This window comes from Actinokineospora sp. UTMC 2448 (genome assembly GCF_024760565.1).
GTDB lineage: Bacteria > Actinomycetota > Actinomycetes > Mycobacteriales > Pseudonocardiaceae > Actinokineospora > Actinokineospora fastidiosa.
Genome location: NZ_CP031087.1, coordinates 1,133,243 through 1,188,668 on the forward strand (window position 1 = coordinate 1,133,243; position 55,426 = coordinate 1,188,668).

Annotated in this window: 57 protein-coding genes (2 of these 57 cut by a window edge); 30 read left to right on the plus strand and 27 right to left on the minus strand. The window is 73.6% G+C overall.

The genetic code is table 11. The features are described 5' to 3' along the window. Positions 1-771 carry the 5' portion of a LysR family transcriptional regulator gene (locus tag Actkin_RS05325; RefSeq protein WP_258906187.1) on the minus strand. The gene continues 93 nt to the left of window position 1, outside the view, so 771 of the gene's 864 nt are visible here — the first part of the coding sequence; the start codon lies at positions 769-771; its stop codon lies beyond the left edge, outside the window. Between the two features lie 100 nt (positions 772-871). Here Actkin_RS05325 and bla point away from each other — a divergent pair, with 100 nt between their 5' ends. Beyond that, positions 872-1,774, plus strand: coding sequence for a class A beta-lactamase (gene bla, locus Actkin_RS05330; RefSeq protein ID WP_258906188.1), 903 nt, complete (start codon positions 872-874; stop codon positions 1,772-1,774). 6 nt (positions 1,775-1,780) lie between these two features. Here bla and Actkin_RS05335 read toward each other — a convergent pair whose 3' ends face one another. Together Actkin_RS05335 and Actkin_RS05340 are read right to left on the minus strand one after the other, a co-directional pair. Next, the gene (locus Actkin_RS05335) at positions 1,781-2,443 is read right to left on the minus strand and encodes a dienelactone hydrolase family protein (protein WP_258906189.1); all 663 of its coding nucleotides are present in this window, start codon (positions 2,441-2,443) and stop codon (positions 1,781-1,783) included. Next, positions 2,440-3,366: a sigma-70 family RNA polymerase sigma factor gene (locus tag Actkin_RS05340; protein ID WP_258906190.1), complete on the minus strand. Its 927-nt coding sequence runs from the start codon at positions 3,364-3,366 to the stop codon at positions 2,440-2,442. Before Actkin_RS05340 ends, Actkin_RS05335 begins: the two co-directional genes overlap by 4 nt. Positions 3,367-3,444: 78 nt before the next feature. Between Actkin_RS05340 and Actkin_RS05345 the strand changes: the two genes are divergently transcribed. Next, positions 3,445-5,409 (plus strand): erythromycin esterase family protein, encoded by a 1,965-nt coding sequence (locus Actkin_RS05345; RefSeq protein ID WP_258906191.1) that lies wholly within the window; start codon positions 3,445-3,447, stop codon positions 5,407-5,409. A 1-nt stretch (position 5,410) separates the two neighbouring features. Here Actkin_RS05345 and Actkin_RS05350 read toward each other — a convergent pair whose 3' ends face one another. The 6 genes from Actkin_RS05350 to Actkin_RS05375 form a co-directional block, all read right to left on the minus strand. Then, positions 5,411-6,160 carry an alpha/beta hydrolase gene (locus Actkin_RS05350; protein ID WP_396122940.1) on the minus strand — a complete coding sequence of 250 codons (750 nt, stop codon included), beginning with the start codon at positions 6,158-6,160 and terminating at the stop codon, positions 5,411-5,413. 827 nt (positions 6,161-6,987) lie between these two features. Then, entirely contained in the window at positions 6,988-7,380 is a 393-nt protein-coding gene (locus Actkin_RS05355; RefSeq protein WP_258906192.1) for an SgcJ/EcaC family oxidoreductase, read from the minus strand. A gap of 4 nt (positions 7,381-7,384) precedes the next feature. Beyond that, complete coding sequence (locus Actkin_RS05360) at positions 7,385-7,642, minus strand: helix-turn-helix transcriptional regulator (RefSeq protein ID WP_189212380.1); 258 nt, start codon at positions 7,640-7,642, stop codon at positions 7,385-7,387. A 22-nt stretch (positions 7,643-7,664) separates the two neighbouring features. Beyond that, on the minus strand, positions 7,665-8,507 hold the full coding sequence (locus tag Actkin_RS05365; RefSeq protein WP_258906194.1) for an ABC transporter permease: 843 nt from the start codon (positions 8,505-8,507) through the stop codon (positions 7,665-7,667). After that, positions 8,504-9,325 (minus strand): ABC transporter ATP-binding protein, encoded by an 822-nt coding sequence (locus Actkin_RS05370; protein ID WP_189212513.1) that lies wholly within the window; start codon positions 9,323-9,325, stop codon positions 8,504-8,506. Before Actkin_RS05370 ends, Actkin_RS05365 begins: the two co-directional genes overlap by 4 nt. 135 nt (positions 9,326-9,460) lie before the next feature. Further along, positions 9,461-10,585, minus strand: a complete 1,125-nt coding sequence (locus Actkin_RS05375; protein WP_258906196.1) for a glycoside hydrolase family 6 protein — start codon at positions 10,583-10,585, stop codon at positions 9,461-9,463. A 119-nt stretch (positions 10,586-10,704) separates the two neighbouring features. On the opposite strand from Actkin_RS05375, the gene Actkin_RS05380 reads away from it, so the two are divergent. After that, the gene (locus Actkin_RS05380; RefSeq protein ID WP_189212377.1) at positions 10,705-10,968 is read left to right on the plus strand and encodes a DUF4235 domain-containing protein; all 264 of its coding nucleotides are present in this window, start codon (positions 10,705-10,707) and stop codon (positions 10,966-10,968) included. Positions 10,969-11,037: 69 nt separating this feature from the next. Here Actkin_RS05380 and Actkin_RS05385 read toward each other — a convergent pair whose 3' ends face one another. Further along, on the minus strand, positions 11,038-11,298 hold the full coding sequence (locus tag Actkin_RS05385) for a hypothetical protein (protein WP_189212376.1): 261 nt from the start codon (positions 11,296-11,298) through the stop codon (positions 11,038-11,040). A 107-nt stretch (positions 11,299-11,405) separates the two neighbouring features. Between Actkin_RS05385 and Actkin_RS05390 the strand changes: the two genes are divergently transcribed. Then, positions 11,406-12,590 (plus strand): zinc-dependent alcohol dehydrogenase, encoded by a 1,185-nt coding sequence (locus Actkin_RS05390; protein WP_189212375.1) that lies wholly within the window; start codon positions 11,406-11,408, stop codon positions 12,588-12,590. Beyond that, a complete protein-coding gene (locus tag Actkin_RS05395; protein WP_189212374.1) occupies positions 12,587-13,078 on the plus strand; it encodes an SPW repeat domain-containing protein in 492 nt (163 codons plus the stop codon). The genes Actkin_RS05390 and Actkin_RS05395 overlap by 4 nt, the downstream gene beginning before the upstream one ends. Here the strand turns inward: Actkin_RS05395 and Actkin_RS05400 are convergent, their stop codons facing one another. Then, positions 13,079-13,426 (minus strand): hypothetical protein, encoded by a 348-nt coding sequence (locus Actkin_RS05400; RefSeq protein ID WP_258906197.1) that lies wholly within the window; start codon positions 13,424-13,426, stop codon positions 13,079-13,081. Between the two features lie 70 nt (positions 13,427-13,496). Beyond that, the gene (locus tag Actkin_RS05405) at positions 13,497-15,101 is read right to left on the minus strand and encodes a peptide chain release factor 3 (RefSeq protein WP_258906198.1); all 1,605 of its coding nucleotides are present in this window, start codon (positions 15,099-15,101) and stop codon (positions 13,497-13,499) included. A gap of 120 nt (positions 15,102-15,221) precedes the next feature. On the opposite strand from Actkin_RS05405, the gene Actkin_RS05410 reads away from it, so the two are divergent. Next, positions 15,222-16,166 carry a helix-turn-helix transcriptional regulator gene (locus Actkin_RS05410; RefSeq protein WP_258906199.1) on the plus strand — a complete coding sequence of 315 codons (945 nt, stop codon included), beginning with the start codon at positions 15,222-15,224 and terminating at the stop codon, positions 16,164-16,166. A 60-nt stretch (positions 16,167-16,226) separates the two neighbouring features. Here the strand turns inward: Actkin_RS05410 and Actkin_RS05415 are convergent, their stop codons facing one another. Continuing rightward, positions 16,227-18,209: a S8 family serine peptidase gene (locus Actkin_RS05415; protein ID WP_258906200.1), complete on the minus strand. Its 1,983-nt coding sequence runs from the start codon at positions 18,207-18,209 to the stop codon at positions 16,227-16,229. A 197-nt stretch (positions 18,210-18,406) separates the two neighbouring features. Between Actkin_RS05415 and murJ the strand changes: the two genes are divergently transcribed. Together murJ and Actkin_RS05425 are read left to right on the plus strand one after the other, a co-directional pair. Beyond that, positions 18,407-19,924 carry a murein biosynthesis integral membrane protein MurJ gene (murJ, locus tag Actkin_RS05420; protein WP_258906201.1) on the plus strand — a complete coding sequence of 506 codons (1,518 nt, stop codon included), beginning with the start codon at positions 18,407-18,409 and terminating at the stop codon, positions 19,922-19,924. A 57-nt stretch (positions 19,925-19,981) separates the two neighbouring features. Next, positions 19,982-20,410 (plus strand): uL11 family ribosomal protein, encoded by a 429-nt coding sequence (locus Actkin_RS05425; protein ID WP_189212368.1) that lies wholly within the window; start codon positions 19,982-19,984, stop codon positions 20,408-20,410. 52 nt (positions 20,411-20,462) lie between these two features. Here the strand turns inward: Actkin_RS05425 and Actkin_RS05430 are convergent, their stop codons facing one another. After that, positions 20,463-21,260 (minus strand): MOSC domain-containing protein, encoded by a 798-nt coding sequence (locus Actkin_RS05430; RefSeq protein WP_258906202.1) that lies wholly within the window; start codon positions 21,258-21,260, stop codon positions 20,463-20,465. Positions 21,261-21,283: 23 nt separating this feature from the next. On the opposite strand from Actkin_RS05430, the gene Actkin_RS05435 reads away from it, so the two are divergent. Next, positions 21,284-22,126: a class I SAM-dependent methyltransferase gene (locus Actkin_RS05435; protein ID WP_258906204.1), complete on the plus strand. Its 843-nt coding sequence runs from the start codon at positions 21,284-21,286 to the stop codon at positions 22,124-22,126. On the opposite strand, the gene Actkin_RS05440 is transcribed toward Actkin_RS05435, so the two are convergent. Further along, on the minus strand, positions 22,077-22,502 hold the full coding sequence (locus tag Actkin_RS05440; protein WP_189212366.1) for a MarR family winged helix-turn-helix transcriptional regulator: 426 nt from the start codon (positions 22,500-22,502) through the stop codon (positions 22,077-22,079). The two genes, Actkin_RS05435 and Actkin_RS05440, sit on opposite strands and share 50 nt — an antisense overlap. Positions 22,503-22,568: 66 nt before the next feature. Here Actkin_RS05440 and Actkin_RS05445 point away from each other — a divergent pair, with 66 nt between their 5' ends. Beyond that, the gene (locus Actkin_RS05445) at positions 22,569-22,979 is read left to right on the plus strand and encodes a PaaI family thioesterase (protein ID WP_258906205.1); all 411 of its coding nucleotides are present in this window, start codon (positions 22,569-22,571) and stop codon (positions 22,977-22,979) included. Here the strand turns inward: Actkin_RS05445 and Actkin_RS32560 are convergent. The 6 genes from Actkin_RS32560 to Actkin_RS05475 all read right to left on the minus strand — a co-directional run bounded on the left by Actkin_RS32560 (position 22,941) and on the right by Actkin_RS05475 (position 29,058). Continuing rightward, positions 22,941-24,431, minus strand: a complete 1,491-nt coding sequence (locus Actkin_RS32560) for a flavin-containing monooxygenase (protein WP_309569111.1) — start codon at positions 24,429-24,431, stop codon at positions 22,941-22,943. The genes Actkin_RS05445 and Actkin_RS32560 overlap by 39 nt on opposite strands. Next, complete coding sequence (locus tag Actkin_RS05455) at positions 24,428-25,315, minus strand: patatin-like phospholipase family protein (protein ID WP_258906207.1); 888 nt, start codon at positions 25,313-25,315, stop codon at positions 24,428-24,430. The genes Actkin_RS32560 and Actkin_RS05455 overlap by 4 nt, the downstream gene beginning before the upstream one ends. Positions 25,316-25,377: 62 nt before the next feature. Further along, entirely contained in the window at positions 25,378-26,514 is a 1,137-nt protein-coding gene (locus Actkin_RS05460) for a glycosyltransferase (protein ID WP_258906208.1), read from the minus strand. Positions 26,515-26,555: 41 nt separating this feature from the next. Beyond that, on the minus strand, positions 26,556-26,990 hold the full coding sequence (locus Actkin_RS05465; protein WP_258906209.1) for a YiiD C-terminal domain-containing protein: 435 nt from the start codon (positions 26,988-26,990) through the stop codon (positions 26,556-26,558). Beyond that, positions 26,987-27,607: an isopentenyl-diphosphate Delta-isomerase gene (gene idi / locus Actkin_RS05470; protein WP_189212511.1), complete on the minus strand. Its 621-nt coding sequence runs from the start codon at positions 27,605-27,607 to the stop codon at positions 26,987-26,989. Before idi ends, Actkin_RS05465 begins: the two co-directional genes overlap by 4 nt. 56 nt (positions 27,608-27,663) lie before the next feature. Continuing rightward, entirely contained in the window at positions 27,664-29,058 is a 1,395-nt protein-coding gene (locus tag Actkin_RS05475) for an aminotransferase-like domain-containing protein (RefSeq protein ID WP_258906210.1), read from the minus strand. Positions 29,059-29,140: 82 nt separating this feature from the next. On the opposite strand from Actkin_RS05475, the gene Actkin_RS05480 reads away from it, so the two are divergent. The 10 genes from Actkin_RS05480 (at position 29,141) to Actkin_RS05525 (ending at position 40,018) form a co-directional block, all read left to right on the plus strand. Continuing rightward, positions 29,141-30,280: an aminotransferase class V-fold PLP-dependent enzyme gene (locus Actkin_RS05480; protein WP_258906211.1), complete on the plus strand. Its 1,140-nt coding sequence runs from the start codon at positions 29,141-29,143 to the stop codon at positions 30,278-30,280. Between the two features lie 330 nt (positions 30,281-30,610). Then, positions 30,611-31,936 carry a glutamine synthetase family protein gene (locus Actkin_RS05485; protein ID WP_258906212.1) on the plus strand — a complete coding sequence of 442 codons (1,326 nt, stop codon included), beginning with the start codon at positions 30,611-30,613 and terminating at the stop codon, positions 31,934-31,936. After that, positions 31,917-32,645 carry a gamma-glutamyl-gamma-aminobutyrate hydrolase family protein gene (locus Actkin_RS05490; protein WP_258906213.1) on the plus strand — a complete coding sequence of 243 codons (729 nt, stop codon included), beginning with the start codon at positions 31,917-31,919 and terminating at the stop codon, positions 32,643-32,645. The genes Actkin_RS05485 and Actkin_RS05490 overlap by 20 nt, the downstream gene beginning before the upstream one ends. Next, positions 32,642-34,003: an aldehyde dehydrogenase family protein gene (locus tag Actkin_RS05495; RefSeq protein ID WP_258907856.1), complete on the plus strand. Its 1,362-nt coding sequence runs from the start codon at positions 32,642-32,644 to the stop codon at positions 34,001-34,003. Before Actkin_RS05490 ends, Actkin_RS05495 begins: the two co-directional genes overlap by 4 nt. Continuing rightward, the gene (locus tag Actkin_RS05500) at positions 34,004-34,768 is read left to right on the plus strand and encodes a 3-oxoacyl-ACP reductase (RefSeq protein WP_258906214.1); all 765 of its coding nucleotides are present in this window, start codon (positions 34,004-34,006) and stop codon (positions 34,766-34,768) included. Then, positions 34,752-35,474: a FadR/GntR family transcriptional regulator gene (locus Actkin_RS05505; protein ID WP_258906215.1), complete on the plus strand. Its 723-nt coding sequence runs from the start codon at positions 34,752-34,754 to the stop codon at positions 35,472-35,474. The genes Actkin_RS05500 and Actkin_RS05505 overlap by 17 nt, the downstream gene beginning before the upstream one ends. 1,237 nt (positions 35,475-36,711) lie before the next feature. Next, on the plus strand, positions 36,712-37,716 hold the full coding sequence (locus tag Actkin_RS05510; protein ID WP_258906216.1) for a class E sortase: 1,005 nt from the start codon (positions 36,712-36,714) through the stop codon (positions 37,714-37,716). Then, positions 37,713-38,399 carry an SDR family NAD(P)-dependent oxidoreductase gene (locus tag Actkin_RS05515; RefSeq protein WP_189212353.1) on the plus strand — a complete coding sequence of 229 codons (687 nt, stop codon included), beginning with the start codon at positions 37,713-37,715 and terminating at the stop codon, positions 38,397-38,399. Before Actkin_RS05510 ends, Actkin_RS05515 begins: the two co-directional genes overlap by 4 nt. Positions 38,400-38,554: 155 nt before the next feature. After that, the gene (locus Actkin_RS05520) at positions 38,555-39,271 is read left to right on the plus strand and encodes a class I SAM-dependent methyltransferase (RefSeq protein WP_258906217.1); all 717 of its coding nucleotides are present in this window, start codon (positions 38,555-38,557) and stop codon (positions 39,269-39,271) included. Between the two features lie 93 nt (positions 39,272-39,364). After that, entirely contained in the window at positions 39,365-40,018 is a 654-nt protein-coding gene (locus tag Actkin_RS05525) for a 4'-phosphopantetheinyl transferase family protein (RefSeq protein WP_258906218.1), read from the plus strand. Here the strand turns inward: Actkin_RS05525 and Actkin_RS05530 are convergent. From Actkin_RS05530 to Actkin_RS05550, 5 genes are all read right to left on the minus strand, one after another. After that, complete coding sequence (locus Actkin_RS05530; RefSeq protein ID WP_258906219.1) at positions 40,015-40,518, minus strand: methylated-DNA--[protein]-cysteine S-methyltransferase; 504 nt, start codon at positions 40,516-40,518, stop codon at positions 40,015-40,017. The two genes, Actkin_RS05525 and Actkin_RS05530, sit on opposite strands and share 4 nt — an antisense overlap. Positions 40,519-40,548: 30 nt before the next feature. Beyond that, on the minus strand, positions 40,549-41,133 hold the full coding sequence (gene eda, locus Actkin_RS05535) for a bifunctional 4-hydroxy-2-oxoglutarate aldolase/2-dehydro-3-deoxy-phosphogluconate aldolase (protein WP_258906220.1): 585 nt from the start codon (positions 41,131-41,133) through the stop codon (positions 40,549-40,551). Then, positions 41,130-42,998 (minus strand): phosphogluconate dehydratase, encoded by a 1,869-nt coding sequence (edd, locus tag Actkin_RS05540; protein WP_396122941.1) that lies wholly within the window; start codon positions 42,996-42,998, stop codon positions 41,130-41,132. The genes eda and edd overlap by 4 nt, the downstream gene beginning before the upstream one ends. 203 nt (positions 42,999-43,201) lie before the next feature. Then, positions 43,202-44,449, minus strand: coding sequence for a DUF6923 family protein (locus tag Actkin_RS05545; RefSeq protein WP_258906222.1), 1,248 nt, complete (start codon positions 44,447-44,449; stop codon positions 43,202-43,204). After that, a complete protein-coding gene (locus Actkin_RS05550) occupies positions 44,446-45,210 on the minus strand; it encodes a bestrophin-like domain (protein WP_258906223.1) in 765 nt (254 codons plus the stop codon). Before Actkin_RS05550 ends, Actkin_RS05545 begins: the two co-directional genes overlap by 4 nt. Before the next feature lie 184 nt (positions 45,211-45,394). On the opposite strand from Actkin_RS05550, the gene Actkin_RS05555 reads away from it, so the two are divergent. The 10 genes from Actkin_RS05555 to Actkin_RS05600 all read left to right on the plus strand — a co-directional run bounded on the left by Actkin_RS05555 (position 45,395) and on the right by Actkin_RS05600 (position 52,318). After that, positions 45,395-46,447, plus strand: coding sequence for a hypothetical protein (locus Actkin_RS05555; RefSeq protein WP_258906224.1), 1,053 nt, complete (start codon positions 45,395-45,397; stop codon positions 46,445-46,447). A gap of 181 nt (positions 46,448-46,628) precedes the next feature. Then, positions 46,629-47,087 (plus strand): winged helix-turn-helix domain-containing protein, encoded by a 459-nt coding sequence (locus Actkin_RS05560; RefSeq protein WP_189212344.1) that lies wholly within the window; start codon positions 46,629-46,631, stop codon positions 47,085-47,087. Between the two features lie 74 nt (positions 47,088-47,161). Next, positions 47,162-47,617, plus strand: a complete 456-nt coding sequence (locus Actkin_RS05565) for a rhodanese-like domain-containing protein (protein WP_258906225.1) — start codon at positions 47,162-47,164, stop codon at positions 47,615-47,617. A gap of 98 nt (positions 47,618-47,715) precedes the next feature. Further along, positions 47,716-48,597, plus strand: coding sequence for an SIS domain-containing protein (locus Actkin_RS05570; protein WP_189212342.1), 882 nt, complete (start codon positions 47,716-47,718; stop codon positions 48,595-48,597). Continuing rightward, positions 48,597-49,433: a class II fructose-bisphosphate aldolase gene (locus Actkin_RS05575; RefSeq protein ID WP_258906226.1), complete on the plus strand. Its 837-nt coding sequence runs from the start codon at positions 48,597-48,599 to the stop codon at positions 49,431-49,433. Before Actkin_RS05570 ends, Actkin_RS05575 begins: the two co-directional genes overlap by 1 nt. Then, a complete protein-coding gene (locus tag Actkin_RS05580; protein WP_189212340.1) occupies positions 49,430-50,344 on the plus strand; it encodes a 1-phosphofructokinase family hexose kinase in 915 nt (304 codons plus the stop codon). Before Actkin_RS05575 ends, Actkin_RS05580 begins: the two co-directional genes overlap by 4 nt. A 160-nt stretch (positions 50,345-50,504) precedes the next feature. Further along, complete coding sequence (locus Actkin_RS05585; protein WP_258906227.1) at positions 50,505-50,831, plus strand: YidH family protein; 327 nt, start codon at positions 50,505-50,507, stop codon at positions 50,829-50,831. Continuing rightward, positions 50,828-51,088, plus strand: a complete 261-nt coding sequence (locus tag Actkin_RS05590) for a DUF202 domain-containing protein (RefSeq protein ID WP_258906228.1) — start codon at positions 50,828-50,830, stop codon at positions 51,086-51,088. Before Actkin_RS05585 ends, Actkin_RS05590 begins: the two co-directional genes overlap by 4 nt. 345 nt (positions 51,089-51,433) lie before the next feature. Then, the gene (locus Actkin_RS05595) at positions 51,434-51,889 is read left to right on the plus strand and encodes a helix-turn-helix domain-containing protein (protein ID WP_189212337.1); all 456 of its coding nucleotides are present in this window, start codon (positions 51,434-51,436) and stop codon (positions 51,887-51,889) included. Positions 51,890-51,970: 81 nt separating this feature from the next. Beyond that, entirely contained in the window at positions 51,971-52,318 is a 348-nt protein-coding gene (locus Actkin_RS05600; RefSeq protein WP_189212336.1) for an STAS domain-containing protein, read from the plus strand. A 628-nt stretch (positions 52,319-52,946) separates the two neighbouring features. Here Actkin_RS05600 and Actkin_RS05605 read toward each other — a convergent pair. Continuing rightward, positions 52,947-55,426, minus strand: partial view of a Tex family protein gene (locus Actkin_RS05605; protein WP_258906231.1) — the 3' portion only. It continues 55 nt past the right edge of the window; only the last 2,480 of its 2,535 coding nucleotides appear in the window; its start codon lies beyond the right edge, outside the window — the gene reads right to left on this strand; its stop codon occupies positions 52,947-52,949.

A 55,426-nucleotide genomic window follows, 5' to 3' on the forward strand; every position in this document is an offset into this window, starting at 1 on the left:
GGCGAGCCGGAGCTCGCCGAGCGGCCGCCAGTGCAGGCCGAACTCGCGGGCCTGCGCCCGGGAGCACAGCAGCAGGTCGGTCGAGCCCAGGACCTCGGCGACGGCGGCCACCAGCGAGTCGGCCACGGCCACCTGGGACGGCCGCAGCCCCACTGCGTCGCGGACCTGCTGGAGCCGGTCGCGGACGTGCGGCACGTCGTCCTCGGGCTGGATGAGCACGCGGCGGCGGGTGGTCGTGGTGCGGTCCATGCGCAGCGACTCCAGGTGCACCGCGCCGGGTCGGGCCGGGGCCACGCCCGCCACCCCGAGCGGGACCGTCCAGTCGCCCTCGTCCGGCGGGACCGCGAGCAGCGCCATGGGCACCTCCCTGGCCCGCACGAGGTCGGCGCGCTCGGCGGGCGGGGCGCGGTGGAAGTCGATGACGACGTCGTGGGCCCGCGCGTCGGCGTCGAGCCAGGCCAGGTCGAGGGTGGCGCAGGTGTCCGGGACGGCCATCCGGACCGGCCTGCGCTTCGCCCGCCTGGCCTCGTGCTCGACCGACTCGGCCAGCCGGACCAGCCGTTTCGCCGACGGCAGCAGGTCGCGGCCGAACGGGGTGAGCGCGGCCCGCCGCGTCGAGCGGTCGAACAGCCGCCCGCCGAGGTGCTCCTCCAGCGCGGCCACGCGCCTGCTGGCCACCGACTGCGGGATGCCCGCCGCCGCCGCGCCCAGGGTGAAGCTGCCGCGCTCGGCGACGTGCGCGAACGCGCGATACGCGCCGATCAGGTCCACGCCGCGATCCTATGCGATTCCGGCATGGAAGTGCGCGCTTCCGTCTTGGACAGCATCAATCGCGCTCGCGAGACTGGCGTGGACCGAAAGGGGATCTTCCATGGGGAACATCAAGCGGGGGCTGGCGGCGGCGACGGCGGCGCTGGCCCTGGCGACCGGCTGCACGACGACCGCCGAACCAGCGCCGCCGACGACAGCGACGACCACACCGGTCACGACGACCGCCGCCCCGGTCTCCCGCGACGGCGAGTTCGCCGCCCTGGAGCAGCGGTTCGACGCCCGGCTCGGCGTGTACGCGATCGACACCGGGAGCGGCAGCGAGGTCGCCTTCCGCGCCGACGACCGCTTCGCCTACGCCTCCACCTTCAAGGCCCTCGCCGTCGGCGCGATCCTGCGCGCGGGCACCGACCTGGACCGGGTGATCCGCTACGACCGGGACGACCTGGTCCCGAACTCGCCGATCACCGGCGAGCACACCGAGATGACCGTGCGCGCCCTGTGCGACGCGGCCATCCGCTTCAGCGACAACACCGCAGCCAACCTGCTGCTCACCGAACTCGGCGGCCCGAGCGGCTTCACCGAGGCGATGCGCGCCGTCGGCGACCGCACGCTGCGCGCCGACCGCTACGAGATCGAGCTCAACACCGCCGTCCCCGGCGACGACCGCGACACCAGCACCCCGCGCGCGCTCGCGACCACCCTGCGCGCGTTCACCCTCGGCGACGCGCTGCCCGAGGACAGGCGGGAGATCCTGGTCGAGATGCTGCGCGGCAACACAACCGGCGCGAAGCTGATCCGCGCCGGGGCGCCCGACGGCTGGATCGTCGGTGACAAGACCGGCGCGGGCGCCTACGGCACCCGCAACGACATCGCCGTCCTCTGGCCGCCGGACCGCGCGCCGATCGTCATGGCCGTCATGACGACCCGCCCGACCCCGGACGCCGAGTACCGCGACGCCCTCGTCGCCGAGGCGGCCGAGGTCGCCATCGCCGCGCTCGGCTGAGCCCGGTCAGGACGGGTAGGGCTGTGCGGGCGCGGTGCCGACGTTGGTGGTGAACCACTCCGCCGCCAAGGCGGCGACCCGGTCCAGCGTGCCGGGCTCCTCGAACAGGTGCGTCGCGCCCGCGACGATCTCCACCCGCGCCATCGCGCGGATGTGCTCGGCGGCTTGGCGGTTGAGCGGGATGACCGGGTGGTCGAGGCTGCCGACGATCAGCAGGGTCGGGGCCAGCACCCGGCCGAGCGCGTCGCCCGCCAGGTCCGGGCGCCCGCCCCGGGAGACGACCGCGCGCACGGCGGCGGGGCGCTCGGCAGCGGTGACGAGCGCCGCGGCCGCGCCCGTGCTCGCCCCGAACAGCCCGATCGGCGTGTCGGGCAGCCGGTCAGCCAGCCAGTCGACGACGCCCGCGAGGCGGCTGGCGAGCAGCGGGATGTCGAAGCGCAGGTCCTCCTCCTCCGGTGTCAGCAGGTCGGTCAGGACGGTGCCGTGGCCCGCGTCCCGCAGGGCGGCGGCGACCCGCTGGTTGCGCGGGCTGTGGCGGCTGCTGCCGCTGCCGTGGGCGAAGACGATGGCGCCGCTGGTGCGCCGGGGCAGGGCGACGTGGGCGGGCAGCCCGACCCGGTCGACCGGTATCCGCACTTCCTCGTCGATGAACACGGCAACCTCCCTCATCCCGCCCAGGACAGCAGCGGGGTGTCCGGGTCGCGCAGCTTGGCGAGGGCGATCTTCTCCAGCTGCCGGATGCGTTCCCTGGTGAGCCCGAGCCGGTCGGCGACCTGCTGCAGCGTGCACGGCTCGCCGCCGTTGAGGCCGAACCGCAGGGTGATGATCATCGCCTCGCGCGGGGGCAGGGCGTCGACGAGCGCCCGCAGCTCCCGCGCCAGGCCCTGGTAGGCGACGATGTCGGAGGCGTCCATGATCTCGCTGTCCTCGATCAGGTCGCCCACGGTCGTGTCGGTGTCGGCGGCCACGGGCGTGTCGAGGCTGATCGCCGTCCGGTCCACCCGGCGCAGCTCGATGACGCGCTCGGGCTTGGCTCCCAGCTCGGCGGCCACCTCGTCGACGGTCGGCGGCCTGCCGAGGGTCAGCTGGAGCTTGCGCTCGACCCGGCCGAGCTTGGACAGCTCCTCCACGACGTGCACGGGCAGGCGGACCGTGCGGCTCTGCGTGGTGATGCCGCGCTCCACCGCCTGCCTGATCCACCACGTGGCGTAGGTGGAGAACTTGAAGCCCTTGGCGTAGTCGAACTTCTCCACCGCGTGGATCAGGCCGAGGTTGCCCTCCTGGATCAGGTCGAGCAGCGGCAGCCCGCGGTGCAGGTGCTTCTTCGCGATCGACACGACCAGCCGCAGGTTGGCCCGCACCATGTGGTCCTTGGCCCGCTGCCCGTCGCGGGCGATCCTGGTCAGCTCCGACTTCGGCACGGGCGGTTCGCCGCGCAGCAGCTGCTCGGCGTAGACGCCCGCTTCGATCCGCTTGGCGATCGATACCTCCTCGTCAGCGGTCAGCAGCGGCGTCGCCGCGATCTGCCGCAGGTACTGGTTGACGAGGGTGTGCTCGCCGTCGCGCTCCGGGGGTTCCGCACGTGAGGTCACGGGGGTGGGTAACCCGTCGCCGGGACTTCGACACCTGGTGGGGTTTTCCGCCCGGCCCGCTCGGGTAGCCGATCGGACATGGCGGACCGACTCTTCCGCGACCGCCAGGACGCCGGGCGGGTCCTGGCGGGCCTGCTCGCGCACTACCGCGACCGCGGCGACGTCCTCGTGCTCGGCCTGCCCCGCGGCGGCGTCCCCGTGGCCTACGAGGTGGCCACGGCGCTGGGCGCGCCGCTCGATGTCTTCCTCGTGCGCAAGCTCGGTCTTCCCCAGCACCGGGAACTGGCGATGGGCGCGCTGGCCAGCGGCGGGGTGATGGTGCTCAACGACGACGTGGTGCGCGGCTACCGGGTGCCCGCCGACGTGGTCCGGCGGGTCGCCGACGAGGAGTCCCGCGAGCTGCGCCGCCGCGAGCGCGCCTACCGCGGCGACCGGCCGCCCCTGCGGGTCGAGGGCCGCACGGTGATCCTGGTCGACGACGGCCTGGCCACCGGCGCGAGCATGCGGGCCGCCGTGCGCGCCCTGCGGGAGCTCGGGCCGGGCAGGCTGGTCGTGGCCGTGCCGACCGCGTCAGCGTCGACGTGCGAGGAGTTCGGGCGCGAGGTCGACGAGGTGGTCTGCGCCACCACGCCGTCGCCGTTCCACGCGGTGGGTCAGTCCTATTGGGACTTCGCGCAGACCGACGACCGCGAGGTGACCGACCTGCTGCGGGCCGCGCCCGCCCCGACCGTCCGCGACGAGACCGACGTGGACGTCGTCCGGGCCTGCGCCATCCCGGTCGAGGGCGGCGTCCCGGCCGATGACGTGCTGTTCGACCTGGTCGGCGACGCGCGGTTCGTGCTGATCGGCGAGGCGTCCCACGGCACGCACGAGTTCTACGGCGCGCGGGCCCGCATGACCCGGCGGCTCATCGAGGAGCGCGGCTTCCACGCCGTCGCGGTCGAGGCCGACTGGCCGGACGCGTACCGGGTCAACCGGTGGGTGCGCGGCCACGGCGAGGACCGCGACGCGGTGGAGGCGCTGGGCGGGTTCGAGCGCTTCCCGGCGTGGATGTGGCGCAACACCGAGGTGGTCGAGTTCCTCACCTGGCTGCGCGGGCACAACGAGCGCCGGGACCAGGTCGGCTTCTACGGCCTGGACCTCTACAGCCTGCACCGCTCGGCCGAGCAGGTGATCGCCTACCTCGAGGGCGTCGACCCCGAGGCAGCGGCCCGCGCCCGCGACCGGTACTCGTGCCTGGACCACAGCGACGACGGCCAGGGCTTCGGCCTCGCCGCGGCGTTCGGCGCCGGGGAGGACTGCGAGGGCCGCATCCTCGACCAGCTGCTGGACCTGCAGCGGCACGCGGACCGCGACGGCCTGCTCGCCGAGGACGAACGCTTCCACGCCGAGCGCAACGCGCATGTCGTCCAGTCGGCGGAACGCTACTACCGCACCATGTTCGGCGGGCGCGTGTCGTCGTGGAACCTGCGCGACGAGCACATGGGCGACACCCTCGACGCGCTCGCCGAGCACATCGGGGTCACCGCGGGCGAGCCAGCGAAGATCGTGGTCTGGGCGCACAACTCGCATCTGGGGGACGCTCGTGCGACGGAGATGTCGCTGCGGGGGGAGTTCAACCTCGGGCAGTTGGTGCGTGAGCGTCATCCGGACGACTGCAGGCTTATCGGGTTCACGACGTATACCGGCACGGTTACCGCCGCTGACGATTGGGGCGGTCCGGCTGACCGCAAGCGGGTCCGGCCCGCGTTGGACGACAGCGTCGAGCGGCTGTTCCACGACACGGGGCTGGTGGAGTTCATGCTGGACTTCACCAAGCCGGGGCGGGCGGCGGACATCCTGGAGTCGGCGCGGCTGGAACGCGCGATCGGCGTCATCTACCGGCCGGGCACGGAGCGGCAGAGCCACTACTTCCGCACGCGGCTGCCCCGCCAGTTCGACGCGGTGATCCACGTCGACGAGACCCGCGCCCTCCAACCCCTGGAGCGCACGGCCCGGTGGGAGGCCGGGGAACTGCCGGAGAGCTACCCGCACGCGGTGTGACTCAGGCCCATTCGGCGAGCTTGGGCTGCACGGCGGCGAAGAAGGCGGGGTCCAGCGCCATCCCGGTGTGGCTGCTGGACACCTCGACGCATTCGGCGCACGGGTCGAGGCACAGCTCCCAGGGGACGATGGCGTCCTGGCGGGAGTACACGGCCAACGCGGGCACCGGCAACGCGGCCCCAAGCGCGGCGCGGTGGGTGCGCATGCAGTCTCCGGAGAGGCAGGCGGCGTTCAGCAGCCCCGGGACGCCCATCGCCGACAACCGGGCCAGGAACTGGGCGACACGGACGACCTTGCTGTGCGCGCCGAGCGGGTCGAGGACGGGGCTGCCCGCCATCACCAGCCCCCGCACCAACTCCGGCCTCCGCACGGCGACCAGCCTGCCGAGCCAACCGCCGCGACTCTGCCCCAGGAGGACGACCCGCCGTCCGGTGCGGTCCGCCATCTCCTTGACCCGCCGCTCGAGCCGCTTCACGAGGTCGGTGGTGCAGCCGACGTTGAGCCCGATGCGCGCGCCAGCGGGTTTGTAGCCGCGTGCGGCCAGCCAGGAGTGCACGAGCGCGAGACTGCTGCCGCCGACCCCGAAGCCGGGTATCAGCACCACACCCCGCCCCCGTCCTTGCTCGGGGTCGGCGCGCCGCCATACGGGGTGGCGGATCAGCGCGGGAATGCCGAGCATGGCGGCCAGAACCCGCTCACGCTCCAGAGGAAGCGGCGTGCCCCGCTCCAGGGCCATGGTCTCTGCATGCATGACGGCGCTCCATTCAACCTCTGCTGAATGAGTACCCCGCCCCGCCGGAAATTCACGCCCGAGTCCGGATCTGGTGTGGAGGGAGGTCAGGCCGAGCGGCGCGTCCCCGGTGGCTTTGTGAGGGGAGGGGAAGGGGAAGAGGGGAGCCGGGAGGGGAGCCTGCAGGGAGGTGGCGGGAGAGAGGGAGCGGCAGGCCCGGCGCCAGGTGGCGGAGATGCGGCGGGAGGCAGGCGGCGGCGGAGAGGCGGCCAGCCGCCCGGCAGGCAGACAGGCAGGCACGGCGGAGAGACGGCAGCGAGGTGGCGGCAGCGCGTGGCGCCAGCGGGGGAGCGGGAGAGGCAGCGGCAGGGAGGCAGTGGCAGCGAGGGAGCAGGAGCGCAGAGGGCGAGGAAGAGCGGGAGGGAAGCGAAAGTGGGAGAAGCGGAGGGCGGTGGGGAAGCTGGCGTGGAGGAGAAGCCAAAGTGGGAGAAGCGGAGGGGGTGGGAGAGCTGGCGTGGGGGAGGGAGCCAGAGTGAGAGAACGGGGGCGGCAGGGGGAGCGGAGGTGCCAGGGGGCGGAGGTGCCAGGGGAAGGGAGCGGAAACGCCTCGAGGAGCTGCGCAACCTCAACGGCTGCCCGCTGGGGAGCGGAGGCGCCAGTGAGCGGAGGTGCCAGTGGGAGGGAGCGAAAGTGGCAATGGGGGAGTTGGTGTGGCAGGGGAAGCGGGCGCGGGGACCGGGAGAGGGGGCCGTCGCCTCGGCAGACGTCTGGGGCCTTGCCTCGCCGTAATGGTGTCGGTGACCGCCGGGTTCTTCTGGCTGGCGGTCACCGACCTCCTCATGGGCGCCTCAGGCCACGACTACCGTGTTCTGGTTTGCCGTCAGGCGCCAATGGCCGTCCTCCTTGGACATGACGTACATCGGTGAGCCCTCGGGTGCGTCGGGTAGCGGGGTGCCGTCGTGGGTGGTTTGGCGTTGGCGCACCTTCACCGCGGCCACGTCCGGTCGGATGAACAGGACGTGGGTCACCTCGTATGTCGCTGTCGACTCCTTCATCGCGCCCGGGAGGACCTTTGCGGTGAAGGCGGCGATCTCCTCCCGGCCCTTCAGGAACTTCCCGTGGCCCGTCGTCCAGATCGCGTCGTCTCGGAAGAGGGAGACGAAATCCTCCACCGATTCCGTTCGCTGTGCCTGTTCGATGGCCGCGACCACCTGCTTGATCGCCTCGATCTCGTGCTCCATGCGATCAGCCTGCATCCTCCACCTTGGTCGAGGTCAACTCCCCGCCGATCCGGGGGAAGGGCTTCGTGGAGAACACCAGCTCGACCGGGACCTCGAAGTACTCCGCGATCCGCAAGGCCAGGTGGAGGCTGGGGCTGAACTCGCCGCGCTCCAGGTAGCCGACCGTCTGGTAGTGCACGCCGAGCGCCTCCGCGAGTTGGCGGCGGGAGACCTGGCGCTCGGCGCGCAGGACGGCTATGCGGTTGTGGACGGTGTCGCTCATGGGCTGATTCTCGGTCCTCGGCTCACGTGCGCTGCATCGCCTGGGCGCGGCGGGCCTCCATGGCCGCTCCGGACTCCCGGCGGGCGGTGCGGCGGAGCAGGATCGGGCCCGCGATGAGACCCAGCGCCGCCCACGCCCCCAGCACGCCGAGCGTCTCCAGCGTCCGCCACGACTCCGTCAGCTCGTAGGCCGCCGCCGCGTCCGGCAGGAACACCGAGCGCATCCCCAGCCCGAGCCAGTACAGCGGCAGCGCCTGCACCAGCACCTGCACCCAGCCCCACAGGTCCTGCATGGGGAAGAACAGCCCGGACACCATGGCCAGCCCCATCGTGATCAGGAAGCCGAAGCCGCCGATCACCCTCGGGCTCTGGATCGCCGACCCGATGAGCACGCCCAGCGGCAGGCAGGCGATCAGGCCGAGCACGACGTACCCGATCAGGCCGATCCACATCCCCACGTCGCCCACCGGCACGTCCGGCACGATGAACATGCCCGGCACCAGCACGATCGCCAGCGACACCAGCACGTCCATCACCGCGACGAACGCCAGGCCGACGACGTAGGCCGACATCCCGCGCGGCACCGCCTTCGCGCGCAGCAGCGTCCCGTCCTCGCGCTCGGTCGACAGGTAGTACGCCGTGCCCATCACCGAGAACACGACCATCAGCGCGAGCATGCCCGGCAGGAGCTTGGCGCCCAGCGCGATGTCCGTCCCCGGCAGCGTCGAGTCGCGCGAGACGATGAGGAAGACCAACGGGATGGCGTTGTAGAAGAAGAGGTTGAACAGCCCCTCCCGGCTGGAGTTCGTGCTGCGCCAGGTGATCCAGCCCCGGTTGACGCCCAGTGCGATCGCGTTCGCGTTCACCGCTCCCCCTCCTGGCGCTGCACCATCGCCATGTACGTGTCCTCCAGCGAGGTCCGCCGGACCTCCAGGTCCGCCACCGGCTCGCCGGGTTCGTTCAGCAGGTCCCGGACGTACGCCGTCGCGTCGTCGGTGGTGTGGACGAACCGCTCGCCCGCCCGGGTCCAGCGGACCTCGGCCTTGCCCTCGACCGAGCGGGCCAGCTCGTCGGCGCTGCCGTCGGCCAGGATGCGCCCGTCGGCGAGGATCAGGATGCGGTCGGCCAGCTTCTCCGCCTCGGCCAGGTCGTGCGTGGTCAGCAGGACCGTGGTGTTCTCCACGTCGACCAGGCGGTGCACCAGGTCGTGGAACTCGCGGCGGGCCTGCGGGTCGAAGCCGGCGGTGGGCTCGTCCAGGAACAGCAGCCTCGGCCTGCCGACGATGCCGATCGCCACGTCCAGCCTGCGCCGCTGCCCGCCGGACAGCGTGCCGACGCGCTGCCCGCCCTGCTCGGTCAGCCCGACCAGGGCGAGCAGCTCGTCGACGTCGAAGGGGTCCGGGTAGTACCGGCCCAGGTGCCCCAGCAGCTCGCGGACCCGCCATTTGGCGTGGTCGCGCCAGGACTGGAGCACCACCCCCAGTTGGCCGCGCCAGCGCTCGTCGCCGTGCGCGGGGTCCTTGCCCAGCACCTCGACGTCGCCGCCGGAGCGGGTCCGGAAGCCCTCCAGGATCTCGATGGTCGTGCTCTTCCCCGCGCCGTTCGGGCCCAGCAGGGCGACCAGCTCGCCGGTGCGGACGTCGAAGTCCACACCGTGCAGCACGTCTTTGGTGCCGTAGCGCATGCGCAGCCCACGCACCCGCACCGCGACGCCTGCTACCGGTTCCCCCTGCCGCACCCGGTCGGCGGCGACATCGGTAGTTCTCATGCTGCGGACGATAGCAGGTGTACTACATCCGTCGCCGCCGATCGGGTGACCTCAGCGCAGTGGCGGCTCGGCCAGCCTGGCCAGCTCCAGGGCCTGCTCCGGCCACCAGCGCCCGGCGGGCGGCCCGCCCTGGCACTCGCCGTCGGACTCGCCGGGGCGCTTGGTCCAGACGAACGCGTCCACCAGCGGGATGCCGGTGTGCGCCGTCGGCCGCTCGCCCAGGCCGCGGCCCGGCGGGTTGCACCAGTCGGTCTCGCCATCACCCGGGGTGTAGTGGCCCCGGCCGTTGCGGGAGGTGTCGAGCACGAAGTGCTTCATGCGGACGGGGTGCACTCGCATCGCGTCCAGCTCCTCGGCGGACGGGCACGACGCCGCGCCGCGTTCGCGCAGGTAGAGGCACTTGGACACGCGCGTGCCGTACTGCACCAGGTCCTCGGTGAACCGGTAGTTCGACGTGTTGAGCGCGAACCCGTCCGCCTCGGCGATGTTGCCGAGGAGCAGGCGGTTGACGATGCCCAGCTGCTGGCGGGGCTCGCCGTAGCCCGCGTCGTAGTCGTTGAGCGCCTGCCAGGCGCTGTGGCCCGCGTCGAGGTAGACCTTGGTGTGCTTGCCGCGCTTGAGCGCGGTCACCGCGTGGCTGATCTCCCGGAACCGCTGCGGGACCAGCTCGTCATCGGGCCCGATCGTGCACCACGGCTCGCTGGTCAGCAGCGCGAGGCCGTCCGGCTCGACGATCACGACGGCCTTGTGGTCGCCGATCCCCTCGGCGAAGGCGTCGATCCACTCCTTGTACTCCTGCTCGCTGCGCGCGCCGCCCGCGGACCACTGCGAGCAGTCGCGGTAGGGCACGAAGTACGCCACCAGCACGGGCACCTGGTGCTGCGCGCGGGCGGCCTCGACCACGGCGCGGACGTCGGCGCGCACCTTGTCCGCGCCCGCGGTGGTGAACCAGATGGCCTGCGGCTGCGCGGCCATCGCCGCCATCAGCTCCGCGTCGGCCGTGCGGCCCTCGGCCAGGTACACCTCGGCCTGGCGGGCGGCGTTGCTGTCCGGCTCGACGTAGAACTGCGTGCCCCTGGGCAGGTGCGGCGGGGCGGCCTGCGCGCTCCCGGCCGTCACCACCGCGCCGAGTGCCAGGGCCGCGGTCACGGCGGCCAGCCATTGCTGTCGTCTCACGGGCATGCTCCTCATCGGTCGCTTGGGAGCGCTCCCAAGCGGCATCAGCATGCTCCGCCGACAGCGTGATCACAAGGGGCTCGGTTTCGCGGAGAGCGCGGCCTGGGTAGTAGGAGGGCATGGTGAAGCTCTTGTACCGGCCGCTCAGCCTGCTCTCCGGCGTGCTCGGCGGCCTGCTGGCAGGCGTGCTGTTCAAACGGCTGTGGAAGGTGGTGTCGGGCCAGGAGGAGGCGCCCGAGGCGACCTCGCCCGACCACAGCACCAAACAGGTCCTCGTCGCGGCGATGCTGCAGGGCGCGCTGTTCGGCGTGGTGAAGGCGGCGGTCGACCGGGCGGGCGCGAAGGGCTACCGCAGGCTCACCGGCGACCACCTCGACGACTGAGACGGACGGCTGGACGCGCGTGTGTGAGCGGCGCCGGGGACGTCCCCGGCGCCGCTGGCGGGCCCGGCGCTACCAGACCGGCTTCTCCCACCTCGGCGGGATGCTGTCCACGATGGACTCGGCGTCGATGAGGTCCACCCCGGGCGCCTGGCCGGGACGGTCGGCGGGCAGGCGCACACCGACCCACCAGCGGCCGGTGTCGAGGTCCGGGTACACCGGCCCGACGACGACGCCCGACCCGATGGGCTCGGGGACGGGGGAACCGCGACGCACGAAGGTGACGATGGCGCCTGCCGATGGCACGCCATCGGGGTCGAAATCGGCGGACACGGTGACCACTCCTCGGTGGGGAATGCGAGAGACATCCCGGTAATGCCCCCGGGTGGGGGCGGCAAAACCTGGTTTCCCCGCATGGCGGACAGGCAATCCGACCGACTATGAAGGCACTCACCTGGCACGGCCGCCGCGACGTCCGCGTGGACACCGTCCCCGATCCCGTCATCACCGAGCCGACCGATGTCATCGTGCGGGTCACCTCGACCGGGCTCTGCGGCTCGGACCTGCACCTCTACGAGGTCCTCGGCCCGTTCCTCGACGAGGGCGACATCCTCGGCCACGAGCCGATGGGCGTGGTCGAGGAGGTGGGCTCCGCGGTCACCGCGCTCTCGGTCGGCGACCGGGTCGTGGTGCCGTTCAACGTCTCCTGCGGGACCTGCGCGATGTGCGGGCAGGGCCTGCAGTCGCAGTGCGAGACCACGCAGGTTCGCTCGCAGGGCAGCGGCGCCGCGCTGTTCGGCTACACCAAGCTGTACGGCCAGGTCCCCGGCGGCCAGGCCGAGTACCTGCGGGTCCCCTTCGGCAACACCCTGCCGATCAAGGTCCCGGACGGCCCGCCGGACGACCGCTTCGTCTACCTCTCCGACGTGCTGCCCACGTCGTGGCAGGCCGTGGAGTACGCCGCCGTCCCGCCGGGCGGCAGCCTCGTCGTGCTCGGCCTCGGCCCGATCGGCGACATGTGCGCCCGGATCGCCCGCCACCGCGGCGTGGAGACCGTGATCGGGGTGGACCTGGTGCCCGAGCGGCTGGAGCGGGCGGCAGCGCGCGGCGTGGACACGCTCAACCTGCGCGCCCTCGGCTCCGGCATCGCCGACGAGATCCGCTCGCGCACCGGAGGGCGCGGACCGGACGCGGTGATCGACGCCGTCGGCATGGAGGCGCACGGCTCCCCGGTCGCCGAACTGGCGCAGAAGGCCACCGGCCTGCTGCCCGACCGGATGGCGGCGGGGTTCATGAAGACCGCGGGCGTGGACCGCCTGCACGCGCTGCGCCTGGCGATCGACGTCGTCCGCCGCGGCGGCACGATCTCCGTGGTCGGGGTGTACGGCGGCATGGCCGACCCGCTGCCGATGCTCACCCTGTTCGACAAGCAGATCCAGCTGCGCATGGGCCAGGCCAACGTCCTGCGCTGGGTCCCGGACATCCTCCCGCTGCTCACCGACGACGACCCGCTCGGCGTGGACGACTTCGCCACCCACCACCTGCCGCTGTCGGAGGCGCCCGCGGCCTACGAGATGTTCCAGAAGAAGCGCGACGGCGCGGTGAAGGTGCTGCTGCGGCCGTGATCCCCGACGACGACCCCCGCCGCGACGCGGCCGGGGAGACCCTGGACCCCGCCCGCACCGCAGACCGCACCCCGACGACCCCGTGGGCGTCGGCCGACGCGCCGCTGGTCGACCGGGCGCTGCTGTCCCAGCGCAGGCACGCGCCCGGCTGGGGCGCGCGGGCGGCCAACGCCCTGGTGCTGCTGGCCGGGCTCTGGCTGCTCGCGGCGCCTTTCGTGCTCGACTACCCGCCGTGGAACGACGTGGTGGTGGGCCTGCTGCTGGTGGCCACGGCTGTGCCCCGCGTGCTGCGGCCCGCGTCGACGCCCTGGACCGGCGTCGCGCAGGCCCTGCTCGCGCTCTGGCTGATCGCCGCGCCGTCGGTGTTCGGCTACCGCGGCGACGCCGACGTGGTCACCGGGATCGCGGTCCTCGTCATCGCCGGGTCGACGGCCGCCCTGGCGTTCGCGGGCCGGGGCGCGCGGCCGCCGGAGGCGGGCCCGCGCTGATCACGAGCCGAAGCTGATGGTGCCGTTGTTGTCCTTCATCTGCAGGACGTTCCCGGTCACGGTGCCGGTGATCCGGTTGGACACGCCGCCGCCCGCGGCCGGGTCGTCCCGAGCGGCCTCCCACTCCGCGCGCAGGGTGTCGGCGAACTCCGGGTCGTCGGCCTCGGCCCTGGCCAGCTCCTCGGCCAGGGCAGCCACCTCGGGGGAGTCGGGTGCGGCGCCCTCGGCGGCCTCCAGCACGTCGGCCTGGCGGCCGCCGCGGGTGAACCAGGCCTTGACCGTGTCGTAGAGCGAGGTGGCCGAGCGGGCCGCGAGGGCGGCGGCGACATCGACCAGGATCGGGTCCATGGAGGGCTCCCCGCGACGGTGTGCTGGTGATCCAACGGTAGCAGGGTGGTCGCTGCGGGTCCCGTGATCGTCACGCTTGGTCGTCGGCGTTGTCCACCAGGCTGTCGTCGAGGGCGAGGTCCGGGTTGAGCCTGCGCGCCATGCCGAGGGAGATCTCGTCGAGGAACAGCGCCAGCAGCGTGCCGTCGGCGCGGACCAGGACCTCGCTGCGGGTGCCGGTGTTCAGGATCGGCGCCTGCGCCGGGTCCAGCAGCCGCCGGACGGTGCGGTACGGCAGGTGGTCCAGCCGGATCGGGGAGTTGAACTCCGCGTCCATCCGGTGCGCGGCGACCTCGAACTGCATCGGGCCGACGGCGGCGAACACCGGCGCGGCGTCGCCCCTGCGGTCGGAGGTCAGCACCTGCACCACGCCCTCGGCGCCGAGCTGCTCGACGCCCCTGCGGAACTGCTTGGCCTTGCCCAGGTCCGTCGGCCGGGCCACGGCGAACGCCGTCGGGGTGAAGGTCGGCAGCCTCGGGTACCGCACCGCGGGCTTGCCCGCGTACAGCGTGTCGCCCACCCGCAGCGCGGTCGCGTTGACCAGGCCGATGACGTCGCCGGGGTACGCGGTGTCCACCGTGGAGCGTTCGCGGCCGAACATCTGCTGGGTGTACTTGGTGGCGAACGGCCGCCCGGTGGTGGCGTTGGTGACGACCATGCCCCGCTCGAACACCCCGGAGCACACCCGCGCGAAGGCGACCTGGTCGCGGTGCGCGCGGTCCATGCCGGTCTGGACCTTGAACACGAACCCGGAGAACGGCGCGTCGACGGGGCGCTCGTCGCCAGCGGCGTCCGGCCGCGCCGACGGCGGCGGGGCCAGCGACACCAGCAGGTCCAGCAGGTGCCGGACGCCGAAGTTGAGCACGGCGGCGCCGAACAGCACCGGTGTCGCGCTCGCCTTGAGGTAGCGCTCGCGGTCGAACTCGCCGCCGGACATGGCCAGCAGCTCGGCCTCCTCGACCGCGCGCGTCCACTCCGGACCGACCTCGGCCAGCGCCCGCTCGGCGTCCAAGTGCTCCTCGGCGGCAGCGGTCGCCCCGCCCGCCGTGCGCTCGTAGCGGACGAACTCGCCGGTGACCAGGTCGACCACGCCGCGGAAGTGCCCGGCCTCGCCGACCGGCCAGGTCAGCGGCATGGGCTGCAGGCCGATGCGCTCCACCAGCTCGTCGCACAGCGCGAGGGCGTCGCGGCCCGGGCGGTCCCACTTGTTGATGAAGGTGATGACCGGGATGTCGCGGTGGCGGCAGACCTCGAAGAGCTTGAGCGTCTGCGGCTCCAGGCCCTTGGCGGCGTCGAGCAGCATGACCGCGCTGTCGACGGCGGTGAGGACGCGGTAGGTGTCCTCGGAGAAGTCGGCGTGGCCGGGGGTGTCGAGCAGGTTCACCATGCAGTCGCGGTAGCCGAACTGCAGCGCGGCCGAGGTGATCGAGATGCCGCGGGCCTGCTCCATCTCCATCCAGTCGGACACCACGCCCCGGCGGCCCGCCTTGCCGTGCACCGCGCCCGCCTCGGAGATGACCTTCGCGTGCAGGGCCAGCGCCTCGGTGAGCGTGGACTTGCCTGCGTCGGGATGGCTGATCACCGCGAAGGTGCGCCGCCGTCCCGCGGTCGCAAGCACATCTGTGTCGACGGCCACACACCCTCCTCGCCGAAACCGCCCGGACCCGCGAGTTTAGCCGCGCCCCGCTCACCCCCTCCGGGGAGGCGAGCGTGTCAAACGGGCCCGCGCGGCCTCGTCACTGGCAGGAGGTGCGCCATGTTCCTGTTGGAGCCCGTCGGTCTCGGCCGCGCCGAGAACGACGTCTACCTCGCCCTGCTCGACGCCCACCGGGCGACTGTGGACGAACTCGCCGCCCGGGTGGGCGGCAGCGGACCCGCGGTGCTGGCCACGCTCGCCCGGCTGAGCGCGACCGGCCTGGTGAACCGGGTCGGCCCCGCCGAGTACATGGCGGTCTCGCCGGAGGTGTCGGTGGCCGCCCTGGTCCGCCGCCGCAAGAGCGACCTCGCCCGGCTGCAGGAGCGCATCGACGACCTGGCCAGGCTGCGCCCGCGCGGCCCGGCCGACGGCGGCGGCTGCGTGGAGCTGCTCGACGGCGACGACGCGGTGCTCACCGGCATCAGCAGGCTGCAGTTCGCCGCCAAGTCCGAGGTGCTGGTCGTCGACGCCCCGCCGTACCTGGGCGGGGCGTGCAGCCCCAACATCGCCGAGCTGGCCCAGCTCGCCTCGGGCATCCGCTACCGGGTCGTCTACGCCCCGGAGGCGCTGGCCACCGCGGAGGACGCCGACCACATGCGCCGCTGCGCCGAGGCCGGGGAACAGGCCAGGGTGCTGGCCGACGGCGCGATGAAGATGGCCATCGCCGACCGGTCGATGGCGATCCTGCCCTGCTCCTACAGCCACCCGGACCCGAGCAGACGCTGGCTCGTGCGGCCCTCCGCGCTGCTGGACGCGGTCGTCGCCTGCTTCGAGTCGCAGTGGGCGCGGGCGGTGCCGATCAGCGCGCCCGCCGCCGAGGTGTCCGACCGCGACCGCGAGCTGCTGGCGCTGCTGTCCTCGGGCATGAAGGACCGCACGATCGCCAGGGCCATGGGGATCACCGACCGGACCGTCGGCAGGCGGGTCACCGAGCTGATGCGCCTGCTCGGCGCCGAGACCCGGTTCCAGGCGGGCGTGCTGGCCGCCCGCCGCGGCTGGCTCTGAGGACGCGGCGAGGCCGGGCGGCTGCGCCCGCCCGGCCTCGTGTCCCCCCACCGCGGGGTTCTAGAAGACGTACCAGGTGAAGGTCGTCTTGCCCGACGCGCCGCCCGCGTTGGTCGCGGTGACGGTCACCGAGTACACGCCGGAGCGCGACGGGACGCCGCTGATGACCCCGGTCGAGGAGTTGACGGACAGACCCGTCGGCAGGCCCGCTGCCTGGTAGGTCAGCGCGGAGCCGTCCGACGACGACGCCTGGATCCGCAGCGCGGTGAACCAGCCGCGGAAGTCCAGCTGGTAGCCCGGGTCGGCCACGGTGACCGTGCCGCCGCCGTTGGCCGCGGTGACGGTCCAGGTGAACTGGGCCGTGCCGCGCTTGCCCGCGCTGTCGGTGACGGTGACGGTCACGTTCGACGTGCCCGCCGCGGTCGGCGTGCCGGAGATCAGGCCGCTGCCGGAGTTGACGGACAGCCCGGCGGGCAGGCCGGACGCCGCGTACGACAGGGTCGCCTCCGGCGTGCTGGCGGTGGCCTTGACCTGCAGCGACACCGCGACGCCGACCTTGCCGGACTGGTTGCCCGGGTTGACGACCTCGACCTCGCCCGCCGGGGGCTCCTCGCCGCCGTCGACGGCCGCCACGGTCTTGGCGGTGTCCACCAGGCCGGTGCCGCAGCCGCCGGAGCAGGTCCCGGGCAGCGGGCGGGTGTTCTCCTTGAGCAGGGTCTCCACCTGCGCCGGGGTCAGCTCCGCGTTCTTCGCCACCATCAGCGCGGCGACGCCCGCCACGTGCGGGGCGGCCATGCTCGTGCCCATGTACGGCTCGTAGTTCTCCGAGCCGGGCGCGCGGTCGCCGGTGTTCAGCGTCGACCAGATGCCGTTCTCCGGGGTGGTGATGCTGCCCGGCGGGTCGCTCGCGCGGCGCACCTCGCCGCCCGGGGCGGCCACGTCGATCTTGGCGCCGTAGTTGGAGTAGAACGCCCGGTCGCCCACGCGGTTGCTCGACGCGACCGCGACGACGTTGTCGCAGTTGGCCGGGGTGAAGCCGGAGACGTCCATGTTGGAGTTGCCCGCGGCGATGACCACCGTGCTGCCGCGCCGGACCGCGCCGTTGATGGCGTTCTGGTAGGTCGACAGGCATGCCGACTGCCCGCCCAGGCTCAGGTTCAGCACCTTCGCCGGGTTCTGGTTGGCCGGGACGCCCGGCACGGCGCCGCCGGAGGCCCAGGTGATGGCGTCGGCGATGTCGGAGGTCATGCCGCCGCACTTGCCGAGCACGCGGATCGGCTGGATCTTGGCGTCGTAGGCGATGCCCGCCACGCCCTTGCCGTTGTCGGTCTGCGCGGCGATGGTGCCCGCCACGTGGGTGCCGTGCCAGGAGCTGTTGGTGTCGGCGGGCGGGACCGGCCTGCCGAGGTTGTCGGTGCCGCACTCGCCGCGGGTCAGCCAGTCGCCCGGGTCGGCGGGGTCGCTGTCGCGCCCGTCGCCGTCGTTGGCCACGGAGGTGTTGGAGATGAAGTCGTAGCCCGGGACCATCTGCGCGGCCAGGTCGGAGTGGCGCACGTACCCGGTGTCGATGACGGCGACGGTGACGCCCGCGCCGGTGGACTGCGCCCACGCGCCCGGCACGTTCATGCCCGCCTTGGCCTCGAACAGGTCCCACTGCTTGGCGTACTCGGGGTCGTTCGGCTCGGCCTGGCGCTGCACCATCAGGTCCGGCTCGGCGTAGGCGACCGACGGGTCGGCTCGGAACGCGGCCAGGGCGGCGTCGACGTCCGCGCCCGCGCCGAGGTCGACCAGCGACGCGCCGGTGCCCAGCCTGCGCACGAGCCTGCCGTCGGTCTTGGCGTCGGCGTCGGCCGCGGCGGCGCTGAACGAGGTGGCCTCGGCCGCGCCCGCCTTGTAGCCGACGATGATCCGGGTGGCCTGCTGCTGGCCCGCTTGCGCCGGGGCGGGCGGGGCCGCGATCGCCGACTGCGCGACCACCACCCCGGTCGTCACCGAGGCGCAGGCGGCGAGTGCCGCGAGCACCTTCTTCCGCTTGGCTTCCACGTGCTGGAGTCCTTCCTGACTGCAGGGGTCAGGACGCGCGCCCTCGCGTCGTCCGGTCGCCGACGGCGGGGTGTCGCAGGGGCAACGCCGTCGGCGGTGGCGGGACGCTAATCCGGTGAAATGGGCTCCGACCAGGGCGAAAGACGACAATGTCGGGTATCGGACAGCGTTATGGGCGGCCGCAATAGGGTGGCGGCGTGGGGGTTCGGCGCGCGGCGCTGCTGACCGCGGGGCTGACGCTGGCAGGCTCGGCGCTCGGCCTGGTCCGGGACGTGGTCATCGCCGCCGTGTTCGGCGCCGGGCCCGCGGTCGACGCGTTCCTGGTCGCGCAGGGCCTCATGAACCTCGTGCTCGGCCTGGTCGCGGGCGCGCTGGCCAAGGCGGCGATCCCGGTGGTCGCCCGGGCGGCGGCCGCGGGCCGCGCGGCCGACGGCGTGGCGAGCGTGCGGGCGGCGCTGGGGCTCTCCGGGGTGGTGCTGCTGCTCGGCGGTGTGGCCATGTGGATCGGCGCGCCCGCGGTCGTGGCGGTCCTCGCGCCCGGGTTCGACGCGGGCACCGCGGCGGTCGCGGTGGACCTGACCCGGGTCGTGCTCGTCGCCACCGTGTTGATCAGCGCGACCAACCTGCTGGCCGGGGCCGGGCAGGCGCTGGGCCGGTTCGCGCCCGCCGCCGTGCAGGGCCTGGGGTTCAACGTCGTGATGATCGCCGCCGCCGGGCTCGCCGGGCCGGTGTTCGGCGTGACCGCGCTGGCGTGGGGGTTCGTCCTGGGGTCCGCAGTGCGGCTGGTGATCCAGATCCCCGCGGTGCGGGCGGTCGTGGCCCGGCCGTGGCCGACCCTGCGCCTGCGCGATCCCGGACTGCGCGAGATGCTCCGGCTGCTGCCCGCGCTGCTGGTGGGCAGCGCCGCGGCCAACGTCAACTCCCTGGTCGACCGCGCCGTGGCCTCGACGGTCTCCGACGGCGCGATCGCCGCGGTCAACTTCGCCGCCCGGCTGGTGGCCACTGTGGACATGCTGGTGGTGGCGACCCTGCTGGCCGCGCTGTACCCGAGGCTGTCGGCCGCGGTGTCGGCGGAGCGGCGCGCCGAGCTGCGCGGGCTGGTGGAACGCGGAATGGGCGCGCTGACTGCCGTGCTGGTGCCGGTCGCTGTGGTGCTCTCGGTGGTGTCGACCGAGGTCGTGTCGCTGGTGTTCGGCCGGGGCGAGTTCGACGCCGCCGCGGTCGCGACGACGGGCTCGGTGGCCGCGGTGCTCGCCGTCGGGCTGCCGGTCCTGGCCGTGCGCGAGGTCGCGGCGCGCACCGCCTACGCGCTGGGCGACGGCCGGATCGCCGTGCGCTCGGCGCTCGCGGCGATGGCGGTCAACGTGGCTGGCGACCTCGCGCTGGCCCCGGCGTTCGGCGTGACCGGCATCGCGGCGGCGACGGTGGCCAGCGGCGTGGTCGGGACGGTGGTCGCGGTGCACGGCCTGGCCAGTAGGCATCAGGCCGTGCCGTCGGTGCCGGGGACGCTGGGCGGGGTGCTCGCGGCGGGTCTCGCGGCCGCGGCGCTGGCGGCAGGGACCCGCGCGCTGCTGGCCGGGGCGGGCGATACCCTGGTGGTCGCGGTTGTGGGGCTGATCACGCTGACCGGTTACCTGGTGGCGCTGCGGTTCACCGCGCCCAGGCAGTTCCGGCTGCTGGCGGACGTCCCGCGGGAGGTGCTGCGCGGGCGCTGATGGGCGGCAGGGTACCCTTGACCGGTTGGGTCCGTCGTAGAGAGAAGATATCGGGAAATGCCACCGAAGCAGAAGAAGACGTTCGAGGCGACGCTCGAACTCGAAGCGGGCAACGCCGCCATGGTCGACCTGGGCAAGATGCTCGGCCCGACCGGCGCCAACACGCGTGCGATCAAGCTGGAGTACGACGAGGCCACCGCCGCCCAGCGCGGCGACATCGTCCCGGTCGTGGTGACCGTCTTCGAGGACCGCAGCCACAAGCTGCGGCTGAAGACCCCGCCGACCTCCTTCCTGATCCGCAAGGCCCTGGGCGCCAAGTCCGGCTCGGCCACCCCCGGCCACAAGTCCGGCGGCACGCTGACCGCCGCGCAGGCGCGCGAGATCGCCGAGCGCAAGATGCCCGACCTGAACGCCACCACCATCGAGGCCGCCCTCAAGGTCGTCGCTGGCACCGCCCGCTCGATGGGCGTCACCGTCACCGACTGACCAGGGTTCTTCGACGGACTTCAGGGGCGCCCCCGCACGGGGGCGCCCCTCGTCATGCCCAGGCGGTGACGGTGAAGGCGTCGCCCACGGCCAGCGTCCCGGGGCGCGTCACCGAGAACTTGGCGCCGAAGGCGACCCCGCCGCTCTCGTGGCGGCGGTAGCCCGCCAGTGTGCGCAGGGGCTCCTTGCCGGTCTTCACCCCGGTCTCCTGGTCCACGACGGTGACCACGCACCGGATGGCGGGCTTGCAGAACGCGACCGCCGCCGTGCCCACCTCCGCGGCTTGCACGCGGTCCTCGCCGTAGGGGCCCGCGACGTCGTCGACGACGACGTTCGGCCGGAACCGCGCCATGGGCAGCGGCTCGGCCAGCCTGGCGTTGAGATCGGCCAGCGACGACTCGGCCAGCACGTGCAGCGCGGCGCTGTCCGCCCAGCCGGACGTGCCGGGCGTCGCGCCGCTGACGACCCGGTCGTGCTCCGGCGGCACCCGCACCAGCCTGCTCGGCACGCCCAACACCGTCGACAGCCACTCCGCGGCCAACGCGCCCTGGTCGATGCCCAGGAAGTCCGCGGAGAACAGCCGCACGGACCGCCGTGGCCCCACGGTGTCCACGGGGACGGCCACCGGCTCGATCCCCGGCGCCCGCAGCCGCAGCTCGTCGCCGCGCACCTCGGGCCGGATCAGCGCGAGCCGGGGGTCCCGCCGCTGGCTGCGGAACACCCCGTCCGGCCCGGTGACCATGAACTCCCGGTCGTGGCGCAGCCCCGCGGGCGTCAGCTCGCCGTCGTCCAGCGCCACCGGGGCGCAGCCCTTGATCGGATAGGTGAACAAGCCCACGACGCTGCCCATGCGCAGAAGCTAGCCTGGGCGGGGTGGAGGACGCGCGGGCATTGCGGGCGAGGATGTACGGCGAGGACGACCTCAGCTCGGTCCCCGTCTTCGCCGGGGGGTTCATCAACTACGGCTACTGGTGCGGCATCCCGGTCGACCGGCCGATCAGCGAGGCGGACCGCGTCAGGAGCCAGCTGGCGCTCTACCGGCTGGTCTACGCCGGCCTCGCGGGCCGCAGGGTGCTGGAGGTCGGTCCGGGCACGGGTGTCGGCCCCGGCTGGGCCTTCGCCGAGTGCGGGCCGGCCGAGCTGCACGGCGTCGACCTGCACCCCGAGCAGGTCCAGCGCTGCGCCGAACGCAACGCCGCGGCTATCGCGGCGGCGGGCGGCCGGTTCACCTTCCGCCAGGGCGCGGCCGACGCGCTGCCGTTCCCGGACGCGGCCGTGGACGCGGTGGTCTCCGTCGAGGCCGCGCAGCACTTCGACGACCTCGCGGGCTTCGCCCGCGAGGCCCACCGGGTGCTGGTCGACGGCGGCGTGCTCAAGGTGGCGACGTTCTTCGTCCCGGACGCGGCCACCGTCGGCTCGCTGCCGAGGCTGCTGGAGCCCTTCGCCGAGGGCGTCGACCGCGAGCACCCGCTGCCCGCGTTCCTCGACGACCTGGCCGCCGCCGGGTTCGCCGACATCGAGGCGGAGTCCATCGGCGAGCACGTCTGGCCCGGCCTGGACGCCTGGGTCGCCCAACTCGGCCAACCCGAGGGCACCTGGCCGCGCCGGTACCTCACGGCGTGGCGTGACGGGCTGCTGGACTACTTCGTGGTGACCGCCAGCAAGGTCACCCCTGCCAGTGCGCCAGCCGATGGAGCGCGTCCGCGGTCTGGCTGAACCCGCGCTCGCCCAGCAGGGCGCGCAGGTCGGCGTTGAAGCGGTCGATCTCGGGGCGGACGGCGTCGAGCGCGGCGACGCCCTTCTCGGACAGCTCCAGCACCACCGCGCGGTGCTCGCGCGGGTGGGCGGCGCGCGTGACGAGCCCGGCCGCGCTGATCCGGCCGACGAGCGCGGTGACCGCCGACTCGCGCAGTCCGAGCGCGCCCGCCAGCTCCCGCTGCGTGATCCCCGGCCGCTCCCGGACCGCGAACAGCGCCCCGACCTGGGCGGTGGTGACGCCCGCCGCCGCGACGCACCGGCGGTCCGCGGCGACGCGCAGGGTGTGGGCGGCGCGCTGGAGCAGGAAGAACAGGCGCTGGTCTGGTTCGGCCACCCCGTGATGTTGACAGCAGCCGGGCCCCCGCGCCATTCTCACTTCACTATCGAAGTGAGGTGGGGGATGCAGACGCTCGACCTGTCCTTGGCCCAGGACGTCCTGGCGGCGCAGCCGTTCAGCAGGCTGCTCGGCGCCCGCATGGTGTCCTTCGGCGACGGCGAGGCCGTCCTGGAACTCGACGTCCGCGACGAACTGCGCCAGCAGCACGGCTTCGTGCACGGCGGGGTGCTGAGCTACCTGGCGGACAACGCGCTCACCTTCGCCGCGGGCGCCGCGGCGGGCGCGAACCTGGTCACGTCGGGGCTGTCCATCGACTACCTGCGCCCGGCCACCGGCCGGACGCTGCGCGCGCACGCCCGGGTCGTCCGCGCCGGTCGGACCCGGGTGGTGTGCCGCTGCGACATCTCGACCGTCGACGACGCGGGGACCGAAACGCTATGCGCGGTCGCCCAGGGGACGATCGCTGTGGTCTGACTCGGCGCGCACGGTGTAGGCGGCCGGGTCGAACACGCGGATGCGCTCGCGCATCCGGCCGGTCGACCACGGCCAGCTGAAGCTGTTGCGCCCGTTGACGTCGAGGTAGTAGCTGGAGCACCCGCCCGCGTTGTAGACCGTGCTCGGCAGCGCGGCCTGCACCTCAGCGTCGTAGGCCGCCTGCACCTCGGGCCGGACGTCCACACTGGACCACCCAGCGGCGCGGATGGTGCGCACGGCGTCCATCACGTACGCCAGCTGCGCCTCCAGGATCATGAACGCCGAGGAGTGCCCGGTGCCCAGGTTCGGCCCCAGCAGCAGGAACGCGTTCGGGAAGCCGCTCACCGTCGTCCCCAGGTAGGCGCTCGGGCTGCCGCGCCAGTGGTCGGCGAGCGAGCGGCCATCGGCGTCGAAGACCCGCTCGGCCAGCGGCATGTCCAGGATGCGGAAGCCGGTGCCCAGGATGACGCAGTCCACCTCGGAGCGGGACCCGTCCGTCCCGACCACGGTGGAGCCCTCGACCAACCGCACCGCGTGCGGGTGCACCCGCACGTTGGGCCGGGTCAGCGCCGGGTAGTACTCGTTGGAGAACAGCAAACGCTTGCACCCCAGCGTGTAGTCCGGGGTCAAAGCGCGGCGCAGCGCCGGGTCGCGGACGGTCGCCAGCAGGTGCGCCCGGCCGACCGCCTGGACCGCGCGCAGGACGGCCGGGTGCCGGAATCCGACGCCCAGCGCCTCCATCCCCAGGTACTCCGCCGACCGCAGCGCGCGCTGCAGGGCCGGGAAACGCCGCAGCAGATACCGCTCCACGCGCGGCACGTGGTGGTCCGGCTTCGGCAGCACCCACTGCGCGGTCCGCTGGAACAGGTGCAACGACGCCACGTGCGGCTGGATGCGCGGCACGAACTGCACCGCCGACGCGCCGCTGCCCACCACCGCGACCCGCTTGCCGCGCAGGTCGTAGTCGTGGTTCCACCACGCCGAGTGGAACACCTCGCCCGGGAAGTCCAGCAGCCCGGGCAGGTCGGGGATCAGCGGCTCGTTCCACGGCCCGGCCCCGGCGATCACCAGCCGCGCGGTGAACCGGCCCCGGGTGGTCTCCAGCACCCACCGCCGCGCCGTGTCGTCCCACTGCGCCCTGGTCAGCTCCGTGCCGAAGCGCACGTGCGGCGTGACCCCGTACCGGGTCGCCACGTCGCGCAGGTAGTCCAGGATCTCCGGCTGCCCGGCGAAGGCGCGCGTCCACGACGGGTTCGGCGCGAACGAGAACGAGTACAGCGCCGACGGCACATCGCAGGCGCAGCCGGGATAGGTGTTGGCCCGCCAGGTCCCGCCGACGCCGTCGGCCTTCTCCAGGACCACGAAGTCGCGCACGCCCTGGCCCAGCAGCTTGACCGCGGCACCGATCCCGGACGCGCCAGCGCCGATGATCACCACGTCGTGGTCGGTCACACGGACTCCTTGGCGGGCAGGGGGAGCGCGCGGCGGCCGGTGCGCAGCGCCGTCTCCAGCACGGTCAGCGCGCGGCGGCGCGCCATCGGGTTCGGGCCGATCGCGGCGAGGTCCTCCGGGCTCGGCGCGAGCCTCAGCACGGACACCCCGCGGGCGCGCAGCGCGTCCTCCTCGCGGTCCAGCCGGGCGGCCATGTACCGGCGCAGCGGGTCCCGGCCCGCTGCCATGGGGGCGAGCACGACCACGTGGTCGAGGTCCGCAGTGGACACCAGGTCGGCCGAGGTCGGCGAGTACGCGCCGCCGTCGAGGTAGCGCCTGCCGCGCAGGTCGACCGGCGGCATCCAGCCGGGGATCGCCCACGACGCCCGCAGCGCCTCGCCGACGGTGGCCTCGGGCGCGCCGGGGGAGCCGAACGCGACCCGCTCCCCGGCCGTGGCGTCCACCGCGACCAGCCAGGCGGCCGGGTGCGGCAGCCAGCCGCCCGGGCAGAGCCGGGCGGCCAGCGTGTCGAAGCGCCGGGCGTCACCGCGTCCGACGGGCGCGAGGCCGCTCAGCCGCGTCGGCCACGGCAGGTCGCGCCGCCGGGCCAGCCCCGGGGCGGTGAGCCGGGGCGCGGGCAGCGGCGGGAGCGGCGGCGGCGCCTCGGCCAGGTGCGCGACCAGCGCCGGGTGCGCGCCGGGGCGGCCGAGCCAGGCGTCGAGCAGGTCGGCGGTGCCGAGCCCGCAGGCCAGCGCGGTGACGAACTCCGCGCCCGCCGACGTGCCCACCAGCACGTCGGCGTCGCGGACGTCCCAGTCGAGCGCCTGCTCGACGGCGATCAGTGTCCCCAGTGTCCACGCGGCCCCCAGGGTGCCGCCGCAGCCGATGACCAGACCCCTGCGCATGCAGCCTCCTAGGATACCGGCAGGTTCCGGAGACTAGCAGTATTACCAACTCGCGGGTAGGTTCAGCGCGCGAGCGATTCCGCTACCTCGTCCGGCCCCGGCATCGCCGCGATCTCGGCCGCGACCCGCGCCACCGCCGCCCGTGCCTCGCTGTCCGACAGCAGCGCGCCCGCCGCCTCCGCGACGGCGTCGGCGGTCGCCGCGTCGCCCTTCAGCGTCCGGGAGATGCCCGCCGCCGTCACCGCATCGGCGTTGACGAACTGGTCGGCGCCCTGCGGCAGGAACAGCTGCGGCAGGCCCGCGGCGAGCGCGCCGAGCGTCGTGCCGGACCCGCCGTGGTGCACGACCAGGTCGGTGTGCGGGAGCAGGTCGGCCTGCGGCACCCACGGCAGCACCGTCACCGCCGCGGGCAGGTCGCGCAGCTCCTCGGCGTCCACCGCGGGACCGGCGGCGACCAGCACGTTCACCGGCAGCCTCGCCAGGCCGTCGATGGCGGTGCGCAGCACCTCCAGCTTGCCGAACGCGGTGCCCAGCGTCAGGTACACCAGCGGCTTCTCGTGGGCGGTGACCCACGCGGGCAGGTCGCCGGGCTCGGCGAAGGCGACCGGGCGCAGCGGCTGCCGGTTCGACCGCAGCGAGTCCTGCAGCGACGCCGGATAGGTGTCGAGGTAGAGGTCGTCTTCCAGCAGCGCGTCCGTCGACAGGTCGACGCCGAAGTCCGCGGCGACGGCGCTCAGCAGCCCCGGCAGCTCGGGAAGCAGCTCGCCGAAGTCGCCCCGGCTGATGCCGTGGCCGACGGCCCGGATGCCCCGGGCCTTGGCCGCGATCGCCGCGCCCGGGTTGGCGACCTCGTAGACGACGAGGTCGGGGGTGTCCCGGTCGAGCACCGGGCCGAGGTCCTCGGCGAACTTCCTCGGCATCAGGCTGCCGAAGACCCGGCCGATCGCCCGCGCCGCGGCGGGGTCCTCCGGGTTGCGGAAGTCGACCTCGGCGCCCTCCTCGGCGACGGCCTGGCCGAACGCCGCACCGATGTCCAGGCCGACCTCGGCGGTGCCGAACCCGAGTTTCGTCAGCAGCGCGGTGAACTCCGGCCCGGTGGCGAAGGTGACGCGATCGCCGCGGGCGGCCATCGCGCGGGCGAGGGGCAGTAGGGGATAGGTGTGTCCGTACGCGGACAGCGATGAGAAGAGAACATGCACGACGTCCACAGTAGGGATGTTGATCAGCTCGCGCCCATGACTCACCGCGCGCGCAGCTGGTACGCCCCTTCCGTTGACGCCACAACGATTCCGGCGGTGTCCCGCAATGTCGCGTTCAGGGTGAAATCGGCCCGGCCGTGCGCCTGGACCTCGGTCCTGATCGCCTCGATGCCGTCCAGCGCCGCCTCCGCGACGACGTCCGTGCGCGCGGGCTTGGTGAAGTCGATCCGGACGGACCGCACCACCGGGTAGTAGCGGGTGAGGTCGAACGACGGGAGGCAGATCCCGCCGCCGAGCACCTCGGCCACGGTGAACAGCACCCCGGCGTACATCGTGCCGATGTGGTTCCCGTTGCCGTCCAACGGAACCCGGCACGCGATGCGCCCCGGCTCCAGCTCGACCGCGCGCACGCCCATCCGGTGGGCCTGCGGCACCAGGTGCGCCAGCGCGGCGTTGAAGGCGTCCCGGTGGGTCACCGCAGCGCGGGCGGCAGCTCGGCCTCGTCGCCCGCGGGCCAGGCCAGCGGGTCAGGGCCGAGCGCGGCCAGCTCGCGGACCTGCAGCGCGCACCACGGCGAGATCGGCCGCGTGCCCGCCAGCACGGCCTCGGCGAAGGGCTGCCACGGCACCCACTCCACGGCGTCCACCTCCTCGGCGTTCGGCGCCACCATGCCGTCGGTGACGACCCGGAACACCGGGCAGATCTCGTTCTCGACCACGCCGTTGTCCATCTCGGCGCGGTAGCGGAAGCGGGGGAGCACGAGATCGATCTTGGTGCTGCCGATCAGCCCGAGCTCGTCGGCCAGCCGCCGCGCGACCGCCGTGGCGGGCGGCTCCCCGGGCGCCGGGTGCCCGCAGCAGGAGTTGGTCCACACCGCGGGCCACGTCTTCTTGTGCGCGGCCCGCTGGGTCAGCAGGAACTCGCCGCGCTGGTTGAACACGTAACTGGAGAACGCCAGGTGCAACGGCGTCTCCCGGTGGTGGACCTCCGCCTTGGGCGCGGTCCCGACCGCGGCCCCGGACTCATCCAGCAGCACGACTTCCTCGCTCACCAGGCCCACCCTGCCCCACCCCCCGCACCCAGGCAAGGCCATCGCGCGCCGGTCCACCCATCCGGTGATCATGCCCACTCGCGCTACTGGCTTCGGCGCTAGGGACGAGTAGCGCTTCGCAGCCGCCGGACACCCTCGACCAGTTCGCCGACGTCGGCGGCCGCGGCGAAGGTCAGCCGCAGGTGGTCGCCGGGCGGCTCGGCGGCGAAGAAGCGGGTGCCCGCGTTGACGGCCACCCCGCGCTGGCGGGCCGCCGCGGCGACGGCCTGCGCGTCCTGCCCGGGACCGAGCCGGACCCACAGGTGCAGGCCGCCGGACGGCACCCGCTCGATCGTCCACCCCGGACAGTGCTCGCGCACCGACGCGACCAGCGCCGAGCAGCGCTCGCGGAGGCCGGCGGCCAGCGCGCGCAGGTGCCGGTCCCAGCCGGGCGAGCTGAGCAGCTCCAGCGCGGCCTCCTGCAGCGGGCGGGCCACGAAGAAGTCGTCGACCAGGCGGGCGGCGCGCATCCTGGCCATCACCGGGCCGCGGGCGATGAGCGCGCCGATGCGCATGCTCGGCGCGGCGGGCTTGGTCAGCGAGGTCAGGTGCACGACAGCGCCGTCGCCGTCGTCGGCCAGCAGCGGGCGGGGCGTGGGCGTGCCGTGGCCGAGGTGGCGGGCCACGTCGTCCTCCAGCACGAACGCGCCCGCGGCGCGGGCGGCGGCCAGCACCGGGCCGCGGCGCTCGGCGGCAAGCACCGCTCCGGTCGGGTTCTGGTGCGCGGGTTGGCAGTACAGCAACCGGGCCCCGGTCATGGCGAAGGTGTCGGCCAGCAGGTCGGGGCGCAGGCCGTCGGCGTCCGTCGGGACCGGGACCGGGCGCAGGCCGGCGGCGCGGGCGGCGGCGAGCGCGCCCGGATAGGTGGGCGACTCGACGAGCACCGGGCTGCCCGGCGCGGCGATGGCCCGGAACGCTACCGACAGCGCGCTCTGCCCGCCCGCGGTGATCAGCACGTCGTCCGGGCCGACGTCGGCGGCGGCCGCGGCGGCGAACGCGGTCCGCAGCGCGAGCAGGCCCGCGGCGGGCGCGCGGTCCCAGGCGTCCGGCCTGCGGGCCGCGCGGGCGAGGGCCGCGCTCAGCGGGCGCACCGGCTGCAGCGCGCGGTGCGGATAGCCGCCGTCGAGCCGGATCGTGCCCTCGGCGGGCGGGCCCAGCGCGTCGGCGAGGGACCCGGTGTCGACGGCGCGGTCGGCAAGGGCGACGGTCTGCCAGCCGGTGTCGGCGGGCGGCGCGGACCGGGGCGGGCTGGCCACGTAGGTGCCGCTGCCCGGCCGGGTGACGACGACGCCCTCGGTGGCGAGCTGGGCGATCACCCGCGCGACCGTCACCGGGCTCACCTGGTGCTCGCGGACCAGCTCCCGGCTGGACGGCAGTTTGTCGCCCGGGGCCAGCCTGCCGACCAGGGCGCGCATCCTGGTGGCGAGGAGATCCGAAGTGCTATCGTCCGACATGAGAGCTCACGATAGCGCTACTGACGCTGAGCGGATATCGCTCCTGGACGTCCCGGCCCTGCGGGCGGACACGCCCGGCTGTGTGAACGTGAACCACCTCAACAACGCGGGCTGCGGCCTGATGGCCACGCCGGTGCTGACGGCCGTGCTTGATCACCTCAACCTGGAGGCCGCGATCGGCGGCTACGAGGCCGCCGCCGCCCGCGCGGAGGAGGTGCGCGGCTTCTATGCCCAGATCGCCGCGCTGATCAACGCCAGGCCGGAGAACATCGCCTTCTCGGGCAGCGCGACCCACGCGTACGCGACCGCGCTGTCGTCGATCCCGTTCGAGCCGGGCGAGGTCATCCTGACGACCCGCAACGACTTCGTGTCCAACCAGATCGCGTTCCTGTCGCTGCGCAAGCGCATGGGCGTGCGCGTGGTGCACGCCCCGGACCTGCCCGAGGGCGGCGTCGACCTCGACGCCATGGCCGCCCTGATCCGCGAGCACCGCCCCCGGCTGGTCAGCGCGACGCACATCCCGACCAACTCCGGCCTCGTGCAGCCGGTCGCCGAGATCGGCGACCTGTGCCGGGACGCGGACGCGCTCTACCTGGTGGACGCCTGCCAGTCGGTGGGCCAGTACCCGGTCGACGTCCAGCGGATCGGGGCGGACATGCTCACCGCCACCTGCCGCAAGTTCCTGCGCGGCCCCCGGGGCTCGGGCTTCCTCTACGTCTCCGACCGCGTGCTCGCCGAGGGCTATGAGCCCCTGTTCGTCGACATGCACGGCGCCCGCTGGACCGCCCCCGACCGCTACGAGCCCGCCCCGACGGCGGCGCGGTTCGAGGAGTGGGAGTTCCGCTACGCCACCCTCCTCGGCTGCGCTGCCGCCGCCCGCTACGCCCAGCAGGTGGGCCTCGCGGCGATCGCCGAACGCACCCCCGCCCTGGCCGCCCGCCTCCGGTCCGGACTGGCCGGGCTCCCCGGCGTCCGGGTGCTCGACCGGGGCGCGGAACTCGGCGCGCTGGTCACCTTCGCGATCGCGGGCTGGCGCCCCGAGCCGTTCAAGGCGGCCATGGACGCCCGCGGCATCAACTCGGCCCTCAGCCACCGCGAATTCGCCCAATTCGACTTCACCGAGAAGGACGTCGACTGGTGTCTGCGCCTCTCCCCGCACTACTACAACACCGAGGAGGAAATCGACGAGGCGATAGCCGCCGTGGCCGACCTGGCCGCCTGACGGAAGCTGAAGGCGGTGGCCGCGTGGCGGCCACCGCCGTGAGCCCCGCTGGAACTGGCAGGGAGTCCGGGCCCAAGCCCTCGATCGGGCCGCGGACACAGGTCCAGCGCGATGATCGCCAGTATTTGTTAACGGCCGTGAACCGGGCAAGGCGGAGTTTTGAACAGATCGTTCACACTTGGCCGTCTGGGCTGGTCGTACGGTGCAATGGGAGCTGGTCGGGCCATTGCGCGGGAGGCAGCGGTTGCCCCGGTGGTGTGATCACTGCCACGATGCTCTGACGCGATCTGCCAATGGGCTCGTGCTGATCCTTTGGGGAGGGGTACCCGCATGCGTGAGCTGTCCGTCGACCGGCTGCGGGAGCTGGTGGACGCCGGACGGGTCGACACCGTCCTCGTCGCGCTCACCGACATGCAGGGGCGGCTGCAGGGCAAACGCTGCGGCGCCCGGTACTTCCTGGAGGAGGTGCTGGCGCACGGCACCGAGGCGTGCGACTACCTGATGGCCGTGGACGTCGAGATGAATCCGGTCTCCGGCTACGCCACCTCGTCGTGGGACCGCGGCTACGGCGACTTCCTCCTCCGCCCCGACCCGGCCACCCTCCGGATGGTCCCCTGGCACGACGCCACCGCGATGGTGCAGGCCGACGTGCTCAACCTCGACGGCACCCCGGTCGCGCCGTCGCCGCGGCAGGTGCTGCGGCGCCAGCTCGACCGCCTCGCCGAGCGCGGGCTGGCCGCCTACGTCGGCACCGAGCTGGAGTTCATCCTCTTCGACGACACCTACGAGGACGCCGCCCGCCTCGGGTACAAGCACCTCACCCCCGCCAACCAGTACAACGTCGACTACTCGCTCCTCGGCACCGGCCGCGTCGAGCCCGTGCTGCGCGCGATCCGCAACGGCATGACCGGCGCCGGGATGTACGTCGAGTCGGCCAAGGGCGAGTGCAACCCCGGGCAGCACGAGATCGCCTTCCGCTACACCGACGCGCTGACCACCTGCGACAACCACGCCGTCTACAAGACCGGCGCCAAGGAGATCGCCGCCAAGCACGGCCGCAGCCTGACCTTCATGGCCAAGATCAACGAGCGGGAGGGCAACTCCTGCCACATCCACATGAGCCTGCGCCGCGACGACAAGCCGGTCCCCGACGCCGAGTTCCGGATGTTCCTCGCGGGCCAGCTGGCCTGCCTGCGCGAGTTCACCGCCTTCTACGCGCCCAACATCAACTCCTACAAGCGCTACGCCCCGGGCTCGTTCGCCCCGACCGCGATCGCCTGGGGGACCGACAACCGCACGTGCGCGCTGCGGGTCGTCGGGCACGGCGCGTCGCGGCGGGTGGAGAACCGGGTGCCCGGCGGCGACGTCAACCCCTACCTCGCCGTGGCCGCGATGATCGCCGCGGGCCTGCACGGCATCGACAACGGCGTCGAGCTGGAGGACGAGTTCCACGGCAACGCCTACGCCTCCGACAAACCGCGCGTGCCCGCCACCCTGCGCGCCGCCGCCGACGCGCTGGAGGGCAGTGCGATCGCCCGCGCCGCCTTCGGCGACGACGTCGTCGAGCACTACCTCAACGCCGCGCGGGTCGAGCTGGCCGCGTTCGACACCGTGGTGACCGACTGGGAGCTGGCGCGTGGCTTCGAGCGACTCTAAGCCCCCGGTCATCGGGATCACGACCTACCTGGAGCACTCGACGTTCGGGATCTGGGAGACCGAGGCGGCCGTGCTGCACCGCGCCTACGTCGAGTCCGTGCGCGCGGTCGGCGGCAACGCCGTGCTGCTGCCGCCGATCGGCGACTGGCGGGCCGAGACCGTGGACTGGCTCGACGGCCTGGTCCTCTCCGGCGGCGCCGACATCGACCCGGCCCGCTACGGCCAGATCCCGCACCCGACGACCGGCACGCCGCAGCCGATGCGCGACGACGCCGAGTTCGCCCTGACCGAGGCCGCGCTGGCGATCGACCTGCCGCTGCTGGCGGTGTGCCGGGGGATGCAGGTGCTCAACGTCGTGCTCGGCGGCACGCTGCACCAGCACACCCCCGAGCGCACCGGCACCAACGACCACCAGCCCGAGGTGGCGATGTACGGCAAGACCGAGGTCGCGCTGGCCCCGGGCAGCAGACTGGAGTCGATCCTGGGCAAGCGCGTGCAGGTCGCCTGCCACCACCACCAGTCGCTGGACCGCGTGGGCGCGGGCATCGCGGTGACGGCGACCGCGGCGGACGGGACCGTCGAAGGCATCGAGCTGCCCGCGTCCCGCTTCGCCGTGGGCGTGCAGTCGCACCCCGAGCAGAACACCGACGACACCCGGCTGTTCGCCGCGCTGGTCAAGGCGGCCGACCGCAGGAGGGCAGAGCGCTGACCGCACACGCCGTGCGCGACCCGGCCACCGAGGAGGTCATCGCCACCGTCGAGCTGGCCTCCGTCGACGACGCGGACGCCGCCATCGCCCGCGCGCACGCGGCGTTCCCGGCCTGGCGCGCGCTCGCCCCCGCCGACCGGGCCCGGCTGCTGCGCCGCTTCGCCGACGCCGTCGACGCCGACCTGGAGCACCTGGCTGGCCTGGAGGTCCGCAACGCGGGCCACACCATCGGCAACGCGCGCTGGGAGGCGGGCAACGTCCGCGACGTGCTGCACTACTACGCCGCCGCCCCCGAACGGCTCGCCGGACAGCAGATCCCGGCGCCCGGCGGGCTCGCGGTGACCTTCCACGAGCCGCTGGGCGTGGTCGGGGTGATCGCGCCGTGGAACTTCCCCATGCCGATCGCCGCGTGGGGGTTCGCGCCCGCGCTGGCGGCCGGGAACACCGTCGTGCTCAAGCCCGCCGAGGCGACCCCGCTGACCGCGCTGCGGCTGGCGGAGCTGGCCAGGGCTGCGGGCATCCCCGATGCCGTGTTCCAGGTGCTCCCCGGCGCCGGTCAGGTCGTGGGCCAGCGGTTCGTCACGAACCCGCTGGTGCGCAAGGTGGTGTTCACCGGGTCCACCGAGGTGGGCAAACAGGTGATGGCCGGGTGCGCCGACCAGGTCAAGCGGGTGACGCTGGAGCTGGGCGGCAACAGCGCCAACGTGGTGTTCGCCGACGCGGATCTGGAGCGGGCCGCGGCGTCCGCGCCGATGGCGGTGTTCGACAACGCAGGCCAGGACTGCTGCGCGCGTTCCCGGATCCTCGTGCAGCGGTCGGTGTACGACCGGTTCATGGAGCTGCTGGAGCCCGCGGTGCGCGCGGTCGTCGTCGGGCCGCCCGCCGACGAGGCCACCCAGATGGGGCCGCTCATCACCGCCGAGCACCGGGCGCGCGTTCGGTCCTATGTGGACGGCGCGCCGATCGCGTTCCGGGGCAGTGCGCCGGACGGGCGCGGGTACTGGTTCCCGCCGACCGTCCTCTCCGGACTTCCCGCGGATCACCGCGCGGTCACCGACGAGGTGTTCGGGCCGGTCGTCGCCGTGCTCCCGTTCGACGACGAGGACGACGCCGTCCGGCAGGCCAACGACACCGAGTACGGGCTGTCCGGCTCGATCTGGACCCGCGACGTCGGCCGGGCGCTGCGCGTGGCGCGCGGGATCGACGCGGGCAACCTGTCGGTCAACTCGCACTCGTCGGTGCGCTACTGGACGCCGTTCGGCGGGTTCAAGCAGTCCGGGCTCGGCCGCGAGCTGGGACCGGACGCGCTCGCCGCGTTCACCGATGTCAAGACGGTGTTTCTCAGTTCGGAGGGCTGAATGGGCAGGCTGGATGGCCGGGTCGCGGTCGTCACCGGCGGGGCGAGCGGCATCGGGCTGGCCTCGGTGCGCAGGCTGGCCGCCGAGGGCGCGCGGGTCGTCGTCGGCGATGTGGACGTCGACGGCGGCGGGGCGGCCGCCGCGGAGGTCGACGGGCTGTTCGTGCGCACGGACGTCACCGAGGAGGCGGAGGTCGTCGCGCTGTTCCAGACCGCGGTCGACCGCTTCGGCGGCCTGGACGTGGCGTTCAACAACGCGGGCATCTCCCCGCCGGATGACGACTCGATCCTGGAGACCGGGCCGGACGCCTGGCACCGGGTCCAGCAGGTCAACCTCACGTCGGTGTACCTGTGCTGCAAGCACGCCATCGGGCACATGCGGGCGCGGGGGCGCGGGTCGGTGATCAACACGGCGTCGTTCGTGGCGGTGATGGGCGCGGCGACCTCGCAGATCTCCTACACCGCGTCCAAGGGCGGGGTGCTGGCCATGAGCCGCGAGCTGGGCGTGCAGTTCGCGCGCGAGGGCATCCGGGTCAACGCGCTGTGCCCGGGGCCGGTGAACACGCCGCTCTTGCAGGAGCTGTTCGCCAAGGACCCCGAGCGGGCCGCGCGGCGGCTGGTGCACATCCCGTTGGGGCGCTTCGCCGAGCCGGAGGAGATCGCCGCCGCGGTCGCCTTCCTGGCCTCGGACGACTCGTCGTTCATCACCGCGTCGTCCTTCATGGTCGACGGTGGCATCTCCGGCGCCTATGTCACTCCGCTCTGACCCCGACCCGCTCGCCGACGCGCTCCTGCGGCCCGTCCGGGCGGGCAACGCCTTCGAGGAGACGCTGGCCAGGCTGCTGCAGGCCATCCGGCTCGGCCTGGCGGCCCCGGGCGAGCGGCTGCCCCCGGAACGCGACCTGGCCGCCCGGCTGGGGGTGAGCCGGGTGACGCTGCGCGAGGCCCTGCACGCCCTGCAGGAGGCGGGGTACGTGGAGAGCAGGCGCGGGCGCTACGGCGGCACGTTCGTCCGGTCCCTGCGCCCGACCCACCCGACCCCGCCCGCCCCGGCGTTCGCCGCGGACGTGGAGGACGTGATCACCATGCGCCACGTCCTGGAGACCGGCGCCGCCGAGGCCGCCGCGTCCCGGTCGCTGGACCCCACCACCCGCCGCCACCTGCGCACCCGGCTCGCCGAGTGCACGGGGGCGGGCGTGGCGGACTACCGCCGCCGCGACGCCCGCCTGCACCTGGCCGTCGCCGCCGCGGCCGCCGCCCCGTCCCTCACCGCGGCGGTGGCCGACCTCCGCGCCCGCCTGGACGCCCTCCTCGACGCCATCCCCCCGATCGGCGCCAACATCGAGCACTCCGACCACCAGCACCGAGCTGTGATCGACGCCATCCTCGACGGCGACCCGCAGGCAGCGCGCGCGGAGATGGCCGAACATTTGGCAGGAACGGCCACACTGCTGCGCGGATTCCTGACCTGAGGCCCCGCTAACAGCGCCCGAACCCCACGGTGCCCTATCTTGGCGGGGTCGGATCAGCGAGCGAGGGGGTGACGCGGTGGACCAGCCGCCCGCCCGCCACGCCCGCCTGCCGACCCCGCCCCCCGACCACCGGCCCCCACCGAACGGCCACCCCCGCCCCGCGGGCGCGGGCAGGCACCACCCCGGTGCGCCGGACCGCCCCAGGCACGCCGCGCCCCCGGACCACCCCTCAGCCGGTGCGGACCGGCAGAGCGGCCCCACGGGACACCCCCACGACGACACCGCCCTCCCAACCGACCTTCCGGGACCGAGCGCGGGAGGAGCGCGGGGCAACGGCGTGCCCTACGCCCCCGAGCCGCCCGGGCCAGGTGGCGCACGCGCTAATGGTGTCCCCTTCGGCAGCGAGCCCACCGGGCCGAGTGGTGGTGGAGCGCGGGCAAATGGCGCCCCTTACGGCAGCGAACCGTCCCGGCCGGGCGATGGGGAAGCACGCGGTAATGGCGTGCCCTACGCAGGCGGCCCTTCGGGACCGATAGGCAGGGGGGCGCGCCCCAACGGGACCCCTGTTGGCGGCGCTCCGACCTCGAATGGGCGTGCGGCTGCCCACGGGACGCCGCACGTCAGCGGCGCCTTTGAGAAGAACGGCGGCCCGAGGTCGAATGGCCATGGGGGTGCTGGCGGGCCGCGTCTCAATGGCGCTCCCCAGCCGAACGGCTCGGCGGGCGTCAATGGCGCCCGGCCGCCGATGGGTGGGGCGGGTGTCAATGGCGCCCCCGGCCCCCGCCCGAACGGCGTGCCCGGCGCGGGCAGCGGCCCCCGCCGGAACGGCGCCCAGGCGCCGCAGCCCGCCGCCCGCTTCGGCGGCACCCTCGACGTCCCCGACGCCGCGCCGCACGCCGATCCCTCGGAGGTGTCGCGGCACTCCTATCCGGCCGAGGCTCCGCCGCGCCCGAACTCGCCTGAGGCTGCGCCGCGTGCACACCCGGTTGGCGCTCCTCAGCACCCGGCTGACCTTCCGCCGCGCCCGAGCTCGCCTGAGGCTGCGCCGCGTGCACACCCGGTTGGCGCTCCTCAGCACCCGGCCGACGCTCCGCCGCGCCCGAGCTCGCCTGAGGCTGCGCCGCGTCCACACCCGGTTGGCGCTCCTCAGCACCCGGCCGACCTTCCGCCTCGTCCCCAGCCCGCCGGGGTGCCGCAGCGTCCGCATCCGACCGAGCGTCGTCCCCAGCCCACCGGGGTGCCGTCGCGTCCGCGCCCCGCTGCCCTGCGGCCGCACCCTGCTGAGGCGCCTACCGAGGTCATCCGGCCCCTCACCCCCCAGGACGCCCCCACCGAGGTCATCCGGCCCGTCCTGCCCCCGCGCCGCCCGGCCCCCGTCGATCCGCCCACCGAGTTCGTCGAGCCCGAGTACGACGACTACCCCGACGACGAGGACGACTACGCCGACGACGACTACGACGACCCCCCGCCCCCCAAGCCGACCACGGGCGCCGTCGTCGTCCGCTCCATCGGTGAGCTCATGGTCACCGCTGGCCTCGTCATCCTCCTGTTCGTCGTCTACGAGGTCTGGATCACCGACCTGATGTCCGCCCAGAAGCAGGCCGACGTCACCGCCGACCTCGACCGGCAGTGGGAGGTCGCCGACGATCCCGAGCGGGAGCAGAAGTTCGAGTACGCCGACGGCGAGGGCATCGCCAAGCTCTACATCCCCGTGTTCGGCCCCGACTACCACTTCACCGTCGTCGAGGGCACGTCCGCGGCCAACCTGGAGGTCGGCCCGGGGCACTACACCAAGTCCGCGCCGCCGGGGCAGCCGGGGAACTTCGCCGTGGCGGGGCACCGGGTGGGCAAGGGCGCGCCGTTCAACGACCTCGACCTGCTCAACCCCTGCGACGCCATCGTCATCGAGACGCAGACCGACTGGTTCGTCTACCGGATGTTGCCCACCTCCGACCAGCCGGTGGACCCAGCCGACCCGCGCTGCAAGGGCGTGGAGGCGCAGGAGGGCGAGTACGCCGCCGCCGTCGGCCGCCGGATCGTCACCCCGGACAAGGGCGAGGTGGTCCTCCCCGTCCCCGGCAACGCCGACGCCCAGGTGCCGAAGGACCAGCTCAAGCGCATGCTGACCCTGACCACCTGCCACCCCAAGTTCTCCAACGCCCAGCGCATGATCGTGCACGCCGTCCTGGTCCGCGAGCAGCCCAAGGGCGACGACCTCCCCCCGGAGCTGAGCGAAGGATGAAGACCGCACTGGTGACCGGCGGGACCGGCGGCCTCGGCAGCGCCGTCACCGCGGCCCTGCTCGACGACGGCTGGCGGGTCGTCGTGCCGTGGATCGCCGAGGCCGAGCTGGCGCGCCTCCCCGAGCACGACCACCTCGTCGCCCACCGCGCCGACCTGTTCAGCGAGGACGACGCCGCCGCGTGCGCCGCGCTGGCCTCGGGCGACCCGAACGCGCCACTGGGCGCGGTGGTCAACCTGGTCGGCGGGTTCGCCATGGGCGGACGCCTGCACGAGACGCCGGTCGCGGAGTTCGAGCGGCTGCTGCGGCTCAACCTGCGCCCCACCTACCTGGCCACCCACGCCGCCCTGCCGCACCTGATCGCGGGCGGCGGCGGGGCGGTCGTGTGCGTGTCGGCCCGCGCCGTCGAGCGGCCGTTCCCCGGCGCGTCGGCCTACATCACCGCGAAGACGGCCGTGCTGGGCCTCGTCGCCGCCCTCGCCGCCGAGTACGGCCGCGACGGCGTGCGCGCCAACGCGATCCTGCCCGGCGTGATCGACACCCCGGGCAACCGCGCGGCGATGCCCGACTCCGACCGCGCCGACTGGGTCTCGCCCGAGCGGATCGCCGCGACCGTGCGCTTCCTCTGCGGCGAGGACGCCTCGGCCATCAACGGCGCCCGGGTGCCCGTCGCTGGTCCTTAATGGACCACTGAGGGTGATCACGACTCACCCTGTGTCGACTATCGAGTTACCGCGATTCACCCTAAAAGATCAAAAGTGAGCCGACCTCTTGCAAGATCATGTCGCTGGGACGTAGACCGTACACGCTTCTGGGCTACCCCCAACCGGAGGACGACATGGACAAGACGGTCAACGACAACTGGGAGAGTTACTGGCGTGATCTCCCGAGGGAGCGCGGCCTGCCGGTGTGGGACAGCGACGGCGCGGTCACCGCGACCGCGCAGCTCCCGGTGTTCCGGCCCTATTTCGACGCCGCCCTCCCGGTGCTCGACATCGGCTGCGGCAACGGCACCCAGACCGCCGCGCTGGCCGAGCACTTCCCCCGGGTGATCGGGATGGACTTCGCCCAGTCCGCCATCGAGCACGCCCGCACGCTCCAGGCGGGCACGACGGCGACCTTCCGCACCTTCGACCTGACCGACGCCGACGCCGCGCGCGCCGTCCACGACGAACTCGGCGACGTCAACGTCTACCTGCGCGGGGTCCTCCACCAGATGCCCGACGAGGACCGCCCCCAGGCCGCCGCCGCGCTCTCGGTGCTGCTCGGCGACTCCGGCCACGCCTTCGCCGTGGAGCTGGCGCCCTCGGCGTCGGCGTCCATGAAGACCGCGCTCGGCCAGAGCCCGGACGCCGTGCCGAAACTTCAACGGGTGTTCAGGTACGGCCTCACCCCGGCGGCCTGGGACGAGGGCAAACTGGACGCCGTGCTCGACGGCGCCGGGATGGCGGTCGTCGCCCGAGGCGAGGTTCCCCTGCACGGCACCGACCGGCTGCCCGACGGGTCCCCGCTGCGGCTGCCGATGGTGTACGTCGTCGCGCGCAACCAGCGCTGAGATGCGCCTGACAGCCCGGTCGGCCCCGCTGTCGGCCGGGCCGGGGTTCGGGCATCATCGGCGCACGGGTGTCGAGCGATAGGGTTTCAGGACGTGATCGAGAGCATCCTCCCGGCCGCCGTCGTCGCGGTCGAGGTCTACGACGATCCGCCGGAGGCGGTGCTGCTCCCGGAGGAGGAACCGGTCATCGCCAAGGCGGTCGACAAGCGCCGCCGCGAGTTCACCACCGTCCGGCACTGCGCCCGCCGGGCGCTGGCCCGGCTCGGCCGCCCGGCGACCCCGATCCTCCCCGGCGACAAGGGCGCCCCGCAGTGGCCGGACGGGATCGTCGGCAGCATGACGCACTGCTCCGGTTACCGGGCCGCGGTGCTGGCGCTCGACACCGACCTGCACACCGTCGGCATCGACGCCGAACCGCACGTGCCGCTGCCGGAGGGCGTCCTGGCGGCGGTGTCCCTGCCCGAGGAGCGCGCGCACCTGGCCGCGCTCGGGTCCGATGTGCACTGGGACAAGCTGCTGTTCGCCGCCAAGGAGAGCGTCTACAAGGCGTGGTTCCCCCTGGCGCGCAAGTGGCTGGGCTTCTCCGACGCGCGCGTCGAGTTCGATCCGACCGGGACGTTCCGCGCCACGCTGCTCGTGCCGGGACCGGCCGTGGAGGGTGTGGAGATCACCGGATTCAGCGGCCGCTGGGTCGTCGACAACGGACTGGCCGTGACCGCGATCGCCGTGCCGACCAAAGCGGACTAGAACAGCGCTTCCTGCCCGTTGGGGTCGGCGGCGCCCTCGATGGCCAGCATGCGCAGCTTGGTGGTGGTGCCGCCGGGCGCGGAGAACCCGACCATCCGCCCGTCGGCCCCCATCACCCGGTGGCAGGGCACGATGATCGGGTACGGGTTGCGGCCCAGCGCCCGCCCGACGGCCTGCGCCGACCCGGGCGCGCCGATGCGCTGGGCCACCGCGCCGTAGGTGAGCACCTCGCCGGGCGGGATGGCCCGGGTGACCGCGTAGACCCGCAGGTTGAACTCGGGCACGCCGGTCGGGTCGAGCTCGATGTCGGCCAGGTCGTCCTTCACCCCGCTGAGCAGCGCCTGGACGCGGGTGATCGCCGCGCGCACGGCGGGCGGCGGCTCGGCGGGCGCGGGCTGGAACCGCATGGGCCCCGGCAGCCGCACCGCGGTGATGCCGCGCGGGCCCCACGCCAGGCCGCATTCGCCGATGGCGGTGTCGAACAGCGTGTGCCCGGTCATGCCGTCCAGGTTACGGCCGGGCACCGACACTCAGCGCAGCGCGGCCGCCTCCTCGGCGAGGGTCTCCACGTCGCCGGAGGTCAGCCAGCTCCCGCCGACGCAGCCGACGTTCGGCAGGGCGAGGTACTTCGGCGCGGTGGCGGCGGTGATGCCGCCGGTCGGGCAGAACCGCAGGCCCGGCAGCGGCCCGGCGATCGACTTCAGGTACGGCGCGCCGCCCGCGGCCTCGGCGGGGAAGAACTTCAGCTCCGTGAAGCCGCGCTCGGCCAGCCGCATCGCCTCCGACACCGTCGCCGCGCCGGGCAGCGAGGGCAGCCCGGTGTCGGCGACGGCGTCGAGCACGCGGTCGGTGGCGCCGGGCGTGACCAGGAAGCGCGCGCCCGCCTTCGCGGCCTCGGCCGCCAGCTCCGGCGTGGTCACCGTGCCCGCGCCCACCACGGTCTCCGGCACCTCGGCGGCGATCCGCTCGATGGCGCCGAGGGCGGCGGGCGTGCGCAGGGTGACCTCGATGATCCCGATCCCGCCGCGCAGCAGCGCCTGGGCCAGGGGGACGGCAGCGTCGGCGTCGTCGATCACCACGACCGGCACGACCGGCGAGATGTCCAGCAGGCTCATACCGAGTACTCCAGCTCGTCGAGGTCGGCGTCGGCGAAGGTCGGGCCGAACACCGTGGCGCCGTGGTCGGCCGGGCCGACCGCGTGCCGGAACGCGGCGAACAGCTCCCGGCCCGTGCCGGTCCAGGCAGCGTCGTCGCGCGGGGCGTCGACCGGGCGGCGCGCGGCGAGCACGTCCGACTCGACCAGCAGCGTCAGCGTGCCTGCCTCGGCGTCCAGCCGCACCGGGTCGCCGTCGCGGATCAGGCCGATCGGACCGCCCGCCGCCGCCTCCGGCGTGCAGTGGATGGCGGTCGGGATCTTCCCGGACGCGCCCGACATGCGCCCGTCGGTGACCAGGGCGACGCGGTGGCCGCGGGCCATGAGCGCGCTCAGCGCGGGGGTGAGTGCGTGCAGTTCGGGCATGCCGTTGGCGCGCGGACCCTGCTGGCGCAGCACGATGACGACGTCGCGGTTCAGCTCACCGGCCTGGAACGCCGCGCCGACGGCGTGCTGGTCGGTGAACACCCGCGCGGGCGCCTCGACGACCCGGTGCTCGGGGGCCACGGCCGACACCTTGATCACCGCGCGGCCGAGGTTGCCCGCGAGCATCCGCAGGCCGCCGTCGGCGGAGAACGGCTCGGCGACCGGCCGCAGCACGTCGCGGTCGCCGGAGACCCGAGCGCCGGGGCGCCAGGTCAGCACGCCGTCGTCCAGGAAGGGCTCCTGGCGGTAGCGGTCCAGCCCCGGACCGGCCACAGTCGACACATCGCCGTGCAGCATGCCCGCGTCGAGCAGCTCGCCGACGAGGAACTGGACGCCGCCGGCTGCCGCGAAGTGGTTGATGTCGGCGGGCCCGTTCGGGTACACCCGCGCCATCAGCGGGACCACGGCGGACAGGTCGGCGAAGTCGTCCCAGGTGAGCCGGATGCCCGCGGCGGCCGCGATCGCCACCAGGTGCAGCGTGTGGTTGGTCGACCCGCCGGTGGCCAGCAGCGCGACCACGCCGTTGACGATCGAGCGCTCGTCGACGACCTGCGACAGCGGGGTGTACTCCGGGCCCTGCGCGGAGATCTCGACCGCGCGCCGGGCGGCGGCGTCGGTGAGCGCGCGGCGCAGCGGGGTGCCCGGCGCGACGAACGTCGTGCCCGGCAGGTGCAGGCCCATCACCTCGACGACGAGCTGGTTGGAGTTCGCCGTGCCGTAGAAGGTGCAGGTGCCGGGCGAGTGGTAGGCGGCGGACTCGGCGGCCAGCAGGTCGTCGCGGGTCGCCTTGCCCTCGGCGTAGGCCTGGCGCACGCGGGCCTTCTCGCCGTTGGGCAGCCCGGAGGCCATCGGCCCGGCGGGCACCAGGATCGCGGGCAGGTGCCCGAAGGCGAGCGCGCCGATCAGCAGCCCGGGGACGATCTTGTCGCAGACCCCGAGCAGCAGCGTCGAGTCGAACATGTCGTGGGAGAGCGCGACGGCCGTGGCCATCGCGATGACCTCGCGGCTGAACAGCGACAGCTCCATGCCCGCGCGGCCCTGGGTGATGCCGTCGCACATGGCGGGCACGCCGCCCGCGAACTGCGCCACGCCGCCCGCGTCGCGCACGGCGGCCTTGATCCAGTCCGGGTACTCCTGGAACGGCTGGTGCGCCGACAGCATGTCGTTGTACGCCGACACGATCGCCACGCCGGGCTTGGTCACGCCGCGCACGGCGAGCCGGTCGGGGCCCGAGCAGGCGGCGAAGCCGTGGGCGAGGTTGCTGCACCCGAGCCCGGCTCGGGTGGGGGTGCTGGAGGCGGCCTCGGCCATCCGGGCGAGGTACGCGCCGCGGCCCGCGGCGCTGCGTTCGGCGATCCGGGCGGTGACCTCGGCGACGACCGGGTGCAGGGGGTTCGGCATGTCCGTCATCTCCGCGTGCGACGGGTGGGCAGATCCGGGAGACGACAGCGCTGGCGATCCACCGGCCGGTTGCGATTTCAACCGTACTGAGGTGTGACGCGGGATGTCAAAATCGATTCAGCAGCTCACTCTCCGCGCGTGTTCCGTCTCGATCGGAGCATGCGCGCCCCCGCTGACGGCCTGCTTATGACCTGCGGACGGGGTCAGTGCCTGCGCCGGTGGGCGGCGCTCGCGACCGCGCCCGCGCCGAGGATGAGGATCATCGTGGCCAGGCCCCAGCGCCGCTTCTCCGCGGTGGTCAGCGGGCCGGTCACCTCCGCCTCCGGCGGGCGCTTCAGGCCCCGGGTCAGCAGCGCGGGCGCGGGCTCCGGCGCGGGCGGGGGCACCCTCGGCGGTGGCCCCGGCGGTGGCGCGCCCGGCGGGAGGGTGCCCGGCGGGACGAGCCCCGGCGGCAGCGGCGGCAGGACGGGCAGCGCCTGCGGCGGCGTGGTCGTGGGGGGAGCCCCGGGCACGCTCGTCGGCGCGGGCGGGGTCGGTCCGGGCGAGGTGGTCGCGGGCGGGCTGCTCGGCGGCGGCGTGGTCGTGGTCGGCGGCGGGGTGGTCGGCGGCGGCGTGGTCGTGGTCGGCGGGTCCGGCGGCCGGGGGGCCAGGCAGCCGGTCATGTCGGTGTGCGTCGCGACCGGCCACGCCGCGATCTCCACCGGGACCGCGCCGCGGCGGGGCTCGACCCGGATCAGCCTGCTCCGCGCGGGCCCGCCGGTCCACGCGTGCGTCCGGTTGCTCGCGGCGAACAGCGCGCCGTCCGGCCCGAGCGCGGCGGAGCCGTACGTCCACCCGCCGGGCAGCCTGCGCGTGTGCACGTGCTTGACCCGGCCGGAGCGCGGGTCGATGGTCACGACGTGCCCGTAGTAGCGGGTGTGGGTCGAGACGCCGTAGAGCAGGCCGCCGCGCGCGTCGAAGTCGTCCACGGTGCGCGGCAGGGCCGCGGGCCACAGCCGCACCGACGCCACCACGGTCAGGAACCGGGGGCTGTCCGGGTCGATCGACACGCTGCGCAGGTGGCGGCCGACGCGCACCACCAGCAGGTCGCCGAGGACGGCGCCCCCGGACGCGCCGTGCACCTGCGGCACCCGGCCCAGGTCCCGCAGCGTCCCCTCGCGCGTCAGCGACACCACGTGCGAGCCCGACACGCCGTAGACCAGCCCCTGGCCCTTGTGGTACCCGATCGCGTCCACCCGCCGGTCCAGCGCGCGGACGCGGCTCATCGCGCCGCTGGCGAGATCGACTTCGTACAGAGTGGACGATCCCGCGCCGGTCGCGGCCACCCGCAGCACCGAGCACGTCGGGTACGCCGCCGGGGCCGCCTCGCCGGCGCCGGAGCCGACCGCCAGCACGCCTGCGCCCACCAGGCCCGCCACGGCGAGCCCGAGCGCGGCGAGCCGGACTCTCATCGCAACCGGGCGATCGCGGCCTCGAAGGCCTCGGGCTCCAGCGCCGCGCCGCCGCCGTAGGGGTTCTGCAGCTGCTGAGTGGCGAACAGCAGCAGCGCCAGCGTGCCCGCCAGCACCGACACGATGAAGATGTGCACGCGCCTGCGCGGCCCGCCGAACACCAGCGGCAGCGCGATCGACAGAACGCTGCCCGCGATCAGCGCGAACCACACGACCGTGCTGACGCCCTCGCTGCCCGCGGTGTCCAGCCGGGCCTGGCGGGCCTCGTAGACGGTCCACAGCTTGCTCGTGGCCTCGGCCTTCTGGTCGTTCTGCCACAGTTCGGTGACCGGTGCGGCGGCGACCAGCGAGCGCATGCGCTCCAGTTCGGCCCAGCCCTCGTCGCTGACGTCGGCGCTGTTGGCCTGCATGGTGGGCCACTCCTGGTCGACGACGCGAGTCGCGTAGGACATCGCGAGGTCGTGCATCTGGCTGCGCACCGGCTCGCCGAGCGACTCGCTGGCCCAGTACGCGCCGACCAGGCCGTCCGCCTCACGGAAAGCACCGTCCTCCGCCGCGCCGACCGAGTCGAACAGCGAGATCAGCACGAACGCGAGCAGCACCGCGTGCAGGCCGCCGACGATCGTGAACACCTGTCCGGCGGCCTCGTTGTTCTCCACGATGCCGTCGGGAGCGCCGAACCGGCGCACGGCGTACGCCGCCACGCCCGCGACCACCGCGGCTCCGAGGACCCAAAGCAGTCCGGTCAGATAGATGCTCATGGTTGCCTTCCGACGAGAACCGTCGGGTGCACAATGCGCCAATACCGCGCCGACCGGCACACCCTGCCAACCGGTTTGACTCGTCCGGACGCACAATCCGACCCGACCGAGTGAAGACGATCACTGCCTGTCCCCCTGCCCGCCTGCCGTCGGCCCCCGGCCGGGACGCTCCTAGACTGCGCGCGTGGAATACCAGCTCACCGCCGACCTGATCCCCGCCGACGGCACGCCCGACCTCGACCCGCTGCAGCGGCACGGGGTCGCCGCCCTGCTCGACGAGCGCCTCGACCTGCTCGCGGGCATCGAGGGCCCCGACGGCGTCGAGGTCGAGCCCCTGGACCACCGGGTGGCGGTGCACCCGGGCGGCGCGGTGATCACGTGGCTGGTGGACGCGCCCGCGCTGAGCTTCGCCGAGGACGCTGCCCGGCACGTGCTGGGCGAGATGCTGGAGCAGACCGAGCTGCTGCCCGGCTGGACCGTCGGCCGCTGCGAGGTCATCGCCAGCGACGACGACCTCGAGGCCGCGCTCGGCGCGCCGGCCGACGACGCCGACGACGAGGACGTCGACCCGGGCGAGCTGACCGACGAGGAGATCGACGCCCTGCGCGCCGAGCTGCTGCGCTCGGCCCCGACGCTGGCCGCGTTCGGCCCCGAGGCGTTCGGCCACCGCGCCGACGACCCGGACTGCCCGGTGTCCGCCGAGGCCGCCGCGCTGGTCGCGGGCGCGTTCGTGCAGGGCATGGAGATCCTGACCGACGAGCTGTTCGCCGACGTGCAGGAGCTCGACGACGCCGAGGCATCGGCCAGCGAGGTCGAGGCGCTGAGCGTGCTCAACCAGCTCCCGCAGCGCTACGCCGACCACTACGGCCCGCTGTTCGCCAAGCAGTTCCTCGTGGTGAGCGCGATCCTGGGCCACCGGCTGGCCCAGCCGACCTGGACGCCGCCGCTGTGCACCGCCGAGGCGCTGGCGCTGCACGTGCTCAAGTCCGAGGCGGGCGTCCAGCTGCACCTGGCGAACCTGCTCGACGAGCTGCCGATGAAGGAGATCCTGGCCGCGTTCGACCGGCACGCCTTCGCCGACATGGACCACGAGCGGCTCTACGAGCTGCCCAGCGAGGCCGGTGAGGACGACATCGATCTGTTGGGGACGCCCGGTTTGGACTTCGACGAGTGGTTCCTCCCGCGCGGGCACGGGGTACTGCACCCCTACCTCGCTGTCGAGCAGCCGTTGGAGTGAGGGCGAAGGTCCTCTCCCTGTTCCCAGTGACCGGGATGACGTTGACGCGTCTGTGATCCAGTGGTCGAGTAGACACTGTGCGTCCCGATGTGGTGACTCTAAGGCGATGTCGACGCTGACCAAGCTCCGGCACCGCATCGCTCCCACCATCACCTTCGGTACACGACTGGGAATGACAGACATGGCAGCGCCGCTCCTGATCGAGCCCTCGTCCAACCGGGTCAACCTGACCCTGCACATCACGGCCGACTCCGACCAGGTCGCCGGACTCGTGCACGCACTGCGCGCCCTGGGCGCCGTCGCCGACGAACCCGACGCCGACCGGGTCGTCGCCGTGCCGCGCCCCGCGCCGCTGCGGCTGGACGCGGCCGCCCGGCGGGCGTTCTGGCACGGCGCGGAGATCACCCTGACCCGGCTGGAGTTCGACCTGCTGCACCACCTGGCGTCCGCGCCGCACCAGGTGCACCGCCGCCGCACGCTGATGCGCGAGGTCTGGCACACCGCCTACATCGGCGAGCGGACCGTCGACGTGCACGTGCGCAGGCTGCGCGGCAAACTCGCCCCCGGCGAGGAGCTGATCAGGACGGTCCGCGGGGTCGGCTACCAGCTCACCGACCCGCGCCTGGTCGAGCTGACCTGATTGGCGGGATCTCGTCCGTAGAGGACATATCTGCCACTTCTGCACCCCCGCGGTCGCCGGCCAGGATGGCCAGCATGACCGCTGTGAACCGTGTTCAGCCCGCCGACCCCGCCGACGCCGTCGCCCACTTCGCCGCCCGCCTGGCCTTCGAGACCGACGTCAGCGACGTGCACACCGACCTGGAGGCGGGTGTCCCCGGCCTGGTCGTCGTCGACTCCCGCTCCCGGGAGAGCTGGGACCAGGGGCACGTGCCCGGCGCGCTGCACCTGCCGACCGCCGAGATCGCCGCGCGGGCGGGCGCGGAGGTGCCGCTCTCGTCGGTCGTCGTCACCTACTGCTGGGGTCCCGGCTGCAACGGCGCCACCCGTGCCGCGCATGAGTTCGCGAAGCTGGGGTACCGGGTCAAGGAGATGATCGGCGGCTTCGAGTACTGGGCGCGCGAGGGCCTGCCGGTCGAGCGCGCGGACGGCGTGTCCCGAGGCGCGGTCGACCTGCTGGTCGCCCCGGCGGGCATGGCCTGCGCCTGTTGATCGCGATCGGGTGGTCCAGACAAGCAGCCCTTGTCAGAATGTGCTCGGAACTGCATGATGACGCGCAGAAGTGAGCACTATCGAGCAGGGGAGTCCGGATGTCCGAGTCGTTCGTGGCCGCCGAGATCGTCAGCCAGCCGCAGTGCTGGCGACGGGCCGCCGAAATCGGGGCGGCAGGCCTCGGCGTGGCGGCGGGGGAGAGCGTCGCCGTCGTCGGCTGCGGCACGTCCTGGTTCATGGCGATGGCCTACGCGGCCCTGCGGGAAGCCGCTGGCCAGGGCCGCACCGACGCGTTCGCCGCGTCGGAGATCCCGGTCTCGCGCGACTACGACCGCGTCGTGGCGATCTCCCGCTCGGGCACCACGACCGAGGTCGTGGCCGTGCTCAGGGCCTTCGCCGGGCGGGTGCCCACGGTCGTGATCACCGGCGTGGCGGGCACGCCCGTCACCGAGATCGCCGACCGCACCATCGTGCTGGACTTCGCCGACGAGCGCTCGGTGGTGCAGACCAGGTTCGCCACCTCGACGCTGGCGCTGCTGCGCGCCTCGCTCGGCGAGGACGTCAGCGCCGCGGCCGCCGACGCCGAGACCGTGCTCGACCTGCCCGTGGACGAGCTGGCCTCGGCCGAGCAGATCACCTTCCTCGGCCGGGGCTGGACCGTCGGGCTGGCCATGGAGGCCGCGCTGAAGCTGCGCGAGGCCGCGAACGCCTGGACCGAGGCGTACCCGGCGATGGAGTACCGGCACGGCCCGATCAGCATCGCCGAGCCGGGCCGGGCGATCTGGATGTTCGGCGCGGCGCCGGAGGGGCTCGCCGCCGAGGTCGCCGCGACCGGCGCGCTGTTCGTCACCAGCGACGTCGACCCGATGGCGCACCTGGTGCTCGCCCAGCGGGTCGCGGTGGCGATGGCCGCCCGGCGCGGCCTCGACCCGGACCGCCCGCGCAGCCTCAGCCGCTCGGTCATCCTGGCGGGCGCCTGATGCCGCTGGTGCCCATGGCGTCGATCCTGGCCGCCGGTCGCGGCGTCGGCGCGTTCAACGTCATCCAGCTCGAGCACGCCTACGCGCTGGTCGAAGGTGCGTCCCGGGTCGGCGCGCCGGTGATCCTGCAGATCAGCCAGAACTGCGTGCGCTACCACGGCTCGCTGGAGCCGATCGCGCTGGCGTGCATGGCCGTGGCGCGGTCCGCCGACGTGCCCGTCGCCGTGCACCTCGACCACATCGAGTCCACGGACCTGGTGGGGGAGGGCATCGCCCTGGGCGTCGGCTCGGTCATGTTCGACGCGTCCCGCCTGCCGTACGAGGAGAACGTGGCGGCGACGCGGGACGTGGTGCGGCAGTGCCACGCCGCAAGCGTTTTCGTCGAGGCTGAGCTGGGGGAGATCGGCGGCAAGGACGGCGTGCACGCGCCCGGCGCCCGCACCGACCCGGCGGAGGCGGCGGCGTTCGTCGAGGCCACGGGCGTGGACGCGCTGGCCGTCGCCGTCGGCACCTCGCACGCCATGACCACCCGCGACGCCGTGCTCGACCTGGAGCTCATCGCCGCGCTGCGCGCTGCGGTCGGGGTCCCGCTCGTGCTGCACGGCTCCTCCGGCGTCCCCGACGAGACGCTGGCCGCGGCCGTGCGGGCGGGCATCACGAAGGTGAACATCGCCACACACCTCAACAAGGTCTTCACCTCGACGGTGCGCGCGGTACTAGGATCAAGCGAGTCTCTTGTGGACACTCGAAAGTACTTCGGCCCGGCGCGCGACGCCGTGGCCGCCGAGGTCGCCCGGCTGCTCGGCGTGCTGGGCGCGGAGGTGAACGCGCGGTGATCCTGACCTGCACGCCCAACCCGGCGCTGGATGTCAGCTACCAGGTGGACCGCGTCGTGCCGGGCACGACGCACCGCATCCGGTCGGTGCTGGAGCGGGCGGGCGGGAAGGGCTTCAACGTCAGCCGCGTGCTGACCCAGATGGGCGTGCCCACGCTGGCCGTCGGCCCGGTCGGCGGCATCCTCGGCGACTCGCTGCGCGCCGACCTGATCGAGTCCGGCCTGCCGCACGAGCTCCTCCCGGTCACCGCGGCCACCCGCATGACCGTCGCCGTCGTCGCCGCCGACCCGCCGGACGCCACGATGTTCAACGAGCCCGGCGGGCCGATGTCCGAAATGGACTGGGCGAGGCTGCGCGACCTGATCGCCAAGCACCTGCGCCGCGCGTCCGTGCTGGTCTGCTCGGGCAGCCTGCCGCCGGACGCGCCCGAGGACGCCTACGCGGGCTTCGTCAAGCTGGCCAAGGACTTCGGCGTCCCCTCAGTGGTCGACGTCGGCGGCCCCGCCCTCCGCGCCGCGGCGGCCGCGGGCGCCGACATCCTCAAGCCGAACGCCGAGGAACTCCGCTCCGCGGTAGGCGTCGACGATCCGTTGACGGGCGCCCGCGAACTGCTCGCCCTGGGCGCCTCCGCCGTCGTCGTCTCCCTGGGCGCGGACGGCTCGATCCTCGCCACCCCCACCGCCACCTGGCGCGCCGTAGGCCCTCGCATCGACGGCAACCCCACCGGCGCGGGCGACGCCGCCGTCGCCGCCCTGGCCGACGGCCTGTCCCGCGCCACCCCCTGGCCCGACCGCCTCCGCACAGCCGTCTCCTGGTCGGCAGCCGCAGTAGCGGCCCCGGTGGCAGGGACCATCGACGAAGACGTGCTGGCCGGGGTCGAGGTCGAGATCACCGAATACCCCACCCCCTGACCCAGCCCCCATCACCATCCCCACGGCCGCCCCTGCGCAACGCCAGGCACGCCGACCCCCTCAGCGCCTGCTCCCAGCGGCCTCGGTGCGCGCGTGGGCGGGTGTCTCGGTGCGCCGGGGGGCGGGTGTCGCCATACGATCTCGGGGACAGGGGAGTGGCATGACTGAGCCGGACTACCGATTCACGCTGGCCAACGAGCGGACGTTCCTCGCGTGGGTGCGGACGGCGTTGGCGTTGGTGGCCGCGGGGGTCGCGGTGGCGCAGTACCTGCCCGATCTGGGGCCGCCGGTCGTGCGGACGGTGCTCGGGGTGGTGCTCGTCCTGTTCGGGTCGGGGGTGGCCGGGCTGAGCCATCGGCGGTGGCGGCGGGCGCAGGAGGCGATCCGGGCGGGGCGGGCGCTGCCGTCGGCGCCGGAGTTGGCGGTCATCGCGTACGGGGTGGCGTTGGTGGGGGTTGTCGTGCTCGTCCTGGTGTTGGTGTCGTGAGCGGGCTGCAGGCCGAGCGGACGCGGCTCGCGTGGAACCGGACGGCGTTGGCCTGCGCGGGGGTGGGGGCGCTCATCGTGCACGGGGCTCGTGGGCCGCTCGGGTTCGTGCTCGCCGGGGTGGTGTTGGCGTGCGCGGCCGCGTTCGGCGTGATCGGGGCGCGGCGGCGGTACCGGTCCGTGATGGACGGTCGGGTGGCGGTGGTGTGCGCGGTGCTGCCCGGGGTGGTCGCCGCGGTGGCGCTGCTGCTCCGTTGAAAGAGCGCCCCGGAACCGGTACGGCACGGACCGGCCCGGGGCGCGCACGGCGGTCGCTGACCCCGCCCCGCCGAGGAGGGTTGCGGCGGGCCTCGATGCGGGGGTGCGAAGGCACGGTGCCCAGGCAGTATCTGCCGCGCCCGGCCGCGCGTCCAGGTCTACTGGCCGGTAATCGGACAGGTGACGGGGTTCCCACTGACCGTGCTCGGTCCTCACTCGATAGTGCGAGAGTTCGCTTGTCGCGGCTCGGTTGGGCGACGAAGGCCGTAGCGTTTCCCTCGTCGGAAAATTGCAGGTCAGACTGCTGTCGGGGACGGCGTCGCCTTGGCAGGCCGGGCAGGGGACATGGACGGTGCGGCATATCAGCGCGCGCTAGGGCGGGAGCTGCGCAGGTTGCGCCTGCGGCGCAAGTGGACACGGGCGCAGCTGGTGCAGCGCCTGCCCGGCGAACTGTCGGCGCAGGCCCTGGCGTCCTATGAGACGGGCACGCGCTCCTGCACGGTCGTGCGCTTCGTCGAACTGTGCGGCGCGCTCGACGCGTCGCCGCACGACCTGCTGGAGCGGGTCCACCGGCGGCTCATGAACGAGGAGTTCCCGGCCACCCTGCGGGTCGACCTGCACCGGCTGGCCGCCGACGACCGGCCCGAACTGGTGCCCGCCCGCCGCTGGGCCGCCGCCGAGGTCGGCCGCCACGCGACGGCCGTGCGCGAGTTGGACTACGCGGCGCTGGAGTCGCTATCGGCACTTTGCGGGTTGCCGGTCCTGGAACTGATCCGCATGTTGAGGAGCGAGCCGGAGTAGGTTTCTCACTCGTTCGTGGGTCGTAACGCCGGGCGGACAGCGGGTAGCGTCGTACTTCCGACCCGATCCAGGGGGTGGCCCGTGGAACTGCGTTTGGACGATTCACCCGCGTACGGGGTGGTCCAGGTCGCTGTGGGTGGAGAGATCGACCTGGTGGCCGCCGGAGTCCTCGAACGCTTCCTCTTGGGCGCGGTGGCCGACCGGCGGGTGCCCGAGCCGGGGCTGGTGGTGGACCTTTCGGACACCGAGTTCATGGGGTGCGCGGGCGTCAACGCCCTCCTGGCGGTGCAGGCCCGCCTGCACCGCATGGGCGGCTGGCTCCTGCTGACCGATCTCTCCCCAGCCGCCGCCCGAGTGCTCCAGGTGACCGGCATGAACACGATGCTCACCATAGGCACCATGTCCGACCTCGAACTGGTCGACGACTGACCACTCCAGATGACGCGATCATCCAGATGGCGAGACCATCCGAAATCCGGATGATGCGATCACTCGGATGACAAGGCCATCCCAGATTCAGATGACGGCATCATGCGGATGATGAGGTCATCTGGATGATGACGACATCTAGATGATCACGTCATATGATCGCGTCATCTGAGTCGCGGGACGGCAAGGTTGGTGCCGATGAGGACCCGCGGACGAGGTGGCGACTCGTGGCGCGGGGCACCGAGCTTGGCTTGCGGTGGAAGGCGCGGCCCGGAGCCGGTCGACCGGCGCATGGTGGTCACGCGGGCACGGTCGACCGGCCGCCGCTTGCGGGCGGGCAGCCAGTGGACTTGGAGTCCGACAGGCAACGATCGGGTCGGGCAGGGTGGTGCGAGCGGGGGTCCGACCGGCACCGGTCGGGTCGGGCTGGGCGGGGGGCTTGGGGTCTGACGGGCATCGGTCGGGTCGGGCAGGGTGGTGCGGGCTTGGGGTCTGACGGGCATCGGTCGGGTCGGGCAGGGTGGTGCGGGCTGGGGGCCCGACCGGCATCGGTCGGGTCGGGCAGGGTGGTGCGGGCTTGGGGCCCGACCGGCATCGGTCCGGTCGGGCAGGCGGTGCGGGCTTGGGGTTAGCCCTTGTAGCCGGCTCGGCGGAGGGCTTCGGCCATGGCGCCGGAGGGGGCGTCGCGGCGGTCGCGGTTGGGTTTGGTGCCGCGCTGGCCCGTGCGGTGGCCGTCGCCGTTTCGGTTCTGGCTGCGGTTGGCTCGGTCGCCTTGGCCTTGACCGCGGTCTCCCGGGCTGCCGTGGCCGCCGCTGCCGCCCTGGCCGCCGCGGCCGCCGCTGCTCTGGCCGCCAGCGTTGCCCTGGCCGCCAGCGCCGCCCTGGCCGCGCTGGGTTCGGTCGCCCTGGCCGCGTCGGCCTCGGTCGGGCTGGGAGCCCTGGCCGCGGCCGCGCTGGCCGGGGCCGCCGGAGCCGTTCGCGCCACCGGGCTGCACCTCGTCATCCAGGCGCAGGGTCAGGGAGATGCGCTTGCGTGGGATGTCCACGTCCAGCACCTTCACCTTGACCACGTCCCCGGACTTCACCACGTCGCGCGGGTCCTTCACGAACGTCTTCGACAGGGCCGACACGTGGACCAGGCCGTCCTGGTGGACGCCGATGTCCACAAAGGCGCCGAAGGCGGCCACATTGGTGACCACGCCTTCGAGGGTCATGCCGGGGCGCAGGTCGGCCAGGGTTTCCACGCCTTCGGCGAAGGTCGCGGTGGTGAAGGCCGGGCGGGGGTCGCGGCCGGGCTTCTCGAGTTCGGCGAGGATGTCGGTGACCGTCGGCAGGCCGAAGGTCTCGTCCACGAACGACGACGGCTTCAGCGAGCGCAGGGTCGCCGTGTTGCCGATCAGGCCCGTCAGGTCACCGCCGGTGGAGGCCAGGATGCGGCGGACCACCGGGTAGGACTCCGGGTGGACGCTGGAGGCGTCCAGCGGGTCGTCGCCGCCGCGGATGCGGAGGAAGCCCGCGCACAGCTCGAACGCCTTCGCGCCCAGCCGAGGCACCTCCTTCAACCCCGTGCGCGAGCGGAACGGCCCGTTGGCGTCGCGGTGGGCGACGATGTTCTCCGCCAGCGACGCCCCGATGCCCGACACCCGGGTCAGCAGCGGGACCGACGCGGTGTTGACGTCGACGCCGACGCCGTTCACGCAGTCCTCGACCACCGCGTCCAGCGAGCGCGACAGCTTCACCTCGGAGATGTCGTGCTGGTACTGCCCGACGCCGATCGACTTCGGGTCGATCTTCACCAGCTCCGCCAGCGGGTCCTGCAGCCGCCGCGCGATCGAGACCGCGCCGCGCAGCGACACGTCGAGGTCGGGCAGCTCCTGGGTCGCGTAGGCCGACGCCGAGTACACCGACGCGCCCGCCTCCGACACCATCACCTTCGTCAGCCGCAGCTCGGGGAACCGCTTGATCAGGTCGCCCGCCAGCTTGTCGGTCTCCCGCGACGCCGTGCCGTTGCCGATGGCCACCAGCTCAACGCGGTGCTTGGCGCAGAGCTTCGCCAGCACCGCCAGCGACTCGTCCCAGCGCTGCTGCGGCACGTGCGGGTAGATCGTGGCAGTGTCGACCACCTTGCCGGTCGCGTCGACGACGGCGACCTTGACGCCGGTGCGGAAGCCGGGGTCGAGGCCGAGCGTGGCGCGGGTCCCGGCGGGCGCGGCGAGCAGCAGGTCGCGCAGGTTCGCGGCGAAGACGCGCACGGCCTCGTCCTCGGCCTCCTGCCGCAGCCGTCCGCGCAGGTCGATGCCCAGGTGCACCAGGATGCGCGTGCGCCACGCCCAGCGCACCGTGTCCATCAGCCACTTGTCGGCCGCGCGGCCCTGGTCGGCCACGCCGAACCGGGCGGCGATGCGCACCTCGTAGTCGCTGCGGGCCAACGGGTCCGCGTCCGGGTCGGGGTCGAGGGTGAGGTCGAGCACCTCCTCCTTCTCCCCGCGGTACAGCGCGAGCACGCGGTGCGAGGGCAGCTTGGCCAGCGGCTCGCTGAAGTCGAAGTAGTCGGCGAACTTGGCGCCGTCGGTCTCCTTGCCCTCGCGCACCTTCGACACCATCGCGCCGCGGGTCCACATGCGCTCGCGCAGCTCGCCGATCAGGTCGGCGTCCTCGCCGAAGCGCTCGACCAGGATGGCCCGCGCGCCCTCCAGCGCGGCGGCCTCGTCGGCGACGTTCTCGCCGAGGTACGCCGCGGCCGTGGCGCGCGGGTCCAGCGTCGGGTCGCCCAGCAGCGCGTCGGCCAGCGGCTCGAGCCCGTTCTCGCGGGCGATCTGGGCCTTCGTGCGCCGCTTGGGCTTGTAGGGCAGGTAGATGTCCTCAAGCCGGGCCTTGGAGTCCGCCGCCATGATCTGGGCGGTCAGCGCGTCGTCCAGTTTGCCCTGTTCCCGGATGGACTCCAGGATCGCCGTCCGCCGTTCCTCCAGCTCGCGCAGATAGCGCAGGCGCTCCTCCAGGGTGCGCAGCTGCTCGTCGTCCAGCGCGCCGGTGACCTCCTTGCGGTACCGGGCGATGAACGGCACGGTCGCCCCGCCGTCGAGCAGGTCGACGGCCGCGACGACCTGTC

Excerpts from the sequence above, each read along its gene's own strand:
- bla (WP_258906188.1), top strand. The coding sequence starts at position 872 with ATGGGGAACATCAAGCGGGGGCTGGCGGCGGCGACGGCGGCGCTGGCC.
- Actkin_RS05335 (WP_258906189.1), bottom strand. The coding sequence starts at position 2,443 with ATGAGGGAGGTTGCCGTGTTCATCGACGAGGAAGTGCGGATACCGGTC.
- Actkin_RS05345 (WP_258906191.1), top strand. The coding sequence starts at position 3,445 with ATGGCGGACCGACTCTTCCGCGACCGCCAGGACGCCGGGCGGGTCCTG.
- Actkin_RS05350 (WP_396122940.1), bottom strand. The coding sequence starts at position 6,160 with ATGCATGCAGAGACCATGGCCCTGGAGCGGGGCACGCCGCTTCCTCTG.
- Actkin_RS05355 (WP_258906192.1), bottom strand. The coding sequence starts at position 7,380 with ATGGAGCACGAGATCGAGGCGATCAAGCAGGTGGTCGCGGCCATCGAA.
- Actkin_RS05360 (WP_189212380.1), bottom strand. The coding sequence starts at position 7,642 with ATGAGCGACACCGTCCACAACCGCATAGCCGTCCTGCGCGCCGAGCGC.
- Actkin_RS05370 (WP_189212513.1), bottom strand. The coding sequence starts at position 9,325 with ATGCGCTACGGCACCAAAGACGTGCTGCACGGTGTGGACTTCGACGTC.
- Actkin_RS05380 (WP_189212377.1), top strand. The coding sequence starts at position 10,705 with ATGGTGAAGCTCTTGTACCGGCCGCTCAGCCTGCTCTCCGGCGTGCTC.
- Actkin_RS05390 (WP_189212375.1), top strand. The coding sequence starts at position 11,406 with ATGAAGGCACTCACCTGGCACGGCCGCCGCGACGTCCGCGTGGACACC.
- Actkin_RS05400 (WP_258906197.1), bottom strand. The coding sequence starts at position 13,426 with ATGGACCCGATCCTGGTCGATGTCGCCGCCGCCCTCGCGGCCCGCTCG.
- Actkin_RS05410 (WP_258906199.1), top strand. The coding sequence starts at position 15,222 with ATGTTCCTGTTGGAGCCCGTCGGTCTCGGCCGCGCCGAGAACGACGTC.
- Actkin_RS05425 (WP_189212368.1), top strand. The coding sequence starts at position 19,982 with ATGCCACCGAAGCAGAAGAAGACGTTCGAGGCGACGCTCGAACTCGAA.
- Actkin_RS05430 (WP_258906202.1), bottom strand. The coding sequence starts at position 21,260 with ATGGGCAGCGTCGTGGGCTTGTTCACCTATCCGATCAAGGGCTGCGCC.
- Actkin_RS05445 (WP_258906205.1), top strand. The coding sequence starts at position 22,569 with ATGCAGACGCTCGACCTGTCCTTGGCCCAGGACGTCCTGGCGGCGCAG.
- Actkin_RS05455 (WP_258906207.1), bottom strand. The coding sequence starts at position 25,315 with ATGCGCAGGGGTCTGGTCATCGGCTGCGGCGGCACCCTGGGGGCCGCG.
- idi (WP_189212511.1), bottom strand. The coding sequence starts at position 27,607 with ATGGCCTTGCCTGGGTGCGGGGGGTGGGGCAGGGTGGGCCTGGTGAGC.
- Actkin_RS05475 (WP_258906210.1), bottom strand. The coding sequence starts at position 29,058 with ATGTCGGACGATAGCACTTCGGATCTCCTCGCCACCAGGATGCGCGCC.
- Actkin_RS05485 (WP_258906212.1), top strand. The coding sequence starts at position 30,611 with ATGCGTGAGCTGTCCGTCGACCGGCTGCGGGAGCTGGTGGACGCCGGA.
- Actkin_RS05500 (WP_258906214.1), top strand. The coding sequence starts at position 34,004 with ATGGGCAGGCTGGATGGCCGGGTCGCGGTCGTCACCGGCGGGGCGAGC.
- Actkin_RS05505 (WP_258906215.1), top strand. The coding sequence starts at position 34,752 with ATGTCACTCCGCTCTGACCCCGACCCGCTCGCCGACGCGCTCCTGCGG.
- Actkin_RS05515 (WP_189212353.1), top strand. The coding sequence starts at position 37,713 with ATGAAGACCGCACTGGTGACCGGCGGGACCGGCGGCCTCGGCAGCGCC.
- Actkin_RS05520 (WP_258906217.1), top strand. The coding sequence starts at position 38,555 with ATGGACAAGACGGTCAACGACAACTGGGAGAGTTACTGGCGTGATCTC.
- Actkin_RS05530 (WP_258906219.1), bottom strand. The coding sequence starts at position 40,518 with ATGACCGGGCACACGCTGTTCGACACCGCCATCGGCGAATGCGGCCTG.
- eda (WP_258906220.1), bottom strand. The coding sequence starts at position 41,133 with ATGAGCCTGCTGGACATCTCGCCGGTCGTGCCGGTCGTGGTGATCGAC.
- edd (WP_396122941.1), bottom strand. The coding sequence starts at position 42,998 with ATGCCGAACCCCCTGCACCCGGTCGTCGCCGAGGTCACCGCCCGGATC.
- Actkin_RS05545 (WP_258906222.1), bottom strand. The coding sequence starts at position 44,449 with ATGAGAGTCCGGCTCGCCGCGCTCGGGCTCGCCGTGGCGGGCCTGGTG.
- Actkin_RS05550 (WP_258906223.1), bottom strand. The coding sequence starts at position 45,210 with ATGAGCATCTATCTGACCGGACTGCTTTGGGTCCTCGGAGCCGCGGTG.
- Actkin_RS05560 (WP_189212344.1), top strand. The coding sequence starts at position 46,629 with ATGGCAGCGCCGCTCCTGATCGAGCCCTCGTCCAACCGGGTCAACCTG.
- Actkin_RS05565 (WP_258906225.1), top strand. The coding sequence starts at position 47,162 with ATGACCGCTGTGAACCGTGTTCAGCCCGCCGACCCCGCCGACGCCGTC.
- Actkin_RS05570 (WP_189212342.1), top strand. The coding sequence starts at position 47,716 with ATGTCCGAGTCGTTCGTGGCCGCCGAGATCGTCAGCCAGCCGCAGTGC.
- Actkin_RS05575 (WP_258906226.1), top strand. The coding sequence starts at position 48,597 with ATGCCGCTGGTGCCCATGGCGTCGATCCTGGCCGCCGGTCGCGGCGTC.
- Actkin_RS05585 (WP_258906227.1), top strand. The coding sequence starts at position 50,505 with ATGACTGAGCCGGACTACCGATTCACGCTGGCCAACGAGCGGACGTTC.
- Actkin_RS05595 (WP_189212337.1), top strand. The coding sequence starts at position 51,434 with ATGGACGGTGCGGCATATCAGCGCGCGCTAGGGCGGGAGCTGCGCAGG.